The organism is Inquilinus sp. OTU3971, assembly GCF_038440215.1.
Map to the genome: position 1 here is coordinate 1 of NZ_JASATH010000036.1, position 48,446 is coordinate 48,446.

A 48,446-nucleotide genomic window follows, 5' to 3' on the forward strand; every position below is an offset into this window, starting at 1 on the left:
CGCCCGGGCCCCCCCCCCCCCGGGCCGCCCGGGCGCCCGCCCCGCCTCTCCCGCCAGGCGGGAGAGGCAATCCGCTAATTTCGGATGCATGTCATTGCCCCCGGGCCGCGCATGAGCCGGCACGCGATCAAGGCCGCGACCGCCGTGGTCGGGCTGGCCGGGCTGTGCGGCATCATCGCGCTGGTCGCCTCGCAGAATGCCGAGGCGGTGCTGCAGCTGCTGCTCGGCGCCAGCGGCGGCATCCTGCTGGTGGTCGCGTTCCACCTCCTGCCGATGGCCTGCTCGGCGCTGGCCTGGCGCGCCGCGATGCGGCCCTTGTGGTCGGCCGGGCCGGGCATCTTCCTGTGGGCGCGGCTGGTCCGGGAATCGGCCAATGCGGTGCTGCCCGTCGCCCAGGTCGGCGGCAATGTGCTGGGCGCCCGGGTGCTGGCGCTGCACGGCGCCGGCACGCTCCCGGCCGGCGCCGGGATGCTGGTCGACCTGACCATCGAATTCCTGACCCAGATCCTGTTCTTCGCCATCGGCCTGGTGGTGCTGTTGCTGATCGGCGGCGGCGACTCCCTGCGCTGGGCCGGGCTCGGCCTCGGCATCGCGGTTCTGATGGGCATGGGCTTCGTGCTGGCGCAGCGCTGGGGCATGTTCCGGCTGTTCGAGCGGCTCTTGGGCCGGATCGCCCAGCAGTTCGACTGGTCGGCATTGGGCGGGCTCTCCGGGCTGCACGACACGGTGCTGGCGATCTACCGCGACCGCGGCGCCATGGCCCGGGCGGCCGCCTTTCACCTCACGGCCTGGGTGCTTGGCGCCGGCGAGATCTGGCTGGCGCTGCATGTGCTGGGCGCCGAGATCGGCTTCGCCGAAGCGCTGGTGATGGAGAGCATCGGCCAGGCTGTCCGCACCGCCGCCTTCCTGGTGCCGGGCGCGCTCGGCATCCAGGACGGCAGCATTCTGGCGCTCGGCGTGATGTTCGGCCTGCCGCCGGAGCTCGCTTTGTCGGTGGCGCTGGTCAAGCGCCTGCGCGAGCTGCTGCTGCATGTGCCGGCGCTCTTGATCTGGTACCTCATCGAAGGCCGGCGCCTGTTGCGGACGCCGGATGTTGCGCGCGAGCAGGCCTGAATGTCGATCTACACCCAGCCCCATACCTCCTGGACCCACCGCCTGACCCGGATGATGGTCCGGCCCCTGGTCGGCACTCGGGTCACGCCGAATCACCTGACCACGGCGCGTCTGGTGACGGGGCTCGCCAGCTGCGCCGCCTTCGCCGTCGGCGATGCGCAGTGGACCGTCTGGGGCGGGGTGATCTGGCTGGTGTCCTGCCTGCTCGACCGGGCAGATGGCGAGCTGGCTCGGCTCGGCAACACCTCCTCGCCCTTCGGCCATCTCTACGACACGATCTGCGACCTCGCGGTCAACGCGCTGATGTTCCTGGCGATCGGGATCGGGCTGCGCACCAGCTGGCTGGGCGAAGCCGGGCCGCTGCTGGGAATCGTGGCGAGCGCCGGGGTGCTGGCGGCGTCGATCCTGTCGGCCAGGCTGGAGGCGGCGGGCGCGGTCGAGACCAAGGCCTATGTCGGCATCCTCGGCTTCGACTTCGACGACGCGCTGTACCTGTTCGCGCCGGCGGCCTGGTTCGGGCTGTTCCCCTATATCCTGATCGGCGCGGCGATCGGGGGGCCGTTCTTCGCCATCCTGACCGCGGTGCGCCTGCGCGCCGCACGGGCGGAATCGCGGGCAGGATAGAGCGCCTATTGACACTCATTCGCAATCTCATCTAAATCCGGCGGGACACACCGGAGCCGCCGACGCATGTACATCTGCATCTGCAACGCCCTGAACGACACTCAGATCCGGTGTGCCGTTGATTCAGGGGCGAAGACCGCGGGGCAGGTCTATGCCGGGCTCGGCTGCGCCCCGCGCTGCGGCAAATGCGTCACCTCGATCCGCCGGATGGTGAACGAGGCCACCCGCGAGCAGGACGACGCGCCGGTCCTCCTCGCCGCCGAGTAACGCTCGACAGCCTCTGTACGCCGCCGCGCCGCGGTGCTAGCCAGCCTCCCGAGAGAATTCCGAAGGGGAGGCCGCGATGGCCGAGACCAGGCGCATCATCATCGACACCGATCCGGGCCAGGATGACGCCATCGCCATCCTGCTGGCGATGGGCTCGCCGGAGCTGGAGATCGCCGGCCTCACCACCGTTGCCGGCAACGTCCCGCTGCACCTGACCACCGCCAATGCGCTGAAGCTGTGCGAGCTGGCCGGGCGCACCGACATCCCGGTGGTCCAGGGATCGATCCGGCCGCTGGTGCGGCCGCTGGTCACCGCCGAGGCGGTGCACGGCAAGACCGGCCTCGACGGCTCCGGCCTGCCGGACCCGGCGACCAGGCCGGTGTCCGGCCACGCGGTCGACTGGATCGTCGACACGATCATGGCGGCGCCGGAGGGCACCTATACGCTGTGCCCGCTCGGGCCCCTGACCAACATCGCCGCGGCGCTGGTGCGCGAGCCGAAGATCGCGCCGCGGATCCGCGAGATCGTGTTCATGGGCGGCGGCTTCTTCGAGGGCGGCAACACCACCCCGGCGGCCGAGTTCAACATCTATGTCGACCCGCACGCCGCGCATGTGGTGCTGACCAGCGGCATCAGGCTGACCATGGTGCCGCTCGACGTCACCCACAAGGCGCTGACGAGCCGGGCCTGGCTCGACAAGGTGGCGGCGCTGGGCACGCCCGCGGCGAAGAGCGTGCATGGCATGCTGAGCTTCTACGAGCGCTTCGACATGGACCGCTACGGTATCGCCGGCGCGCCGCTGCACGATCCCTGCGTCATCGCTTATCTCTTGAAGCCGGAGCTGTTCGGCGGCCGCGACTGCCATGTCGCGGTCGAGCTGGCGGGCGAGCACACGCTGGGCATGACCGTGGTCGACTGGTGGGACATGGCCGCGAAATGGAACCGCCCGGACGCGAAGCCGAAGAACTGCCGCGTGCTGCGCGACATCGACGCCGACGGCTTCTTCGAGCTGATCTACCAGGCGCTGCGGCGGCTGTGAGCATGGTGGAGGGTGGCGTGGCCGAATCCCTCGAAAGCATCTTCACCATCGAGGCGGCGGCGCTGAAGTTCGGCGCCGGCGCGGTCGAGGAGCTGGGCTGGGAGCTGAAGCGTCTCGGCGTCACCAGGGTGCTGCTCGTCGCCGACCCGGCGCTGCACGAATTCGAGCTGGTCGACCGGGTAATCGGCATCATCCAGCGCAGCGGCATCGGCGTGACCCGGTTCGAGGGCATCGCGGTGGAGCCGACGCTGGAGTCGCTGGAGCTCGCCGCCGAGGTCGCGCTTTCGGCCGAGGTCGACGGCTTCGTCGGGCTCGGCGGCGGGTCGACCATCGACACCGCCAAGGTCGCCAACCTGATCAAGCGCCATGGCGGCGCGATCATGGACTATGTCAACGCGCCGATCGGCGGCGGGCGCAAGCCGCCGGGGCCGCTGTTCCCGCTGGTGGCGGTGCCGACCACCTCGGGCTCGGGGTCGGAGGCGACCACCGTCGCCATCCTCGACATCCCCGAGCTCAAGCTGAAGACCGGGATCTCGCACCGCTTTATCCGGCCGAGCCTGGCGCTGGTGGATCCGGAGCTGGCGCGCACCACTCCGGCCGGCGTCACCGCCTCGGCCGGGCTCGACGTGGTCTGCCATGCGGTCGAATCCTACATCTCCAAGCCGTTCGACGCGCGGCCGCGGCCGGCCACGCCGGACGACCGGCCGCCCTATCAGGGCAGCAACCCGGTGGCCGACATCTGGTCGCTGCGGGCGATCGAGTTCGGCGGCCGCTTCCTGGCCCGGGCGGTGGCCGATGGCGACGACCTGGAGGCGCGCGGCACGATGATGCTGGGCGCGACCATGGCTGGCATCGGCTTCGGCACCGCCGGGGTGCACATCCCGCACGCCTGCGCCTATCCGATCGCCGGGCTGAAGCATGCCTTCCACGCCGACGGCTACAGCCATGCCTTCGTGCCGCATGGCTATTCGGTGATTGTGACCTCGCCGGCGGCGTTCCGCTTCACCTACGATTCGGCGCCGGACAAGCACATCCGGGTGGCGGAGCTTTTGACCGGACGCTCGGTCGGCGATCCGGGGCCGGACAGCCTGCCCAGGGCACTGATCGCGCTGATGCGGCAGGTCGGCGCGCCGAGCGGCATCGCCGCGCTGGGCTATGGCGAGGCCGACATCCCGGCCCTGGTCGAGGGCGCGCTGAAGCAGCAGCGGCTGCTGGTCGGCGCGCCGAAGCCGGTCGGCCCGGCCGATCTCGAGCGCATCCTGCGGGAATCGCTGGCGAACTGGTGATTCGTAGGTTGGGTTCGCGGCAAGCGAACCCAACCTACAGAGTTTAGCGCCTCAGGCGGTGCGCAGCACCACCTCGGTCGGCACGTAGTTCAGGCCCAGCGCCTCGGCCACCGGCTTGTTGGTGACCTGGCCGGAATGGACGTTCAGCCCCTCGCGCAGATGCGGGTCGTCCAGGCAGGCCCGGCGATAGCCCTTGTCGGCCAGCGCCAGGGCGAAGGGCAGGGTGGCGTTGTTCAAGGCCACGGTCGAGGTCCGCGCCACGCCGCCCGGCATGTTGGCGACGCAGTAATGCACCACCCCGTCGACCACATAGGTCGGGTCGTCATGGGTGGTCGGCTTCGAGGTCTCGAAGCAGCCGCCCTGGTCGATGGCGACGTCGACCACGACCGAGCCGGGCTTCATCTTCGCGATCATGGCGCGCGTCACCAGCCGTGGTGCCGCGGCGCCGGGCACCAGCACCGCGCCGATCACGAGATCGGCGCCGGTGACGTATTCCTCGATCGCGTCGACCGTCGAGTAGATGGTGTTCAGCTCGGCGCCGAACTGCAGGTCCAGCTCCTTCAGCCGCTGCAGCGACTTGTCGATCACCGTGACATGGGCCTCGAGGCCCATCGCCATGCGCGCCGCGTTGGTGCCGACCACGCCGCCGCCCAGCACCACCACCTTGGCCGCCGGCACACCGGGCACGCCGCCCAGCAGCATGCCGCGGCCGCCCTGGATCTTCTCCAGGCAATGGGCGCCGCACTGGATCGACATGCGGCCCGCCACCTCGCTCATCGGCGCCAGCAGCGGCAGGCCGCCGCGGGCATCGGTCACGGTCTCATAGGCGATGGCGACGCAGCCGGACTTCATCAGGAGCTCGGTCTGGCGCGGATCGGGCGCCAGATGCAGATAGGTGAACAGCACCTGGCCGCGGCGCAGCATGCGGCACTCGTCCGGCTGCGGCTCCTTGACCTTCACCACCATCTCGGCGCGCTCGAAGATCTCCTGGGCGGAGGACACGATCTCCGCCCCGGCGGCGCGGTACCGGTCGTCGCCGAAATCGATCCCGGCACCGGCATTGGTCTGGACGATGACGCTGTGACCGTGATGGACCAGCTCGCGGACGGAGCTCGGGGTCAGGCCGACACGGTACTCGTGGGTTTTGATTTCCTTCGGCACGCCGATGAGCATGTTTCCCCCGGGTTTCGTTGCCGGCGGCCGCCCTGCGGGCGGCGCCTTACCCGATTCCTACATCAGCTATGCGGGGAATGACATCATCGTCGGCGCCAGGGCTACTCTGCCATGGCAGACAAACGACAAAACCGCCGCAAGGCGGGGCCTCCGGCGGTACGGTCCATCCGGTCTGTCTCCGCGGCGGGGCCGCGGTCGGGTGTCGTCAGAAGCCTTCGCGCTCGAGCCGCTTGCGCGCCATCTTGCGGGCGCGGCGCACGGCCTCGGCCTGCTCGCGGGCGCGCTTCTCGGACGGCTTCTCGTAGTTGCGACGAAGCTTCATCTCCCGGAAGATGCCTTCGCGCTGCATCTTCTTCTTCAGCGCACGCAGCGCCTGGTCGACGTTGTTGTCACGGACATGGACTTGCACGTTCTGCCATCGCTCCTTTCACAGCCGGGGATCCCGGTGCAGGTCTCTTTGGGGCGTGTCTTGTATCACGCGACTTTTTGCTTGCCAAGTCGAGGAAAATCAGGGTTTTCCGGTTGCCGGGGAGAGAATCGTGACGCTGTTGAAGATCGTCGGCATGGGCCATCCGGTGCTGCGCCGCATCGCCGACCCGGTGGCGGACCCCGGCGACCCGGAGATCGCGCGGCTGGCCGCCGACATGATCGAGACCATGCGCGACGCGCCGGGCATCGGCCTGGCGGCGCCGCAGGTGTACCGGCCGCTGCGGCTGATCGTGTTCGAGGTGCCGCCCGGGCGGCAGGAGGAGGGCGAGCCGCCGGCGCCGGACGGGCCGACGGTGCTGATCAATCCGGAAATCGCGCCGCTGGGCGACGACATCGCGATCGGGATGGAGGGCTGCCTGTCGATCCCAGGCTTCCGCGGCCTGGTGCCGCGCTGGCGGCGGATCGGGTATCGCGGCCTCGGCCTCGACGGCCAGGTGATCGAGCGCGAGGCCGAAGGGCTGCACGCCCGCGTGGTCCAGCATGAGGTCGACCATCTCGACGGCGTGCTGTATCTCGACCGGCTGCGCGACCTGAACGACCTTGCGGTCGACGCCGAAGCCCGCCATCTCGCCGACAGAGCCTGAGGGAATTCCATGACCGACCTGCCCCCGAGCGACCAGCCCCTTGGCGATCAGACGGCCGAGCGTGACGCCCTGCTGCTGGCGGTGCTGCCGCATGTCGCCTTCGACGGCTGGACCCGCCAGGCCCTGCGGCTCGGCGCCGAGGATGCCGGATTCGGCCTCGACGAGGTCGCTGTCCTGGTCCCCGGCGGGATCGCCGCGCTGTCGGACCATCTGCACGACTGGGCCGACCGGGCGATGGTGGCCCGGCTGGCCGAGGAGGGCGAGGCCTTCGAGAGCCTGCGGGTGCGGGAGAAGATCGCCCGGGCGGTGACGGTGCGGCTGGACCTGCTGCTGCCCTATCGCGACGCGGTCCGGCGCGACCTGGCGCGGCGGGCGCTGCGGCCGCTGTCGCGCCGCGGCCTGCACCAGTTGCACCGCACCGTCGACGCGATGTGGCGGGCGGCGGGCGACCGGTCGACCGACATCAACTACTATTCCAAGCGCGGGTTGCTGGCCGGGGTCTATGCCTCGACCCTGCTGGTCTGGCTCGACGACCGGTCGGAGGGGCAGGAGATCACCGGCGCCTTCCTCGAGCGCCGGATCGGCGAGGTGCTGGCCTTCGGCCGCCAGATCTCCGGGCTGAAGCGGCTGGGCGACCTGGCCGAAGCGCCGTTCCGACTGGCCGCGCGGCTGCGTGAGGGACGGGGAGCGGCGGCGCCGTGACGTCATAGGTTGGGGTCGCCAGGGCGAACCCAACCTTGGATGCCTGCCTATTTCTTGCGGAACGCGTCCAGCGCCACGATCTTGGCGCCGTCGGCCGGCGCGGCCTCGGACGGGCCCTTGCCGGTCGGGCCCTGGACCACCTTGCCGGTATCGTCCTGCGCCGCCTCGGCCGTGTCCTCGCCGGCGGTGCCTTCCTCCGCGGCCTCGGCGTCCGCGGCCTCCTTCGCAGACTGGAACTGCAGCGCGAAGTTGACCGACGGGTCGGCGAAGGTGGTGATCGCGGCCAGCGGGATCACCAGGCGCTCGGTCTTGCTGGAGAAGCTGAGCGACACCGAGAACCGGTCCTCGCAGACCTCGAGCCCGAAGAACTGGTGCTGCAGGACGATGGTCATCTCCTGCGGGTATTTCTGCCGCAGGTACTCCGGAATCGCGACCCCTCGATGATTGGTCACGAAGGTCAGGTAGAAATGATGATCACCCGGCAGCCCCTTCTCGGCCGCACTGGCCAAAGCTTCCCTGACCACGCCCCGCAGGGCGGATTCGACCATGCGGTCATATCGGAGTTCGTCGTCCATCCGATCACACTAGACCGGGGCCGGCAGGATGAAAAGGGAGACGCGCGGCAGACAGCCGCCCATGTCCGACATTCCGGGCCGATCTGGAAGAGAGAAGCGGGGCGTTCTGTTGCTGGGTGCCCCAAGCCCCACCTCGACGGGGCTAACCGCCGAGGGATTGATCGAGGACGCTTAGCTGCTTACGCAGCCGCGCGAACCTCAGCAAAGTTGTCGTTGGCAACTATTGCAATGGCCCGATAACGGCGGAACCATGCCGGACGAAAACCTTTCCTTTACTACACGCGTCGATCCTATTTCGCCCCCATGCTCCGTCCAACACCGGAGATTTGGTGGAGGCGCCGGGTACCGCCCCCGGGTCCGCAGCGTCTATTCCAAAAGGCGTTTATCGTCATAGTCGGTTGCCCGACACCCATAAGATAGGGGCTCGGCGGCGCAGATGGAAGGGTGGAAACCGTCATCGCTCCGTCACAGCACGAAATCGGCGGCGACCAGCCCGATCAGCCCGGTCAGGCGGATCTGGAAGTCCGAGACGCCGTCGCCATTGATGTCGCCGGCGATGGTGGTTGTGGTCGGGTCGGTCAAGGCGAAGCGCAGCTCGCCGGCATGGTGGGTGTAGAGACCGGAGCCGATGAAGACGAAGGCCTGATTGCCGGCCAGGCCAGTATCGGCGTCGATCACCGAGAGATCGACCTTGTCGCCCTGGGCGTGGCTGAAATCGGTGATCCGGTCCGATCCGGCGCCGACCTGGCTTTCCCATGCGCTGCCATAGGCGAAGCGATCCGCCCCGGCGCCGCCGGCCAGCGTATCCTGGCCCCCGGCCCCGACGATCAGGTCATCGCCCCACCAGCCCGACAGGGTGTTGGCGCCGGCGCTGCCGAACAGGGCGTCGCCGACCTGGCTGCCGGACAGGTTCTCGATCCTGGTCAGGGTGTCGCCCTGGGCATCGCCGCCGCTGGCGGTGGCAGTGGTCAGGTTGACCACCACCCTGACCCAGCTGCCGTAGTAGCTGGCGAGATCGATGCCGGCGCCGCCGTCCAGGACATCGGCCCCGGCGCCGCCGCGGAGCACATCGCCGCCGCGGCCGCCGCCCAGGCGATTGACGCCGCTGCCGCCGGTGAGCTGGTCGGCGCCGTCGCCGCCGATCGCATTCTCGATCACCGTGCCGGCGGCGAAGGTCACGACCCGGCCGGCGATGGCGGCGGTGCCGGCGGCGAGATCGATTGCGGTCGCGCCGGTCAGGGCTGCGCCGTTGATCGTGTCCACCCCGCCGGCGTCGCCCAGCGTCCGGCGCGCCGCATCGGCGCCGACGGTGGCGAATTCGTCGGTGTAGACATAGGCGTCGTCCGCGCTGGCGGCATCGCCGTACAGGCGCAGGCTCCAGGAGTTCAGCATGCCGGTATCGCCGCCGGCCAGGTCGCGGATGGTCAGCGACCACACGCCCTGGCCGCTCTCGCCCCAATCCTGGACGGTGCCGAAGGTGAAGACGATATTGTCCTGGCTCGACCCGGTCTCGTCGAGCGCGCCCAGACCCGGCCGGTTCACCAGGGTGCTCCGGGTGCCGTCCGGCGAGGTCAGGACGATCTGCAGGTCGCCGATCCAGCTGTGGGTGAGGTTCAGCCCGACCTCGACCCGGTCGATCTCGATCCCGGTGGCGATCGTCAGGCTGGCGGTCACGCCGGCCTCGTCGCCGTCCGGAATCGCGAGGCCCGACGAGACTGCGGTGGAGACGCTGATCTCGTTGGCGCTGGTGCGCGCGGCGCCGCTCCAGCTTTCGGCCAGGCGCACCGCGGCATGGGCGTCGACCAGGCCGAAGCCGATGTCGTGATTGACGGTCAGGCCGCCTCCGTTCCAGTTGGTCGCGCCGTTGGCCTGGTCGCCGGATGTGGTCGCGGCGCTGCGGGCGCTGTAGGCCAGGATCTCCTGCACATCGCGCCAGCCGAGATTCGGGTTGGCGTCGAGCATCAGGGCGACGACGCCGGAGATCATCGGCGCCGCCGCCGAGGTGCCGTTGAAGCTGGTGGTGTAGTTCCCGGCGGCATAGCCGGCATCGCCGACCCGGTCGGTGGTGACGATGGTGCCCGCGCTCGGGCTGCCCGGCGCCCCGACCAGGATCGAGGCGCCCTGGGTCGAGTAGTCGGACAGGCTGCCGTCCTGGTTGGTGGCGCCGACGGTGATGGTCCAGCGGTTGTTGGAGAAGCTGTGCAGGTTGGTGTCGTCGCCATAGCCGTAGGCGTTGCCGGCCGACTGGACGATGATCGTGCCCAGACCGCCGCGCCCGTTCGCCGCGGCGTTGAGGGTGGCGGCGCGGGCGGCGGCGAACTCGGCGCTGCTGAAATTGTCGAGGAAGGCGGAGTTCTGGTCGTCGAAGAAGGCGTTGCCGTAGCCCCAGCTGTTGTTGAGCACGTCGGCATCGGTCGCCGCATGGTTGCGGGCGTTCGCCGTGGCTGTTGGCAGCGTGTCGAGGAACAGCGGGTCGTAATAGGACAGCAGCGTCGCGCCATAGGCGATGCCGACCACGCCGGTGCCGTTGCGTTCCGCGGCGATGATGCCGGCGACGGCGGTGCCGTGGTTGTCGTCGGCCGACACCGGCGCGCCGCCCGTGCCGCCGGTCGAGGCGTTGAAGCTGTGCGCGGTGTCGAGATTGTCGTTCAGGTCGGGATGGGCGAAGTCGATGCCCTGGTCGTGCACGGCGACGACCACGCCGTTGCCGGTGAATTCGTCCCAGAGGTTGCCGAGATTGATGCCCCAGGGGCCGGTGAGATGCCATTGCTGGGCGTAAAGCGGATCTGTCGGAACCGGCATGTGGAATATCCTGCAATGCAAATGGGAAAGCGGGACCCTAACAGGAAAATGCGGCGGTTCCTCGACGCAATTGTCCTAAATCTTTGCAACCCGATGGCCGCGGTTCTCCCTTCGGTCACACCAGCCCTTGGTCCCGGAACCCGGCGCGGCTACACTATCTGGAGATTCTCTGACAGAAACCTGACGCCATGACGATCACCGCCGACCAGCGCGCCGAGCTGGACCAGATCCGCTCGGCCACCTTCGCCACCCGCCGCGCCACCGTGCCGGCGCTGGAGGAGATCCTGTTCGAGCCGCTGCCCGTGCTCGACCACGGCTTCGTCCGGGTGATCGACTACATGGGCGATGATTCGGCGGTGGTGCAGGCGGCCCGCGTCTCCTACGGCCGCGGCACCAAGAAGGTGTCGGAGGATGAAGGGCTGATCCGCTACCTGATGCGGCACTGGCACACCACGCCGTTCGAGATGTGCGAGATCAAATACCATGTGAAGCTGCCGATCTTCGTGGCCCGGCAATGGATCCGGCATCGCACCGCCAATGTGAACGAGTATTCCGCCCGCTATTCGATTCTCGACCGGGAGTTCTACCTGCCGGCGCCGGAGCATCTGGCGGCGCAGTCCAGCAGCAACCGGCAGGGCCGCGACGCGGTGCTGCAGGGCGAGGAAGCGTCGCAGGTGCTCGACCTGCTGCGCGAGGATGCCGAGCGCTGCTGGCGCGACTATGCCTGGATGCTGAACGAGGAGATCGACGGGGCCGAGCCGGTCGACCCTTCTCGCCAGGGCCTGGCGCGCGAACTGGCGCGGATGAACCTGACGCTCAACACCTACACCCAGTGGTACTGGAAGACCGACCTGCACAACCTCATGAATTTCCTGAGGCTGCGGGCCGACGCCCACGCGCAGTACGAGATCCGGGCCTATGCCGACGTGATGCTGGACTCGATGGAACGCTGGGTGCCGCTGGCGGCCCGGGCGTTCCGCGACTACCGGATGAACGCGGCGACGATCTCGGCGTCCGGCCTCACCGTGCTGCGCCGGATGCTGGCGGGCGAGGCGGTGGCCCAGCCGGACAGCGGCCTCAGCCCGCGCGAATGGCGCGAGCTGATGGCGGTGCTCGACCGGCCGGCCTGACCCTTCGGCCAGGCTCAGCTTTGCGGTCCAGCTAGTTCTCCGGGAGGCCCACCTCCTCGCGCGCCTGTGCGACCAGCGGCCTAGTGGCGTCGTTGTTCTCCCACTCCTGCTCCGACAGCCTGTCGGCCGTCTCGTTCTGGACGGTGCAGTCGGGCAGGGCCGAGAGATAGTTCTTGAGGTATTGCTGCACGTTCCCGGGAACCGGGCTTTCCTCGCCCGGATTGGTCATGGCGGGCACCGGGTCGTTCACGTTCTGGACGACCGCGTTGTACAGCTCCTCCATGACCGCGCCGGAGTCGTCTCCCCAGTCGTGCCGGGCGATCGCCTGGAATTTGGCGCTGTTGTCGGCGCTGGTAACCTGGCCGATGTAGCTTGAGATCTGGGCTCTGAGCTGGTTGCGGTCGCCGCTGTCGGCGGCCGTCTGGATCGCGGTCAGCCCCGGATCGGTCTGCGGCGCGGCGGGCTCCTGCGTGCCGCCGGTTGTCAGTCCGCGCTGCTGCGCGACCTGGGTCACGTCGGCCTTGATGTCCTCGCCGTTCGTCGGCCATTGCTGGGTGAGCAACTGGTCGACCAGCTGCTGCTGCGTCTCAGGGTCGTTGCCCAGCGCGTCGAGGGCGGCATTGATCACCCGAGGGCGTACGGCAGAGGAGCCCTCGGCGGCATAGTCGTAGCCGACCAGGTCGAAGGTGGCCTGGACGAAGTCGTCCTGCGGCACCGAGTTCAGATAGGTCCGGATGTCCTGATCGATCGCGTCCCACTGCTCGGTCGCGGTCCCGTCATCTGCGTTGGCAGCATGGTTGGCGCGGGTCTCGATGCTCTGGGCGAAGGCATCCCGACCCTCGGGCCCCAGGGCCCCGGCGCCTTCTGGCGTGGGGGTGGGCACCGCCACGGCCTCGCCGACGAGGATCAGGTCGTCATTGGCGAAGTTGTTGTGGTCGACCATTTCGGTCCATGGGGAGCCGATCTGCTCCGCCATCGACCATTGCGAATCGCCCTTCTCGGCGATCAGGAACCGCGTATTCGAAGCCTCGTTCGCGTCGATGCCGTTCCGCTGCATCGCTTGCTGGACGGCCGCCTGCCACTGCTGTTGCTGCCCGGTGGGCACATAGGTCGTGACGCCGTTCTCGACCTTGACCATGCGTCCGTCCTTGTCGACCTCGATCGCCATTCCGGCCTCCATCCCTCTCCATTTGGCGGCACCATAAGCGACAGGCCCTCCCGGAAAGATGACGGTTCGATGAAGATCTCCATCGTTTAGGAATCTCTGACGAAAATCCTATTTCGAGTGCGGCGTCCTCTTTGTCATACATATGAAATAACGGTGTCATGCAATTTTCCTAGGCTTCCCGACCGGGTCCATGAAGGCGGCGGGGAAGTCATGCTGAAGCCGATCGAGCGCAACCCACGTCCTGCCAACCCGGTCCGGCCCAACCCCGAGCCCGATTTCCAGGCGGCGGTGCAGCGGGCCCTGGCCGCCCGGGCCGCAGCCGAGGGGCGTCCGCCCGAATCGCATGGCTACGAGACGGCGGGCCAGGTGCGACCCGGCGATGCGCTCGAGCGGCTGGTCGGCCCCGACGGGGTTCCGAACAACGGCCAGTTCCGCGACCCGAATGTCATCTATCCGGGCGACATCTATTTCCAGCAGGGGCCATCGCCGGTCAGCGCCCAGACGGAAGGCGTGATCGACACGGCGGTGGCCTATGACCGGAAGAACGGCGCGAACGGCCCCGACAGCCAGCGCAACTGGGACGCGGTGCAGTCGGCGATTGCCGGCGAGCTGCGCCAGACCGTCAAGCTCGACGCCAACGGCCAGCTGCAGCTCACCGCCGACCAGCAGGCGAAGCTGCAGGCGCTGAACAGCTGGGCGGTCGGCACCGACCGGCTGTCGCTGGAGACGCAGCAGGCGCTGACCCAGGTCGATGGCGAGGTCCAGCAGAAGTCGCGCAACACGATGCTCGACCAGAGCATCGCGGCGATCCAGGGCGACCTCGACAAGGTCAACCACAAGCTCGACGACCAGGGCTTCGTCCGCAAGGGCTGGGGCTGGATCACGCCGGGCAAGAGCTCGGGCGAGGAGTTCCAGGACTTCCTGGAGGACAAGCTCGATGACCTGAAGCAGTTGAAGGCAAACGACACCGGCCTGCCGCAGCCGCAATACGAGCAGAAGGTGACCGCCGTCCTCGGGAACTTCGACCAGGAGTTCCAGGACCACGCCACGGCGATGGAGGACAGCGACAAGACCTGGAACACGATCGGCGAGGTCGGCCGGGTGGTCGCGGCGACCACCGTTGGCATCGTCGCCACCGCGGCCTCCGGCGGCAACGTTGCGGTCGGCTTCGCCGCGGGCTTCGGCACCTATGAGCTGATCGACGCGGCCGGCGACATCAGCGCCGTGGCCCAGGGCAAGGACATGTATGCCGACGGCCACAGCTCGATCATCGGCTTCGGCATGGATGCGGTCGGCTGGGACGGCGCCAAGGGCGACGGCGCCGGCGTCAGCTGGGACCATACCAAGGCAACGCTGAAGGACACGGCGATCGACGCGGTGTCGTCGATCAGCACCGCCGGGGCGACCACCGCCGGCATGAAGGTCAGCGCCGCCGTCGGCACCCGGCTTGGCGCCACCGCGCTGCCGAATCTGGGCGCGCGGGTCCTCGCTACATCGGCCGGCGGCACGGCCGGGCAGGTGGTCAACGGCACCGGCCAGCTCGCCACCGACGCCACGCGGCTGGCCTTCGACAACAAGCTGTTCACCGCCGAGGGCGGGCAGCAGATGCTGAACTCCGCCAAGACCCAGGGCATCTACCTGGCCACCGCCCCGGTGACCGGCGCGGTCTCGGGCGCGATCCCGATCCAGCGCGTGGTCAGCCCGGCGGCGACCGGAACAACCCAGGCGACTCAGCAGGGAACCACCCAGGCGGCCTCGGCGACGGCCGGCGACGTCACCCGCCTGTCGCGCCTGGGCGTGACCGCCCAGTTCGGCAACGACGTGGTCAGCAACCTCGGCGGCGCCGAGCTGGTGGCGCAGCTGACCCAGGGCCGGCACATGAACCGGGACGAGGCGATCTCGTCGGTGATGGGGGCGGTGCCGGGCACCGCCCAGAACGTCGCCATGCACCCGCAGATGATGCAGCGGGTCGCCGACCGCCGGGACATGCTGCAGGCCAATGGCGGCGTGCGGCAGGAGAGCGATGTCCCGAAGTTGTGGGGCTGGCAGAACAAGGGGCCGGAGTTCCGCCTCGGCGCCCAGGTCCGGATCCTCGGCAGCGCGGACCCGGCCACGGATGCGGCGGGCGCCCCGCAGCTCGGCCAGCCGACCATGGCGTCTTTCGGCGGGGCGATCAGCACCAAGACCAACTACCGGGCGATCGGGCAGTCCGTCATCGACAGCCTGGTGATGGGGTCGACCAAGCCGCTGCGGCTGACGCTGGGCAAGGAGCTGACGGTGTCGCAGCGGCCGCGCGAATACCGCAACGTCACGCTCAAGGAGGCCGGGCTGATGCCCACCTCCAACCAGACGGTGTTCCAGATCAAGGGATCGACCGTGCTGAAGCAGGGCGAGCGGACCCTGCTCGCGACCGATCCGACCCAGGTCCAGGCCGATTTCATGCCGACGCTGCAGGGTGTGCGGACGGTCGGCGAGGCGGCCGACGGCAGCGGCACGGTGATGGAGCTGAACTGGGGCGCCATGCTGCCGGACGCGCAGACCGTCCGGCTCGAGCCGGGCGAGATGGACCTGCTCGGTACCGTCGCCGGAAAGGACGCCGACGCCTTCGTCGAGGTGCCGAACGACATCAGCTTCACCAAGCTGATGGAGGAGCAGAAGGCCGGGCTGCGGCCGCGCGCCTGGACCAATTTCATCCCCGGGCTGAACAAGATTTGGCGCGTCGGTGCCGAGCGGCGGCCGGAGGACAACATCACCGTCACCATCCCGAAGGGCACCAAGCTGTCGCAGCAGGCCTGGGAGCAGATGCAGGCCACCTATGAGCGGCTGTCGATGCGGACCCGGATCGTGGTGGACGACGACACCAGACAGCTTCTGCTCGAGTCGGAGCCGGACCTCGCCACCATCCAGGGCTTGGTCGGGAACGGGAAGATCGACCCGAATGCCGCGCAGTCCTACGTGCCCGGCCGGGCCAGCGGCATGCGGCTTTCGGCGGTCACCGGCAAGCCGGCGGAGCAGTATGTCGATCTGCTGACCGGCAAGGACTATCAGTGGCATCCCGACGCGGCCAACGCCGATTTCATCTTCAACGACCGCTACCCGACCGAGCGCATCCCCGGCCTGCCGGACAGCCTGCCCAACCCCGACCAGATCCGCGCCAACGCGGCCTACCAGGCCCGCAACACGGTGAATGACGCGCTGCCGGACGCCGTGTCGGGCCACCTGCCGGGCGTGTTGGGCGGCGATCGCGGCCGCACCCGTCGGGCGCCCGCGGTGCCGTCCGAGGTCAACATGTATCGCCGGCTGGCCGGGCCGATGGCCTCCTTCGTGGCGGAAGCGACGCGCATCACCGGATCGTTCAAGCTGCCGGTGCTCCGCTTGCCCTTCCTGCCGGGCGCGCTGTCGCTGGAGTTCCGCGGCCAGGTCAAGATCGACCCGCCGGGCAAGTCCAAGGAGACGCCGCGCGGAGTCTCGAAGGCGGTGCAGGACAGCGAGACGGTGCTCAACACCTACAGCGACGCCGACGGCTTCCGGCAGCTGGCGGTGCTGGGCTGGCTCAACTCCTTCCTGAAGTGGTCGGAGCAGGGCCAGGGCGTGTTGTTCCCGGAGGGCGGGGCGCACGGCATGATGCAGTATCTGAAGGATCTCGACGCCCAGGCGACGACGCCGCGGCAGCGCCAGGACATCGCCGACTTCCGCCGTGACGTGCTGCCGAAGCTGCAGAACGAGACCCTCACCACGCCGGCCACGGCCCAGGCGATCCGCGACTTCCTGGAAAGCCAGGCCAAGCCCGTCGGCACCTCGACTCCGGCCGATCCGATGCCGCTCTGGAACCAGAGGCGCCAGGCCGGCGGCAATCCCTGACCGGCCGGCCGGTCAATCCCGGGCGATCACTCCAGGTCGATGACGGGCCGGCTGCACAGGTTGAGGCTCCAATACTCGGCCTCGGCGCCGTCCTTCTGACGCACCTTGACGTCGAAATAGCAGCCGCCGCGCAGGTCCTCGGTCGGAATCCGGGCGGAGGCGCCAGGCGCCAGCGGCGCCGCGCGCAGCCGGTTGTAGCCCCAGGAGCTCTCGAAATCGGGCGAGACGCGCAGATCCTCGACAGTGCCGCTCCGCCGGTTCTGGATCTCGACCGAATCCGGCAAGGCCTGGGCCCGCGCCGCAGCCGTGAGACCGGCTGCGAGCAAGGCGAAGGCCGCGATCCGGCAGAAGCGTCCCATCACTCTCCCACTCCGAGGGGCGGGCATCCGGTCGATCCCGGCGCCGTTCGGTTCGGCCTCTTATCGGATCGATTTGTGGCGAGGTGGTGACGTCGTGCCCGGCTCACTCGATCACGATCCGGGGGGCAACGGGGCCGGCGCCGGAGCGCAGCTTGGCCCAGACCCGCGCGGCGATGCCGCGATAGGCCTCGGCATGCGGGCTGTCCGGCGCCGAGACCACGATCGGGTGCCCGGAATCCGAGGTCTCGCGAATGGCGATGTCGAGCGGGATCTCGCCGAGGAAGTCGCAGCCCAGCTTCTCCGCCTCGGCCCGCGCACCGCCATGGCTGAAGATGTCGGTGCGATGGCCGCAATTCGGGCAGCAGAAATAGCTCATGTTCTCGATGATCCCGAGCACCGGGACATCGACCTTGCGGAACATGTTCAGGCCCTTGCGGGCGTCCAGCAGGGCGATGTCCTGCGGCGTCGACACGATCACCGCGCCGGCCAGCGGCACCTGCTGGGCCATGGTCAGCTGGGCGTCGCCGGTGCCGGGCGGCATGTCGACCACCAGCACGTCGAGCGTGCCCCAGTTGACGTCGCGCAGCATCTGCGACAGTGCCGACTGCACCATCGGGCCGCGCCAGATCATCGGCGTCTCCTCGTCGATCAGGAAGCCGATCGACATCACCTTCAGCCCGTAATTCTCCTTCGGATCCAGGCTCTTGCCGTCGGGCGAGCTGGGCTTGCCGGTGATCCCGGTCATCCGCGGCATCGACGGGCCGTAGATGTCGGCGTCGAGCAGCCCGACCCTGAGGCCGAGGGCTGCCAGGCCGAGGGCGAGGTTGACCGCGGTGGTCGACTTGCCGACGCCGCCCTTGCCCGAGGCGACCGCGATGATCGACCCGACCCCGGCCACCGGCAGCTTGCGGCTTTGTGCCCCACCCGGGGCGGCGGCCCGAGGCGCGGCGGCTGGCGCGGCGGCGGGGGCCGCGGCGCCGGAGCCGCGATGGGCGGTCAGGACAGCCGTCACCGACAGCACGCCCGGGAGCGCCGCCACGGCCTTCTCTGCGGCCTGCCGCAGCGGCTCCAGCGCTGGGCCGCGCTGGGGATCCACCTCGATCGAGAACAGCACATGGCCGTCGCGCAGGGTCAGGCCGGAGATCATGCCCAGGCCGACGAGATCGCCGCCGCGCTCCTCGTCCCGCACCTTGCCCAGCGCCTCGCGCACCGCGGCCTCGGTCACCGTCGTCCGGCCTGTCGCCATGGTTGAACTTCCTGCCCTTTGTCCAATATGACAGGCTCCACATTTGCTGCCCGTCGCGCCGAGATATAGCATCCGGCGCCCGGGATGACAGGGCGGTCGACGGGGGAAGGGATCTGGATGCCGTGGAGTAATCAAGGCGGTGGCGGCGGGGGCGGCCCCTGGGGCGGCTCACCGCAAGGCGGCGGACAGAATCCCTGGGGACGCGGCGGCGGGCCGAGCCAGGCCGACATCGAGGAGATGATCCGCCGCGGCCAGGACCGGTTCCGCCAGGTCATGCCCAAGGGCTTCGGCGGCGGCCGCGGCGTCCTGATCGCGATCGTGGTGATCATCATCGGCTGGCTGCTGACCGGCATCTACCGGGTGCAGCCGGACGAGCTGGGCGTGGTCCAGCGATTCGGCGCCTATGTCCGCACGGAGTCGCCCGGCCTGCGCTACCACCTGCCGGCGCCGATCGAGACGGTGACCAAGCCCTCGGTGACGACGCAGAACCGGATCGAGATCGGCTTCACCAGCGGCGAGGGCCGCGCGGCCCCGCGCGACGTGCCGGACGAGAGCCAGATGCTGACCGGCGACGAGAACATCGTCGACATCGATTTCGTCGTGCTGTGGCGCATCTCCGACCCGGTCGCCTACCTGTTCAACATCAAGGCGGCCGACGCCACCGTGAAGGTGGCGGCGGAGAGCGCGATGCGCGAGGTGATCGGCCACACCGAGATCCAGCCGGCGCTGAACGAGGCGCGCGGCCGGATCGAGCAGGACGCCCGGCGCCTGCTGCAGGCGACGCTCGACAGCTACGGTACTCCGGACCGGCCCGGCGCCGGCGTGGTGATCGACCAGGTGCAGCTGCAGAAGGTGGCGCCGCCGCAGCAGGTCATCGATGCCTTCGACGACGTGCAGCGCGCCCGCCAGGACCAGGACCGGCTGCGCAACGACGCCGAGACCTATCGCAACGACATCGTGCCGCGGGCCCGCGGTGATGCCGAGCGGATCGCCCAGGAGGCCGAGGCCTATCGCGAACAGGTGGTGGCCAAGGCCCAGGGTGACGCCGCGCGCTTCACCTCGGTGCTGCAGTCCTACCGCGCGGCGCCCGAGATCACGGCCGAGCGCTTCTATCTGGAGACCCTGGAAAGCGTGCTGAAGGGTTCGAACAAGATCATGATCGACGATGCCGTCGGCGGCCAGGGCGTGCTGCCCTACCTGCCGCTGAACGAGCTGATCAGCAAGCCGGCCGCGGCTCCGGCCCAGCGCGGGGGGCAGTAAGATGAATGCCAAACTTGCCGCCTTCGGTGCCGCCGTCGTCGTCGTCGGCCTGGTCCTGGTCGATTCCCTCTACACCGTCGGCCAGAACGAGCAGGCTCTCGTGCTGCAGTTCGGCGAGGTGGTGAAGATCGAATCCGAGCCCGGGCTGAAGCTGAAGCTGCCGGTGATCCAGAACGTCCAGTTCTACGAGAAGCGCGTGCTCGACGTCGATCCGCCGGTCGAGCAGGTGATCCTGTCCGACCAGCGCCGGCTCGACGTCGACAGCTACGCCCGCTACCGCATCACCGATCCGCTGCTGTTCTTCCAGTCGGTGCGGAACGAGCAGATCGCCAGCACCCGGATCAGCAGCTTCGTCAACAATGCGCTGCGCAACGTGCTCGGCAACTACAACCAGCTCGACGTGCTGTCGGAGCAGCGCGGGCCGATCATGCGGTCGATCCGCGACAGCGTCGAGGCCAACGCCAAGCCGCTCGGGATCGAGATCGTCGACGTCCGCATCGTCCGCGCCGACGTGCCGGAGGGCACGGTGCAGTCGGTCTATGACCGCATGCGCTCCGAGCGCGAGCGCGAGGCGGCGCAGTATCGCGCCCAGGGTGCCGAGTACTCGCTGTCGATCAAGTCGCGCGCCGACCGCGACCGCACCGTCCTCCTGGCCGAGGCGGAGCGCAAGGCGCAGGAGCTGCGCGGCCAGGGCGACGCCGAGGCGATCAAGGTGCAGGCCGGGGCCTATGGCGCCGACCCGCAGTTCTTCTCCTTCTACCGCAGCCTGGAGGCCTACCGGACCGCCCTGGGGTCGAGCGGCACCACCCTGGTGCTGTCGCCGAAGGGCGACTTCTTCAAATATTTCAACGACGCCACCGGCCGTGGCCTGGTGCCGGCGGTAACGCAGCAGACCCCGTCGGGGGCCGGCCCGGCGCCCTCGGCCCCGGCGCCCTCGGCCCCGGCGGCGCCTGCACCGGCGGCGCCGACCCCCGAGACGCCGGCCCAGCCGGCGCCTGCGGTACCGGCGAGCCCCGGCTGATGCAGGCCCGGATCTCGCCACGATCGGGTGTATGATGATGGACGCCGGCCTCCCGAATGGGGCCGGCGTCGTGCTTTGAGCGAGGGAGAGCGTTCGTGACCAGACCGATTGCCCGCCGCCCGACCGGCCCCGTCGCCGTCGCCCGCGCCGTGGGAGAGACTGCCCTGCTGCGCTGGGCCGCGACGGTGCTGGTTGTGGCGGCCATGCTGATGGCTGCAGCCGCGGCCCGTGCCGCGCCGGCGCCCGACAGCTTCGCCGACCTGGCCGAGAAGCTGGTGCCGGCGGTGGTCAACATCTCGACCACCCAGAAGGTCCAGGACGGCCAGGACCTGCCGGAGATGCCGCAATTCCCGCCGGGATCGCCGTTCGACGAGTTCTTCCGCGACTTCTTCAACCGTCGCGGCCAGGGCGGCGAGCGCCCGCAGCGGCCGCGCAACGCCACGGCGCTGGGCTCCGGCTTCATCGTCCGGGCCAACGGCTTCATCGTCACCAACTACCATGTGATCGAGGGCGCCGAGGAGATCACCGTCGTCCTGCACGACAACACCAGCCTCGAAGCCAAGCTGATCGGCCGCGACGACAAGACCGACCTGGCGGTGCTGAAGGTCGAGACCGACAAGCCGCTGCCCTTCGTCGATTTCGGCGATAGCGACGTCATGCGGGTCGGCGACTGGGTGCTGGCGATCGGCAACCCCTTCGGCCTCGGCGGCACCGTCACCGCCGGCATCATCTCGGCCCGGTCGCGCGAGATCAACGCCGGCCCCTATGACGATTTCCTGCAGACCGACGCCGCCATCAACCGCGGCAATTCCGGCGGTCCGATGTTCAACATGGACGGGAAGGTGATCGGCATCAACACCGCGATCTACTCGCCCTCGGGCGGGTCGGTCGGCATCGGCTTCGCCATCCCGTCGGCGCTGGCCCGCGGCGTGATCGACCAGATCATCGAGTTCGGCCGCACCAAGCGCGGCTGGCTCGGCGTCCGGATCCAGTCGGTGACGCCGGAGATCGCCGAGAGCCTGGGCCTGCAGAAGCCGGAAGGCGCGCTGGTGGCCGGGGTCACCGAAGGCGGGCCGGCGGCCAAGGCCGGCGTCGAGACCGGCGACGTCATCCTGCAGTTCGACGGCAAGCCGATCAGCGAGAGCCGGCGACTGCCGCGCGTGGTCGCCGACACGCCGGTCGACAAGCAGACCTCGATCACGGTTTGGCGCAAGGGCGCCCGCAAGGACCTGCCGGTGACGCTGGGCGAGCTCGAGGCGGCCGAGGAATCCGGCCTCCTGGCCTCGACCACGGACAGCCAGTCCGACAGCAGCAAGCCGCAGGAGCTCGACGCGCTCGGGGTGACGCTGTCGGCGCTAACCGACGCGCTGAAGAAGCAGTACTCCCTGGCCGACGACCAGAAGGGCGTGGTGGTCACGGCCGTCACCGGCGGGTCGCCGGCGGCGGAGAAGGGGCTGAAGCCCGGCGACGTGATCGTCGAGGTCGGCCAGACCGAGGTGGCGGCCCCGGCCGATGTCGCCAAGAAGGTCACCGAGGCCCGCGACGGCGGCCGCAAATCGGTGCTGCTGCTGGTCGAGAGCGGCGGCGACCTGCGCTTCGTCGCCCTGCCGGTCGGGCCGGGCTGAGGCTTCGCGGCTTCCTGACGGAACAGGCGCCGCCTCCGGGTGGCGCCTTTTCTCTATGCCTGGTGGAGGGGAGATATCCGGATTTCACCACCCGGAAGATGGCTGTTGACTCTATGTACGACATAAACGGTTTAATGGACTCCTCTGAACGCTTGCCCGGGTCGGCGCTTCCGTTCCCGGAGCGGTGACAAGCAAATCAAAGCTCAGCGGGGATTCATGACCGTTCATCGAGTGACGGCCGTCGCGCTCGTCCTGGCATCGGCCGTCATGCTGGGGACCACGCCGGGACTGGCGAAGACCTTCCGCTATGCGACGCAGGCCGATGCCCAGACGATGGATCCCTATTCCATCGACGTCACGTCGACGACCGGCTTCCTGCAGAACATCTTCGAAGGTCTGGTCCATCGGACGCCGGACCTGAAGATCGAGCCGGCGCTGGCGACGTCCTGGGAGAACACCGGCGGCAACACCTGGCGGTTCACGCTGCGGCAGGGCGTGACCTTCCACGGCGGCGAGAGCTTCACCGCCGACGACGTGGTGTTCTCCTTCGAGCGCATCCGCAAGCCCGGATCCGACCTGCTCGGCCGGGTGGCCTCCATCAAGTCGGTGACCAAGGTCGACGACCACACGGTCGATATCGAGACCGACGGTCCCGATCCGACGCTTCTCGCCAATCTGACCAATGTGCTCATCATGAGCCGTGAGTGGGCCGAGAAGAACGGCGCGACGAACCCGGTCGACCTGAAATCCGGCAAGGACAACGCCGCGGCCTACAGCGCCGACGGAACCGGGCCCTACCGGCTGGAGACCCGCGAGGCCGGGCTGAAGACGGTCCTCAAGGCGAACCCCGGCTGGTGGGGCCAGCGGCAATCGAATGTCGACGAGGTGGTGTTCACGCCCATCGTCACCAGCCCGACACGGATCGCCGCCCTGCTCTCGGGCCAGATCGACCTCGCCGATCCCATCCCGATCCAGGACATCCCGCGAGTGGAGACGGCCCCGGACGTCAAGGTTCTGGCCGGCCCCGAGCTGCGCAGCATCTTTCTCGGCCTCGATGTCCGCCGGCCGGAGCTGCTCGGCTCCGATCTCCAGGGCGTCAACCCGTTCAAGGACATCCGGGTGCGCACCGCCATGTACAAGGCGATCGACGTCGACCTGATCCGGGACCGGGTGATGCGGGGGCGCTCGACGCCGCTGGCGCTGCTCAACGCGCCGGGCGTCAACGGCTTCAACGCGGAGCTGAACGACCGGCCCCCGGCGGATCCGGACGGCGCGCGGGTGCTGATGAAGGAGGCCGGCTACGAGAACGGCTTCAAGGTCCGTATGAACTGCCCCAACGACCGCTACGTCAACGACGAACAGATCTGCATCGCCGTGGTCGGCATGCTGGCGAAGATCGGCATCAAGGTCGACCTCGAGGCGGAGCCGTCGCGGACCTACTTCCCGAAGGCCAACCGGCACGAGGTCAGCTTCTACCTCCTCGGCAACACGCCGCCGGCCTATGACAGCTTCAGCGCCATCTTCTCGCAGCTGATGTGCCCGGAGGAGATCGTCGCCGGTCGCTGGCCGACGATCAAGGGGCAGGGGGCCTTCAATCATGGCGGGTTCTGCAGCGAGGCGCTCGACGCCACGGCGCGGCAGGTGAAGTCCGAGCTCGATCCGATCAAGCGCCAGCAGGGCTTCGACGAAATCTGGAAGATCCTGAAGGCCGAGAAGACCTACATCCCGATCCATGCCCAGACGCTGGCCTGGGGGGTGCGCAGCAACGTCACGGTCAGCCAGCGCCCCGACGGGGTCCTCGACCTGCGCTATGTCAGTGTCGACTGAAGATGCGCGTCGTCATCGTCGGCGGCGGCGTGATCGGACTGGCGACCGCCTGGGCGGCCGCCAGGCGCGGCCACGGCGTCGAGTTGTTCGAGCAGGGGCCGCTGCCCAATCCGCTGTCGGCATCGGTCGACCAGCACCGCCTGACCCGCATCCCCTATGGCGACCAACGCGGCTATACCCGGCTGATGGCGGCCGCGTTCCGGGCGTGGGACGTCGTCTGGTCCGCGCTCGGCGAGAGCCACTATGCCGAGACCGGATTTCTGAGCCTGTCGACGGAAGAGAACGACTGGACCGACAGGTCGCGCGCGACGCTCGCGGCCCTGGCGCTGCCGCATGAGATCGTCGCCCGCGACGGCCTCGCCGAACGCTTCCCGATGCTCCGGGTCGACGACGCGCGCTACGGCCTGTACGCGCGGCAGGCCGGGGTCCTGTTCGCCGACAGGATCGTGGACGGGTTCCTGACGCTGCTGCGCGACAGCGGCGTCCGCCTGCATGACAACGCCCGGGTGGCCGCCGTCGACGCGTCGTCCGCAACGGTGACGCTGGCCGGCGGACGATCCGTCGGCGCCGATGCCGTCGTCATCGCCGGCGGCGTCCACACCGGCGCGCTCGCCCCGTGGCTGTCGCGCAAGCCGGTCCCGCTGCGCCAGATCGTGGCCTATGTCGCACCGCCGCCCACCCTGGCCGAGGCCTGGGCGACGGCGCCGATCATGATGGATCTGGGCGGGCCGCGCGGCATGTTCCTGGCGCCCCCCGTGGCCGGGCGCAGCATGAAGCTGGGCTGCGGTGCCCTCAACCACCCGTCCGACCCCGTGCCGTTCGTCCCGGCCCGGGACGGGGAAGGGCTGCGCGTGATGTCGATGTATGAACGGCGCCTCGCGCGGTTCGAGGAGTTCACGCTGCTGCAGGGCGGGTGCTGCTACTACGCGAACACCGGCGACCAGCGCTTCATCGCCGAACGGTCGGGGCGGGCGCTCGCCTTCACTGGGTGCAGCGGGCATGCCTTCAAATTCGCCGCGCTGCTCGGCTTCGGTCTCGCCGACGCACTCGATCGCGGCGAGACCGCGCTGGAGTGGATGACGGGCGACGATCGCGCCTACGACGCCGGGCTGCTGCAGCGGGCGTAGCGGCGATCAGCGCCGGCGCAGCCGCCGCAGGTCCTCGCGCCGGAGGGCGCCGAGGCCGAACAGGGCGGCGAGGTAAACGAGACCGGCCGCCGCCAGCACGCCGAGCACAGTGGCGATCGCCAGCAGGTCCGACCGTCCGGCCAGGGCCGGCGCGGCTACGACCAGCAGGCCCCACAGCACCGCCGCCATCACCGCCCCGGCCAGCACCATGCGCGGCAGCCGCCGCCAGGCCGCGGCGTCGAGGCGGAAATGGCCGCGCCGGTGCAGCACCCAGGCCAGCAGCACGATGTTCAGCCACACCCCGGCCGAGGTGCCGACGGCGAGGCCGACCTGGGACAGCGAGTCCATCAGCGCGATCTTCAACCCGACATTCAGCGCCACCGTGGCGACCGCGATCTTGACCGGCGTCGCCGTGTCGCCGCGGGCGTAGAAGCCGGGCAGCAGGCAGCGCACCAGCACCACCGCCGGCAGGCCGAAAGCGTAGGCGGTCAGGGTCAGGGCCGATTGATGGCTGTCGATGGCGGTGAACCGCCCGCGCTCGAACATCGCCGCCAGGATCGGCTCCGCCGCCACCAGAAAGGCGATGGCGAAGGGCAGGGTGAGGGCGAGGGTCAGCTCGATCGCGCGGTTCTGGCTGGTCAGCGCGCCCTCATGGTCGTCGGCGGCCAGGCGGCGCGTCACCTCGGGCAGCAGTACGGTGCCGACGGCGATGCCGATGACGCCGAGCGGCAGCTGGTTCAGCCGGTCGGCATAGTTCAGGTAGGATTGGGCGCCGGTCGGCAGCGCCTGCGCGATGATGGTGTCGGCGAAGACGCTGATCTGGGCCATGCCGGCGCCCAGCGTCGCCGGCCCCAGCGCCCGGAAGAAGCGGCGCACCCCGGGCGACAGCCGCGGCCGGACCAGGCGCAGCGACACGCCGGCCCGCCGCATGTCCCATTCCAGGTACAGGAACTGGGCGATGCCGGACAGGAGCACGCCCCAGGCCAGGGCATGGCCGGCGGTCGGCAGGAACGGCGTCAGCCCCAGCACCGCGCCGATCATGAACAGGTTCAGGAGGATCGGCGCGGCCGCCGCGGCCCCGAACCGCCCGAGCCCGTTCAGCACGCCGCCCTGCAGCGACACCAGCGACATGAACAGCAGATAGGGGAAGGTGATCCGGGTCAGCTCGACCTTCAGCTCGGTCTGCGCCGCCGCGGTGCCGCCCGGTTCCATCAGCGAGATCAGCCAGGGCATCGCGGCCAGGGCCGCGACCAGCACGACCAGCAGTACGGCCAGCAGGATCGCCTGCACCTGCTCGGCCAGCGCCAGCGCCTTGGCCCTGCCGTCGCGCTGCAGCGTGGTGGTGAAGGCCGGCAGGAAGGCGATGTTGAAGGCGCCCTCGGCGAACAGCGACCGGAAATGGTTCGGCAGCCGGTTGGCCAGGAAGAAGGCGTCGGCCACCGGCCCGGCCCCCAGCACCGCGGCGATGATCTGGTCGCGGACCAGGCCGAGAACGCGGCTGGCGAGCGTCAGCCCGCCGACGGAGGCGATCTTGCGGTACACGCCTAGGCCGCCACGAACTCCGCCGCGCGATAGCCCTGCAGGTACAAGAGGGCGGTCAGGTCGCCATGCGCGATCGACACCGGCACCGACTCCCGCACCAGCGGCTTGGCCCGGAAGCCGACGCCGAGACCGGCGGCCTGCAGCATCGGGATGTCGTTGGCGCCGTCGCCGACGGTGAGGGTGTCGGCGAGGTCCAGGCCGCGCTCCGCCGCCATCTCCTCCAGGAAGACGCGCTTGGCGTCCTTGCCCAGGATCGGCTCGCGCACCCGGCCGGTCAGGCGGCCATCGGCCTCGATCAGGTGGTTGCCCTCCGACCGGTCGAAGCCGACCGCTGCGGCCACCGGACGGGTGAAGGCGTCGAAGCCGCCGGAGACCAGGGCGCAATAGGCGCCGTTCGCCCGCATCGTCGCCACCAGTGTGCGGCCGCCGGGGGTGTAGCGCAGATCGGCCAAAGCGCGGTCGATGATCGACCGGGGCTGGCCTTCCAGCAAGGCCACGCGCTCGACCACCGCCTCGCGGAAGGCGATCTCGCCGCGCATCGCCCGCTCGGTGATCGGCACCACCCGCTCGGCCACGCCGGCCAGGGCGGCCAGCTCGTCCAGCGTCTCGGCCTCGACGATGGTGGCGTCCATGTCGGCGACCAGCAGGCGCTTGCGGCGTCCCCGGGCCGGCACGACGTTGGCGTCGACCGGCTGCCCGGCCAGCGACAGCCGCGCCGCCGCCTGGGCCGCCTTGGCGTCGGCCGCGGCGAAGGCGATGTCGCAGGCGATGCCGGGGGCCAGCCAATCGACCGACCCTGGCGTCCCGCCGGCGATCGCCAGCGCGTTGCGCACATGGCGGGTCAGGGCATCGTCGAGGGCCGGCTGGTCCGGGGCGGTGGTCAGGGTGAGGACGAGATCCATGGCGCGGCGCATCTCCCAGGGCAGGCGACCGTCTATGCCGCAGCGCCGCCGTCCCTGTCTATGCGCGCTTTGACAGGCCCTGGCCGGACCGATGGATCAGCCCATGGATGTATCCCATCTTCTCGACCACGCGGGGGGCGATGACGAAGGGGTAGAGATCCGGCTGGCCCATCGAGCGATTCAAGCAGTTGACCGCATAGGTCAGCGGCAGCCAGGCGTCGATCAGCGTCTGGACGTCGCGGACGCGATGCGGGTCGAACCGGATGTCGGTCTCGAGCGCCGGGTCGTCGGTGATGCCGGGGCTGATTTCGATGCCGAAGGCGCCGGCGATCTCCAGCGTGTCGACGATGTGGAGATAGTGCGCCCAGGTCTCGGCCCAGTCCTCCCAGGGATGCGCCGTGGCATAGGCGCTGACGAAGCCCTGCTGCCAGCCGGCCGGGGCGCCCTGGTCGTAATAGGTCTGAAGCGCGGCGCCGTAATCCGCCCACTCGTCGCCGAACAGGGCGCGGAAGCTGTCCAGCTCGCCGCCGTCGCGGACCAGCCGGTCCCAGTAGTAATGGCCGACCTCGTGGCGGAAATGGCCGAGCAGCGTGCGGTAGGGCTCTCCCATCACGTCGCGCGCGGCTTCGCGCGCGGCATCGTCCGCCTCCTTCAGCGACAGGGTGATCAGGCCGTTGTCGTGGCCGGTCATCACCTTCGGTCCGCCGGCAACGGGATCGGACAGGAAGTCGAACATCAGCGGCTCGGGGTCGCCGCTGGCCGCCGTGGGGATCGGTAGGGACAGCTTGATCAGGGAATAGAACAGCCGCCGCTTGGCCTGCTCGATCTTCTGCCAGCGACGATGATTGTCCGGGTCCGAAAGGTCGGGGATGGTCCGGTTGTGCCGGCAGGCGACGCAGAGTGCGTCGTCGCCGTCCGCGGGCACCATCCAGTTGCAGGCGTGCTGTTCCCAATTGGCGCAGAAGCGGTAGCGCGACCGCGGATCGGCCAGGGCGACCCAGGCTTGCCCATCCGGTACCACCGCGCTCAGCGTCCCGAGATCCGGCAGATAGCCGAGCGTCCGGCCGCAGCGCTCGCAGGCGCCGTTCTCGAAGTACAGGACCTGATGGCAATGCTGGCATTTGAACAGTCGCATCGCGTCTCCTGTGGAGGCTCCCGGCCCGTCGCCGTGCGAGACATATAGGATCGCGGTCGATATTGTCCCGCGCGTTGCGCCAAGTGGCCTCGGCGGCCGGCGGGGCGCCGGGTCGAGGTGAATGATGACGATCGCTTCTCATACGTCCGGAATCCCCGCCGTCATCATCATCGGCGGGCCGACCGCCAGCGGCAAATCGGCGCTGGCGCTGGACCTGGCCGAGGCGCTGGACGGCGTGGTGATCAACGCCGACAGCATGCAGGTCTATGCCGAGCTGGCGATCCTCACCGCCCGGCCCGGGCCAGCCGACCGAGCGCGGGCGCCGCATCGGCTGTATGGCGAGCTGCCGGCGTCCACCCGCTGCTCCGCCGCCGCCTGGTGCGACATGGCGCTGGCCGAGATCGGGCTGGCGCAGAAGGCCGGCAGGCGGCCGATCGTGGTCGGCGGCACCGGCCTCTATCTGCGTGCCCTGACCGAGGGGCTGAGCCCGGTGCCGCCGGTGCCGGAAGAGATCCGCCGCGCCACGGTCGAGTTGCACGAGACCCTGGGCGGCGAGGCCTTCCATGCCGAGCTGATGCGCTGGGACCCGAAGATGGCCAGCCGCCTCGCCCCCGGCGACAGCCAGCGGCTGATCCGGGCCTGGGAGGTGATGGTGGCGACCAACCGCTCGCTGGCCGACTGGCAGCAGGAGGCCGGCTCCGGCCCGCCGCCCGGCATGGTGTTCGACTGGGTGGTGCTGGCGCCGCCGCGCGACCTCCTCTACGCCGCCTGCGACGGCCGGTTCCGGGCGATGATCGCCGCCGGCGCGCTGGACGAGGCACGGGCGCTGCTGGCGTTGGGTCTCGATCCGGAGCTGCCGGCGATGAAGGCGGTCGGGGTGCCGGAGCTGGCGGCACATCTGCGCGGCGAGATCGACCTCGAAGCCGCGATCGCCCGGGCGCAGCAGGCGACCCGCAACCTGGCCAAGCGCCAGACCACCTGGTTCCGGAACCAACTGCCGGCCGAAAACGCAAGGGTGCAACGCAGCCATGTCGCTGCTGCGCAATATTCGGAAAAAATTGCAGCTGAAACTTTGCGCTTTCTTCGCATTTCCGGTTGACCTCCCGGAATCGGCCGTCTAGCTTGCCGACCCTCGTTGATCCCCAACGTTGAACGCCGTGGCCCGGAGGGGGCCGCATTCAGAGGTTACGATGTCGACAGAAACGCTGACCGGAGCCGAAATCGTCCTGCGTGCCCTTCGGGACCAGGGCGTAGAGGTTATCTTCGGGTATCCGGGCGGGGCTGTCCTTCCGATCTACGACGCGATCTTCAAGCAGAACGCGATCCGCCACATCCTGGTCCGGCACGAACAGGCGGCGGTGCACGCAGCGGAAGGCTACGCCCGCTCGACCGGCAAGGTCGGCGTCGTCCTCGTAACCTCCGGCCCGGGCGCGACCAACGCGGTCACCGGCCTGACCGACGCGCTGATGGATTCGATTCCCATCGTCTGCCTGACCGGGCAGGTGCCGACCCATCTGATCGGCAACGACGCGTTCCAGGAAGCCGACACCACCGGCATCACCCGGCCCTGCACCAAGCACAACTACCTGGTGAAGGACGCCAACTCCGTGGCCCGCACGCTGCATGAGGCGTTCTACGTCGCCCGCAGCGGCCGGCCCGGCCCGGTGGTGGTCGACCTGCCGAAGGACGTGCAGTTCGCCGACGGCATCTACACCCCGCCCGAGCATGTCGAGCACCGCACCTACCGGCCGCGGACCGAGCCCGACCCGGCGCTGATCGAGCAGGCGGTCGACCTGCTGGCCAAGGCCGAGCGGCCGATCCTGTACACCGGCGGCGGCATCATCAATGCCGGCCCCGACGCGTCGGCGGCGCTGCGCGAGCTGGTCGAGCTGACCGGCTTCCCCTGCACCTCGACCCTGCTCGGCCTCGGCGCCCTGCCGGCCTCGGACCCACGGTTCCTGGGCATGGTCGGCATGCACGGCACCTACGAGGCCAATCTGGCGATGCACGGCTCCGACCTGATGGTCGCGCTGGGCTCGCGCTTCGACGACCGGGTGACCGGCAAGATCAGCGCCTTCTCGCCGGGGTCGACCAAGATCCATGTCGACATCGACCCGTCCTCGATCAACAAGAACGTCCATGTCGACCTGCCGATCGTCGGCGACGCCGGCAAGGTGATCCGGGCGATGGTCGAGGTGTGGAAGCGCCGCGGCTACAAGTCGCGCGAGAAGGCGATCGCCGGCTGGTGGAGCCAGATCAGGCAGTGGCAGGCCCGCAACTGCCTGCAGTTCAGCCAGGACCGGTCGCATGACGCGGTGATCAAGCCGCAATACGCGATCAAGCGCCTGGCCGAGCTGACCGCCGACCGCGACGACGTCTACATCACCACCGAGGTCGGCCAGCACCAGATGTGGGCGGCGCAGCTGATCCCGTTCCAGAAGCCGAACCGCTGGATGACCTCGGGCGGCCTCGGCACCATGGGCTACGGCCTGCCGGCCGCGGTCGGGGTGCAGATCGCCCATCCCGAGGCGCTGGTGATCGATGTCGGCGGCGAGGCCTCGACGCTGATGAACATCCAGGAGCTGTCGACCATCGCCCAGTACCGGCTGCCGGTGAAGATCTTCATCGTCAACAACTTCTGGATGGGCATGGTGCGGCAGTGGCAGGAGCTGCTGCACGGCGAGCGCTACTCCGAGAGCTACTCCGAGGCGCTGCCGGACTTCGTCAAGCTGGCCGAGGCCTTCGGCCTGACCGGGCTGCGGGCCACCTGCATGGGCGAGGCCGACGACGTGATCCGCGAGATGCTGCGGATCAAGGGGCCGGTGGTCGTCGACATGCAGGTCTCCAAGCTGGAGAACTGCTTCCCGATGATCCCGGGCGGCGCCGCCCACAACGAGATCCTGCTGGGGCCGTCCGACCAGGCCGCCAAGCCGACCTCGGAGGAGGGGATGGTGCTCGTATAAGGCGCGGACGACGCCCTTCGCCGCGGCCGCCCCGGCAGGGTGGCCGCGACTCTCGTCTCGTGACCTTCTTCGGATCTCCCATGACCCCGCAGACCCAGATCGAAACCCATACCATCGCCGTGCTGGTGGACAACGAGCCCGGCGCGCTGGCCCGCGTCATCGGCCTGTTCTCCGGCCGCGGCTACAACATCGAGAGCCTGACCGTGGCCGAGGTCGACGCGGCGCGGGACCTGTCGCGCATCACCGTCGTCACCTCCGGCACGCCGATGATCATCGAGCAGATCAAGGCCCAGCTGGACCGGCTGGTGCTGGTGCACAGCGTGCACGACCTGACGCTGGACGGCCCGGCCGTGGAGCGCGAGCTGGCCCTGGTCAAGGTCCGCGGCGCCGGCGACAAGCGCATCGAGAGCCTGCGCATCGCCGACGTGTTCCGCGCCCGCGCCGTGGATTCGACGACCGAAAGCTTCGTCTTCGAGGTCACCGGCTCGTCCCAGAAGATCGACGCCTTCATCCAGCTGATGATCCCGCTCGGGCTGGTCGATGTCAGCCGGACCGGCGTGGTCGCCATCGCCCGGGGGCCCGAAGGGCTCCTGACCGCCGTCTGAACCCCTTGCTGCCGGTTGCCAGCAGCCGGCAGTTCCCGTCATCGTAGAGAAAGGCCGGGCCGCCCGGCCCTGTGTGAGAGGACAGAGCTATGCGCGTTTATTACGACCGCGACGCGGATGTGAACCTGATCAAGTCGAAGAAGGTGGTGATCGTCGGCTATGGCAGCCAGGGCCATGCCCATGCCGCCAATCTGCGCGACAGCGGCGTCAAGGATGTGCGCATCGCGCTGCGCCCCGAGAGCCCGACCGTGAAGAAGGCCGAAGCCGCCGGTTTCACCGTGATGTCGCCGGCCGAGGCCGCCGCCTGGGGCGACGTGCTGATGATGTGCACGCCGGACGAGCTGCAGGCCGACATCTACGCCCGCGACCTGGCGCCGAACATGAAGGAAGGCGCCGCCATCGCCTTCGCGCACGGGCTGAACGTGCACTTCAACCTGATCGTGCCGCGCAAGGACCTGGACGTGTTCATGGTGGCGCCGAAGGGCCCGGGCCACACCGTGCGCTCGGAGTACCAGAAGGGCGGCGGCGTGCCGTGCCTGATCGCGGTCGACCAGAACGCGACCGGCGCCGCGCTCGACATCGGCCTGTCCTACGCCTCGGCGATCGGCGGCGGCCGCGCCGGCATCATCGAGACCACCTTCAAGGAAGAGTGCGAGACCGACCTGTTCGGCGAGCAGGTGGTGCTGTGCGGCGGCCTGACCGCGCTGATCATGGCCGGCTACGAGACCCTGGTCGAGGCCGGCTACGCGCCGGAGATGGCCTATTTCGAGTGCCTGCACGAGGTCAAGCTGATCGTCGACCTGATGTATGAGGGCGGCATCGCCAACATGCGCTACTCGATCTCCAATACCGCGGAATACGGCGACTACGTCACCGGCCCGCGGATCATCACCGACGAGACCAAGAAGGAGATGAAGCGGGTGCTGGAGGACATCCAGTCCGGCCGCTTCACCCGCGACTGGATGCTCGAGAACAAGGTCGGCCAGGCCAGCTTCAAGGCCACCCGCCGCCGCCAGGCCGAGCACGACATCGAGAAGGTCGGCGAAAAGCTGCGCGCGATGATGCCGTGGATCGCCAAGAACAAGCTGGTCGACAAGGCCAAGAACTGATCCGGACGCAGTCCGAGACGGAGAAGGCCCCGCGAGGGGCCTTTTTTGTTGGGGGATCGGCTGGCTGCTGCGCGGCGCCGGCTGTAGGATTTCCGCCCGCATTCCCGGGGAGACGACCATGCCGAGCTACACCGACGAGGAACTGGCCCATATCGCCCGGCTGGTCGGGCTGGCGACGTCGGACCCGGACAACATCCGCCTGCTGTCGCCGCGCGACGCCTGTGCCGTGGCGCTGCTGCTCAACCGCCTCGACCTGCTGCCGGAGCCGCAGCGCCATCCGCTCGCGGCGCTGGAGCTGCTGGGCCCGGCCGGCCGCGACATGGTGCTCGACCTCTACCACCGCCGCGCCGGCAGCGACGCCTCGCAGGACGCGTAGGCGGATCAGCCGGGAGCGAAGGCGGACGGCGCCAGCAGCAGGATGGCGCCGACAGCGATCAGCACCAGCCCGGGCCAGTTCGCCTTCAGCCCGAAGCCGCGCAGGCTGAAGGACCGCTTCTCGCGGTTGAACCGGCCGATCCAGATGGCCTGGAAGGCCGAATAGACCAGCCCGGTGATGACCAGGAGCGCGCCGATCAGGGGCAAGAGTGCAGTCGACGGCATGCGACACCTCCATCGCGGTCCGCCCGGCGGAGAGGCGAGCGGTGTCGGACGGATCGACCCTAAAGCAATAGGTCCGGGGCTGCCGGGGTTCCGCCGGCCACGAGCGACGACGAAGCGCTATTTAAAAGGGCAGAGAAAGCGCGATTTCATTCTCCTCCGGACGAGTGTGGCGGGACGCTGGCGGCTGCGTTCAATCCGGCAACAGTGAGATGTCGAGCTGTGCGAGACTCTCCGGATCCGCAATCGCCCGAATCTCGGAGATTTTTTCGTTCTTGAACGAGAGACGGAGCACGATGTGCCGGCGCTCGTCAGGAGCTATGACGAGACCAAAGCCTCCATCCACATGCGCCGGCAATGCGCCGAGCGCGCGACCCTTGAAAGCCTCTGCCACCGCCGTTGCGCCGCGGATCTCAGGAACTGAACCCTGCCGCATTGCTTCGTTGTCAGCCCGGAAAACGGCGTCCGGGTCCAACACTGAAAGAAGCGCCTCGAAGTCACCGGCTCGCGCGGCCGCGAGAAAGGCTTCGACCAGCTTCCGCTGTCGGGCGCGGCTGGTGTTAGCCGCCATGGGCGAACCCTGCACGCGGCGGCGGGCCCGGCTTGCGAGCTGGCGTGTTGCTTCCGCGGAACGCCCGACAACGAGAGCGATCTCACCGTACGGCACGGCAAACACATCGTGCAGCACGAACGCCAGCCGTTCAGCGGGGGCAAGTTTTTCGAGCACCACAAACAGAGCCAGGCCAACCGAATCCGCCGCGGCTACTTGATCCTCCGGACTTTTGCCCGCGTCGTGGGTGACGATAGGCCCGGATTCGACTTTGTCGAGCGGTTCCTCACGCCGCGTCTTGCGTGATCGCAGCATGTCGAGACAGATCCGGGCGATGGCGGTGGTTAACCAGCCGCCCAGATTGGTGATGTCCTCCGCCTCCGTCTGGGAAAGGCGCAGCCAGGTTTCCTGCACCGCGTCCTCTGCCTCGGTCAGCGAACCGAGCATGCGGCAGGCCACGGCGCGCAGGTGGGCGCGGTTGGCCTCGAATTGCTCCAGCGAGATTTTTCCCGGTTCCATCGGTCACGTTTCCTTCGTGCGCTCCGTCATGGGCATGACGAACGAAACCTGGCGGATGTGACAAAGCTCGATTCCGGCGGTGGCGTCGTCTCGTTCAAAGCCGGTGGCAGCACCGGATCAGAGAGGAGCGAAGATGTTCAGCAAAATCATGTTCGCCACCTTGTTCGTGTCAGATCAGGACAAGGCGCTCGACTTCTACACCAATAACTTCGGCTTCGAGAAGATGGCCGATAACCCTGGGCCGGAGGGCCGATTTCTGTTGATGAGCTACAAAGGTCAGGGATGGCCGGTCCTGCTATGGCCCGGTACGGGAGGCCGCGCAGGGTCGGAGACGGACAAGATGGGCACGATCTTTCTTCAATCCGACGATCTCCGGAAGGACTTCGCGGAGCTCAAGGCACGCGGTATCTCGTTCGTCGAGCCGGAGCCCGAGGACTATACCTGGGGCGTGCGCGTGACTGCCTTGGATCCTGACGGCAATCGGATTGCCCTCCGGCAGCAGGGAAGCCCGCGACGGCTGGGGAAATAGCGAGCCGCAAGACGGCGCGGCACCGGCAAGGTGATCTGTGCCGTCGCGCTGCAGGCGGCCGACTCCGTGCTATAGGCGTCAGCCGGCGCGAAACAGGCCCAGGCGCTGCAGCAGCCGGCCGATGACGCGGCCCAGCCGCTCGGCGACGCTGGCAGGACGCGGGGCCCCACGAGTCGGCTCCGCCGCCTGGGGACGGTGGGTTTCCAACTCCTCGCCGGAGAAGGCGGCGCGCGCCTGCTCCAGCAGCATCGGGATCGACCGCGCCTGGCGCAGCAGCATCGGCAGGAACAGGAGCGCGACCACCGCGCCGATGATCAGGAGCTTCACACCGCTCAGGCCCATGGTGGCTCTCCCGTCAGGCCTGCTCGCCGGTCGCGCGCTGGCGCCGGGTGCGGACCGGAGCCGTGCGGCGGGAGGCCAGCTTGGCGAAGGCCGCCAGGGTCAGGGCGCCGGCCAGCAGCGGGCCGCCGGTCATGACGATCCACTGGGTCTCGCCGATGCCGCTCAACTCGCCGACGCCCTGGGCCACCAGCCAGCCCGGCGCCAGCATGGCGGGAACCCAGACGATGGCGGACAGCACATTCGCGATCTGGAAGCGGGAATGGCGCATGCGCATGATCCCGGCGATCAGCGGCACCACGGCGCGCAGCGGCCCCAGGAAGCGGCCGAGGAAGATCGAGGCGGTGCCCCAGCGGCGGAAGAACAGCCGGCCGCGGGCGATCATCGCGCGGTCGCGAGAGAACGGCCAGACATTGCGGGCGTTCGGCCCCAGCTTCTGCCCCAGCCAGTAGGAGACCGCGTCGCCCAGCACCGCGCCGGCGATCGACCACAGGATCACGGGCATGGGGTGCAGCAGGCCGCCGCCGACCAGGGCGCCGGTCGCCAGCATCAGGGCGGTGCAGGGGACGAACAGGCCGACCACGGCCATGGATTCGCCGAAGGCCAGCAGGAACAGGATCGGTCCCGCCCAGGCCTGGTTGTCGGCGATGAACTGGGTGACCTGGGCGACAAAGCTTTCCACGATGCGTCCGATCGGCTCACGACAAAAAGGGGAGGGCCGGAGGCACGACCGCCTCCGGCCCCCATACTACTCTCAGAGTTCCTCGCCGCCCATATCGAACCCGGCGTCGGACGCCAGGTCGCCGGCGGCATCCTCGGCCGCCTGGCCGACGTCCCCAGCCGCCTGGGCGATGTCGGGCGTGAAGGCGTCCATCAGCAGGTTGCCGAGAACCACGCCGCCGGCCACGCCCATGGCGGTCTGCATGGCGCCCGCCATGAAGCCGCCACCGCCGCCGGGCCGGCCGTAGCCCTGCTGGGCGCCGTAGCCGGCCCGCTGGGCACCATAGCCGGGCTGCGCGCCATAGCCGGGCTGGGCCTGCTGCCGGCCCCAGGGCGAGGCGCCGGGTTGCGGCCGCTGCTGCTGGCCGCCGCCGAACAGCCCGGCCAGGAAGCCGCCGGCCGCCGGCTGGGCGGCGCGCCGCTCCAGCTCGTTGATCTGGGCCTGGGCGGCCGCTAGCGCCTGCTCCTGCACCAGGATGACCTGGGCCATGTAGTAGGCTGCGGCCGGCTGCTCGGCGAGGCGGCGCCGGATCAGCTCCTCGGCGCCGGCGTCGCGCGGGCCGCCGTCACGCTCGGCCCGCGCCAGCTTGACGAACAACTCGTCGATGGCCTGCTTCTCGGTGTCGTACACGCCCTTACTCCCGCTCGCCGGTGAGGTTCAGCAGCAACTGGAAGATGTTGATGAAGTTCAGGTACAGCGACAGCGCACCCATCACTGCGAGCTTGTTCAGGCTCTCGCTGTCGTAGTGCTCGGCGTATTCCTCTTTGATCCGCTGGGTGTCCCAGGCGGTCAGGCCGGTGAAGATCAGCACGCCGGCGACCGAGACGATGAACTGCAGCGCGGTCGAGCCGAGGAAGATGTTGACGATGCTGGCGATGATGATGCCGATCAGGCCCATCATCAGGAACGAGCCGAAGCGCGAGAGGTCTGCCTTGGTGGTGTAACCGTACAGGCTCATCGCGCCGAACATGACCGCGGTGATCATGAAGGTGCGGGCGATGCTCGTCCCGGTGAACACCAGGAAGATCGACGCCATCGACAGGCCCATCGTGCCGCAGAACAGCCAGAACACCATCTGCGCCGTGGAGGAGGAGATGGCGTGGATGCGGAACGAGAAGAAGAACACGAAAGCCAGCGGCGCCAGCATCACCACCCATTTCAGCGGGGTGGTGAAGATCGGGATGTAGAGCGCCGGCGTGCTGGCGACCAGGAAGGCCACCAGGCCGGTCATCACCAGGCCGAGGCCCATGTAGTTGAAGACGCGCAGCATGTGCTGGCGCAGGCCGACATCCAGCTCGGCGGCCGTCGGGCGCGCCGTCGTCTGCCATTGATATTGCGGCGTATTCATGGGGTCGTTCACTCCTTGAGGATCATTCGTCAGTACAGGGTGTCGGCGAGGCCGTTGGCGGCGGCCAGCAGATCGTCGGCCTTCGCCTCGGCGCAGAGCGCGTAGACCGACGGGCCGACCTGCCAGTAGGCGACGGTGACGTCCTTCGCCCGCTGCGCCTGCGGCTGCTGCACGTCGAAGCCGTCGGTGGCGGCGGCGAACAGCGTCACCAGCCCGAACCGGTCGGTGTCGATCGTCGCCTCGAAGCCGGAGCCGCCGTCCCAGGGCACCACCTCGATCGACCGGATCGACCAGCCCTTCGGCAGGTCGGGCAGGGTGATCGGCGCCTTGGCCAGATCCTCCGGCTTGACGCCGCCCTTGGGCTCGGCCGGGTCGACCAGATGGCGGTACAGCACGGTGCGATAGGCGTCGCCGGCCTCGTCGGCATAGGCCGGGATATTCGCCGAGGCGCTGTCGATCCGGGTCACGCCCAGGATCGACTGGGCGCCCCAGCCGATGCCGACCAGCAGCACCACCGCGGCCACCTGGCGCAGGCGGATCGTCAGCCGGCGCCAGCGCACGGCACGGCCGAGCAGCCGGGCGTTCTCGTAGCTGGCGACGCGGATGCCGGCATCTTCGGCGAAGGCCAGGCGCAGCGCGTCGCGCAGGCGCAGATCGGCCATCACCTGGGCGGCGAGGGCAGGGTTGGCCTCGAGACAGGCCTCGATCTCGATCCGGCGGGGCAGGTCGAGCTCGCCGTCGATATAGGCCTGGATCTCGGCTTCGGTGGGAATGGTCCGGGTCATGAGCGTCACTCCACCAGCCGCAGCCGCGGCGGGGTCGGTCCGCCGGCTTCGTCTGTTCCACGGCTGCCGGCCGCGTCGCCGACGCCGCTGCCGACGGTCTCGCGCAAAGCCGCCCGGGCCCGGCCCAGGCGCGACATCAGCGTGCCGAGCGGGATGCCGAGGATGGTCGCGGCCTCCTGGTAGCGGAACTCCTCGACCGCCACGAGCAGCAGCGCCTCGCGCTGCTCCTCCGGCAGGGTCAGCATGGCCCGCTGCACCTGGGCCAGCTGGACCCGGGCATCCTGGCTCGGCGCGCCGGAGTCCGGGGCGAACTGGGTCGCCTGGGCGATGCGGGCGTCCTCGGCGCGGCGGCCGCGCAGCCGCGAGGCATGGGCGTTGTGCATGATCGCGAACAGCCACGGGCGCAGGGCCCGGTCCGGCTGCCAGCCACGCCGCCCCTCATAGGCCTTGAGCAGGGTGTCCTGCAGCAGGTCCTCGGCCTCGGCGGCATCGCGGGTCAGGACCAGGGCGTAGCGCTTCAGCCCGGGCAGCTCGGCGATGACGTCGAAATCATCCTTGCGACGTTTCATGACCCATATACGCAGCCGCCGGCGATTTTCATCCCGCGCCGCATTTTCATTCCCGAGGGTGCGGACAAACTCCGAACAAGATCCGCTGGATATGATGCTTTTTCCGAGGTTTTTTCAGACGAAAACCGGATTGCGGGTGTTATAGGCAGCAACACTCGATAATCCGGCCGAGATTCGGAGCGACATGACCGACGACACTGTGGAGCAACGCCGATCGGTCGACCCGCCCGTGTCCGATCGCTATCCGGGTCGTCCGGTCGGCGCCGCAGCAGCCTCGGTCGCCCTGCCGTACCCGTCCCGGCCCGGCGTCCTCGACGGCTGGCCGGGCTGGCTGGTCGGACTGGCCGGGCTGCTGACCCTCGGGCTGCTGCTCCGCTTCGTCCTCGCCTTGGCGTTCCCGCGCATCCACCACGCCGACGAGCTGTTCCAGTATTACGAGCAGGCGCATCGGCTGGCCTTCGGCCAGGGCATGGTGCCGTGGGAGTATCGCGAGGGCATCCGCTCCTGGCTGCTGCCGGGGATGCTGGCCGGGTTGATGAAGGCGGTGTCCTGGGTCAGCGACGACCCGTCCTCCTATCTCGACGTGTCGAAGGCGCTGTGGTCGGCGCTGTCGCTGAGCATCCCGGTGGTCGCCTTCCTCTGGGCCCGGCGCGCCGCCGGGCTGACGGCGGGGCTGACCGCCGCCTTCATCGGCACCATCTGGTTCGAGCTGGTCTATTACGCGCCGACGGCGCTGACCGAATCGATCGCCACCAGCCTGCTGCTGATCGCCTGCTGGCTGGCCTGGACCGCGGAGACGGCCGATCGCCGGCGGCTGATCTGGGCAGGGGTGCTGTTCGGCCTGGTCTTCGTCTTCCGCTTCCATCTGCTGCCGGCGATCCTGACCGCGGCCGTGGTCGCCAGCCGGGGCGACTGGCGTGGCCGGCTGCGGCCGATGCTGCTGGCCGGGCTGGTCCCGGTGGTGCTGTGCAACGGGCTGCTCGACTGGGCGACGCTGGGCTGGCCGTTCCAGTCGGTGCTGAAGAACTTCTGGATCAACATCGTCGAGGAGAAGAGCCACAGCTTCGGCGTCATGCCGCTGGGCTTCTACTTCGAGGAATACGTCCGGGTCTGGTCGTGGTGGCTGGCGCCGATGGCGGCGCTGATCGTGCTCGGCGCGCGCGGCCAGCCGATGCTGGTGGCGGTGCCGCTGGCGATCGTGCTGTCGCACAGCCTGGTCGCCCACAAGGAATACCGCTTCGTCCTGCCGGCGCTGCCCTTCTTCCTGATCCTCGCCGCACTGGGCACCGAGCGGCTCGCCCGGCGCCTGGCGGGGCTGGCGGCCGAGCGCTGGCCGGCCGAGCGTTGGGCGCGCGGGCCGCGCTGGATTCCCCTGGCCGTGCTCTGCGCCGCCTGGGTGCTGGCCTCGGGCCTGCTGTCGGCCAGCGACCGCTGGGGGCCAGAATGGAGCCGCGTCGCCCCCGGCATCGCCACCGCTACGGCGCTGCATGAGCGCGAGACGCTGTGCGGCGTGGGCCTGCTGACGCCGTGGTGGGACCTGCCGGGCTACACCACCCTGCACCGCGACGTGCCGGTGTTCTGGTTCGGTGACGACACGCGGCGGTTGTGGCGGTCGGCTCCATCCTTCAACTATGTGATGGCAAGGCCGCAGCAGATGCCGCCGAACACCGGCTACCGGCTGGAGAGCTGCCCCAGCGAGATCTGCCTGTACCGCCGGCCGGGGCAGTGCGCGGCGCCGAGAGATGTCGGCGTCAGCGGGTCGATGGCCGAACGCGGCATGTGATCCAGGGCGTCCTGATTCGGCCCTACTCTCCGCTTGAGACTCGGACCGGGCTGGTCTAAAGCAACCCGGCGGCGGGATCGGCCCGCCGCTCCCGCCCCTCGCTCTGGACCCGCCCAGCCGAGCCCGGCTGACAGGACATCACGGCCGCATGTTCAATTTCTTCGGTTTCCTCTCGGCTGACATGGCCATCGACCTGGGCACGGCGAACACGCTGGTCTACGTCAAGGGCCGTGGCATCGTCCTGAACGAGCCGTCGGTGGTGGCGATCGCCAATATCCGAGGCAAGAAGCAGGTCCTGGCGGTCGGCGACGAGGCCAAGCAGATGCTGGGCCGCACCCCGGGCAACATCACCGCCATCCGCCCCCTCCGCGACGGCGTCATCGCCGATTTCGAGGTGGCGGAGGAGATGATCAAGCATTTCATCCGCAAGGTGCACAACCGGCGCAGCTTCGCGGCGCCGGAGGTGATCGTCTGCGTGCCTTCCGGCTCGACCGCGGTCGAGCGCCGCGCCATCCAGGAATCGGCCGAGAGCGCCGGCGCCCGCCGGGTCTATCTGATCGAGGAGCCGATGGCGGCGGCGATCGGCGCCGGCCTGCCGGTGACCGAGCCGACCGGCAGCATGGTGGTCGACATCGGCGGCGGCACCACCGAGGTCGCGGTGCTGTCGCTCGGCGGCATCGTCTATTCCCGCTCGGTCCGCGTCGGCGGCGACAAGATGGACGAGGCGATCATCGCCTATATCCGGCGCAACCATAACCTGCTGATCGGCGAGGGCTCGTCCGAGCGGATCAAGAAGGAGATCGGCTCCGCCGCCCCGCCGGAGGATGGCGAGGGCCGGTACATGGAGATCAAGGGCCGCGACCTGCTGAACGGCGTTCCCAAGGAGCTGGTGATTTCCGAGCGGCAGATCGCCGAGAGCCTGTCCGAGCCGGTCAGCCAGATCGTCGAGGCGGTGAAGGTGGCGCTCGAGCACACCGCGCCGGAGCTGGCGGCCGACATCGTCGACAAGGGCATCGTCCTGACCGGCGGCGGCTCGCTGCTGGGCAATCTCGACCTGGTGCTGCGGCACGCCACCGGCCTGCCGGTGTCGATCGCCGACGATCCGCTGTCCTGCGTCGCGCTGGGCACCGGCCGGGCGCTGGAAGAGATGAAGACCCTCAAGCACGTGCTGATCAACATGTACTGATCGGTGCCCCGGTGCATACTGGGGAAATCGATGAAACGGTAGTACTCTGCCTTTCAGGAATCCGGTCTTCGGCGGACGGGACATGCGGGTGATGCAGCGGAGCAGACCGGGGGTTCGCATCGCGGCGATCAGGGCCGTGGCGCATCGATTCTCCTTCGGCCTGCTGCTGTTCGCCGCGATCAGCCTGCTCATGGTCGGCAAGATCGACGCCGTGCTGCTCGATGGCGTCCGCGTCCGCGTGGTCGACGCCGTGGCGCCGATCCTCGACGCCATGTCGCGCCCGGCCGCCAGCGTCGCCCGGGTGGTGACGGAGATCCAGAGCCTGTCCGACATCCGCGGCGAGAACGCCCGGCTGCGGCAGGAGGTGGCGACGCTGCGGCAGTATCAGGACGTCACGTTCCGGCTCGAGGCCGAGAACCTGACCCTGCGCAACCTGTTGAACTACACGCCGGATTCGGCCCATTCTTTCCTGACCGCCCGGGTGGTCGCCGACAATGGCGGCGCCTTCGTGCGCAGCTTGACGATCAATCTCGGCTCCGCCAACGGCATCCGCGATGGCCAGGCCGTGCTCGGCGGCCGCGGCCTGATCGGCCGGATCGTGCAGACCGGCGACCATTCCGCCCGGGTGCTGCTGATCACCGACCTCAATGCCCGCATCCCGGTGGTGGTGGAGCGCACCCAGCAGCGCGCCATCATCGGCGGCGACAACACCGACCGGCCGCGGCTCCTGTACCTGCCGCCGGACGCCTCGATCCGGGTCGGCGACCGCATCGTCACCTCGGGCAATGGCGGCATGTTCCCGGCCGGCCTGCCGGTCGGCATCGTCGCCGCTGCCCAGGACAGCGCCGTCCGCATCCAGCCGATCGAGCCGCTGGAGGCCATCCCCTACGTCAAGGTCGTCGATTTCCGCGGGCTCGATCCCGGGATGGCGATGCAGCCGGTGCCCGGCTTCGCGCAATGACCGGGGACCTGCTGCACAAGCTCGACCTCGCCGCCCGTCACGCCGCCCCGGGGGCCGTGACGCTGATCCTGGTGCTGGTCGGGGTGACGCCGACGCAGCTGCCCTATTACAGCGCGATCGCGCCGCTGCTGCCGCTGGCCTCGGTCTATTACTGGGGCGTGCACCGGCCCGATCTGATGCCGATGTGGCTGATCTTCCTGGTCGGGCTGCTGCATGACGCGCTGACCGATTCGCCGATCGGGCTGCACGCCGCGATTCTGCTGCTGTGCCAGTGGGTGCTGCTGCGCCAGCGCCGCTTCCTGGCCGGCCGGCCCTTCGCGGTGCTGTGGCTCGGCTACGCTGTGCTGGCCGCCGCCGTCACCCTGGTCGAATGGATCGGCGTCAGCCTCTACGACGTCGCGGTGGTGCCGCCGCGGCCGCTGCTGATCCGGCTGGTCCTGACCATCGCCATCTTCCCGCCGCTGGCCTGGCTGTTCATCCAGGTGCATCGCGGCTTCCTGCGGGCGGCGGACTAGGCCGTGGAGCGCGACACCGACCGCTCCCGCGGCTTCACCCGCCGCGCCTTCGCCCTCGGCGGGCTGAAGCTCGGCCTGCTCGGCGTGCTGGGCGGGCGGCTGTACTACCTCCAGGTCGAGGAGAGCGACCGCTACAAGGTCCTGGCCGAATCGAACCGCATCAACATGCGGCTCCTGGCCCCGTCGCGCGGCCTGATCACGGACCGCTTCGGCACCCAGCTCGCGGTCAACGACCAGAACTTCCGGGTCGTGCTGGTGGCGGAGGAGGCGAAGGACATCCAGGGCGTGCTCGGCCGGCTGGGGCAGGGCGTGCCGCTGACCGACGCCGACCTGGCCCGCATCGTCCGCGACGTCAAGCGCCGCCGCGCCTTCGTGCCGGTGACGGTGAAGGAGAATCTGAGCTGGGAGCAGGTCTCCTGGATCGACGTCAACGGGCCGGAGCTGCCGGGCCTGTCGATCGAGGTCGGCGAATCCCGGCGCTACCCCTTCGGCACCGAGATGGCCCACATCATCGGCTATGTCGGCGCCGTGGCCGAGGCCGACCTGACCGGCGAGCCGGTGCTGAGCCTGCCGGGCTTCCGCATCGGCAAGTCGGGCGTCGAGCGGCAATACGAGACCGGCCTGCGCGGCGTCGCCGGGTCGAGCCAGGTCGAGGTCAACGCCGTCGGCCGGGTGATCCGCGAGCTGAACCGGGAGGAGGGCAAGCCGGGCCAGGAGGTGCGGCTGACCATCGATTTCGAGCTGCAGCGCTACGTCATGGAGCGGCTGAAGACCGAGTTCAGCGCCGCCGCGGTGATCATGGACGTGCACAATGGCGACGTGCTGGCCATGGCCTCGCACCCGTCCTATGACGCCAACCTGTTCCCGAACGGCATCAGCACGGCCGATTGGCGCCGCCTTGTCCAGGACCCCTACGGCATCCTCAACAACAAGGTGATCAACGGCCAGTACCCGCCGGGGTCGACCTTCAAGATCGCGGTGGCGGCGACGGCGCTGGAGGCCGGGGTGGTCACGCCGGACCAGCGCGTCTTCTGCCCCGGCTACGTCAATCTCGGCGACCACCGCTTCCACTGCTGGAAGCGCGGCGGCCATGGCAGCGTGAACGCGGTCGACGCGCTGGCCCAGTCCTGCGACGTCTATTTCTACGAGATGGCGCGGCGGCTCGGCATCGACCGGCTGGCGGAGGGCGCGAACAAATTCGGCATCGGCCAGAGGCTGGGCGTCGATCTGCCGAACGAGCGGCCGGGGCTGATGCCGACCAAGGCCTGGAAGGAGGGTGCGATGGGCACCTCCTGGCAGCTCGGCGAATCGCTGATCGCCGGCATCGGCCAGGGCTATGTGCTGGCGACGCCGCTGCAGATGGCCACCATGACCGCGCGGCTGGTGAACGGGGGCAGGGCGGTGGTGCCGCGCCTGGTCATGGCGGTCGGCGACGAGGCGATGCCGGAGACGCCGGACGTCCCGTCGATCGGCGTCGCCAAGAGCCATATCGACACGGTGATGGAAGGCACGGCCGCGGTGATGACCCGCGGCACCGGCAAGAGGTCGCAGATCAAGCAGAAGGGCATGGAGATGGGCGGCAAGAGCGGCACCAGCCAGGTCCGCCGCATCAGCATGGCCGAACGCGCCGCCGGGGTGGACCCGGCCAACTGGCCGTGGAACCAGCGCCACCACGCCTGGTTCGTCGCCTACGCCCCGGTCGGCGCGCCGCGCTACGCCTGCTCGGTGATCGTCGAGCATGGCGGCGGCGGCAGCGAATACGCGGCGCCGATCGCCCGCGACATCCTCTTGGAATGCCAGCAGCGCGAGTCCGGCCGGCGCCTGCTGTCGGCCGCGCCGGGAGACGGCGGCGACAAAGGTTGAGGCTTTCGTGAAGAAAGGGTTGCAACCGGTCCGGACGGCGGCTATATCACCGGCCGTCCCGAGCGAACGGGCGCATAGCTCAGTTGGTAGAGCAGCTGACTCTTAATCAGCGGGTCCTAGGTTCGAGCCCTAGTGCGCCCACCAGTTCGCGAGACGAAAGAGCAGGGCCCGCTTTGACGGGCCTTTCTTTTTGCGCGTGACCGGTCGCGACTTCGGCTCTCCCGTTCAGGCGATATCGTCCCGGCTTCCCTCCCGCGTGATCCGCTGCAGCATGCCGCGGAAGCGGGCGGTTTCCTCGACCGTCAGCGGCCGGGCGGCGAGGGGGCCGGAATAGATTTCGGCGCGGCGGTCCGGCGGCAGGGTCAGGGAGCGCCAGCTGGAGGCGGCGCCGGCGGCCATCCGGCGCGACAGGAAGCTGCAGCCGCGGCGGAAGAAGTCGGCCTCCCAGTCGTCGAAGGGCTGGTCCAGCCGTTCCAGGTAGCGGGCGGCCCATTCGGCGGTATCGGCGGGCGGCTCGCGGCGCTGGCCTCCGGTCATATGCTCCACCTCGGAATCCGGTGCTTTTTGAGGGCGACGCCCGGTTCGATGCGGGGATAGGACAGAATGCGTTATTCCTTCGTGAATTCCTGGCGCGCGGCGCGGCCGAGCTGCAGCGCCGCCTCGATCCGCTGCAGCCGGGCCAGCGCCGAGGCCAGGCCGGCGCAGAGCAGCCACAGCACCAGCCCCGAGACCGCGGCGCCGGCGCCCATGGTCCAGGCCTCGGCCCGGAGCTGCCGGCTCAAGCCCGGCCCGTCGCCGATCATGTCGGCGAGGGCGGCGATGCGGGCGTCCGGCGCCCCCAGCATGTCGGTCGGCCGGTCCGGGATCAGGGCGGAGACCTGGCCGAGCAAGGTGGCGGTGCCGAACAGCCGATAGGCCAGGACGGCGCCGATCAAGAGGCCGGCGACGAACAGGAGGATTCCGAGAGCATGCAGGGCGACCGCCAGGCCGGGCATGCGCTGGCTGTCCGGGTCGCGGCTGGACAGCGGGCGTCGGTCCCTGGTGGCCTGGAGCATGCATCCCCTCGCGCGATCCGGGAGGGGCGGCGGTCAGGTCCGACGGGACCCCCGGATCGGGCCGATCTTAAAGCGCCGCATCGGCAGTGGCGAGGGGGCTGCGCCGGACGGTTTCAGACGGCGGCGGGCACCGGTGCCGGTTGCACGGCATAGCCGACATAGAGCGGGTGCTTGGGCGAGCCGTCGGAGGTGATGGCCAGGGCGTGCGGCACCGTCCCGGCCTCGGCCAGCATCCGCAGCAGCGCCCGGCCCCAGCCGGGGCGCACGGCGTCGCAATGCCGGCCCCAGCCGCAGACCACCAGCGCCGCAGCGCGGGCGGCCTCGACGATCGCCTCCGGATTGCCGGGGCCGACCGGGTCGGCCTCGGCGTAAAGCGCCTTGGGGTCGGTCGAGCGCAGGGCGAAGGCGTTGGTGACGATCAGCCCGCCATAGCCCATCGCCCGGGCCCGGCGCTCGCAGCGCTCGACCGTCGGGTCGTTCTTGACCTCGTCGGCGGTGGACGGGTTCAGCAGCAGGAAATTGGCCGGCCGCACCGACGGGTCCCAGCGCCGCCACAGCAGGGTGCGATAGCGGCCGCAGTCGCTGAACACGGCGCCGCGGTCGGTGAACAGGTCGGGCTGGGCCATGCCGGTCTCCGGTCGGGATCGGCCGTTCTTAGCCCAGCCATCGGGCGGCGTCTAATCATGCGGGCCGAGGGCGCGCAGTTGCGCCTCCGCCCGGTCGAGGCCGAGCGACAGCAGCGCCGCGATCTCGTCCTCGCGCAGCCCCCGCTCCAGGGCGCGCCAGCGCAACTCGCAGCGCCGTACGGCCTTCTCGAGATCGGCCTGGGATCGGATGTCCCGGATCGGACGCATCGGGCGGACAACTCCTCGGATGTCGGGGCGGGCAGGGATTCGCGGGTGGATTCGGCACAGCGAATCCATGGGCATCGTCGCGGCGGGTCTCGCGGCCATCAGGGGGTCTCGCTGAGATGTCTGTTCGTGTTTTGTTCTAAACGAGAACGGCGCTGGAGTCGAGTCCGAGGATTACGCCGGCCTTCCTAGGCCGGGTCGCGTTCGACCAGGTAGAACAGCAGCTTGGGCTTGTAGGGAATCACCTGGACGCCCTTGAAGCCGGCATGGCGCAGCAGGGCCGCGAGCTCCGCCGAATTCAGGGCGTTGACCCAGCCGAGCGACCAGCGGTCGCGGCCGATGTTGCGGTCCAGCGGATGGTAGCTCAGCAGGGCCCGGGGCACCGCAGCCCGCAGGCGGCGCAGGAAGCGCGGCACGTCGTAGACGTATTCCAGCATGCCCAGGGCGAAGGCCATGTCGGCCTCGATCTCGGGAAAGGGCTCGCGGTTCAGGTCGCAAACCACGGTGCGTGCGTCGCGGCGGACGCAGTCGAGCGGCAGGTAGCTGCAGCCCTCCGGCAGCATCCCCTCCAGCGCCATGGCGCCGCAGCCGATGTCCAGCACCCGCATGCCGGGGCGGGCATGCGCGGCGGCGGCCTGCGCCCGCTCGGCCCAGGATTCCAGCTTGCCGACATCCTCCCGCGACCAGCGGTCGATCAGGGTCGCCCGCTGCTTCGCCCCCCCGCTAGTGGGGCGGGGGCGC

General features: G+C 69.3%; 48 protein-coding genes, 1 tRNA gene and 1 other RNA gene. 26 read left to right on the forward strand and 24 right to left on the reverse strand.

Annotation, left to right across the window (positions count from 1 at the left end; translation table 11 throughout):
• Positions 1–111 precede the first annotated feature (111 nt).
• The 5 genes from AAHM41_RS11710 to AAHM41_RS11730 all read left to right on the forward strand — a co-directional run bounded on the left by AAHM41_RS11710 (position 112) and on the right by AAHM41_RS11730 (position 4,329).
• A complete protein-coding gene (locus tag AAHM41_RS11710; protein ID WP_342236716.1) occupies positions 112–1,113 on the forward strand; it encodes a lysylphosphatidylglycerol synthase domain-containing protein in 1,002 nt (333 codons plus the stop codon).
• Positions 1,114–1,737, forward strand: coding sequence for a CDP-alcohol phosphatidyltransferase family protein (locus AAHM41_RS11715; protein WP_342236717.1), 624 nt, complete (start codon positions 1,114–1,116; stop codon positions 1,735–1,737).
• A gap of 66 nt (positions 1,738–1,803) precedes the next feature.
• Entirely contained in the window at positions 1,804–2,004 is a 201-nt protein-coding gene (locus AAHM41_RS11720) for a (2Fe-2S)-binding protein (RefSeq protein ID WP_342236718.1), read from the forward strand.
• A 76-nt stretch (positions 2,005–2,080) separates the two neighbouring features.
• Complete coding sequence (locus tag AAHM41_RS11725) at positions 2,081–3,043, forward strand: nucleoside hydrolase (RefSeq protein WP_342236719.1); 963 nt, start codon at positions 2,081–2,083, stop codon at positions 3,041–3,043.
• Positions 3,044–3,060: 17 nt separating this feature from the next.
• Positions 3,061–4,329, forward strand: a complete 1,269-nt coding sequence (locus AAHM41_RS11730) for a hydroxyacid-oxoacid transhydrogenase (RefSeq protein ID WP_342236720.1) — start codon at positions 3,061–3,063, stop codon at positions 4,327–4,329.
• Positions 4,330–4,380: 51 nt separating this feature from the next.
• On the opposite strand, the gene ald is transcribed toward AAHM41_RS11730, so the two are convergent.
• Together ald and rpsU are read right to left on the reverse strand one after the other, a co-directional pair.
• On the reverse strand, positions 4,381–5,502 hold the full coding sequence (gene ald / locus AAHM41_RS11735) for an alanine dehydrogenase (protein WP_342236721.1): 1,122 nt from the start codon (positions 5,500–5,502) through the stop codon (positions 4,381–4,383).
• 205 nt (positions 5,503–5,707) lie between these two features.
• A complete protein-coding gene (gene rpsU / locus AAHM41_RS11740) occupies positions 5,708–5,911 on the reverse strand; it encodes a 30S ribosomal protein S21 (RefSeq protein ID WP_342236722.1) in 204 nt (67 codons plus the stop codon).
• Positions 5,912–6,041: 130 nt separating this feature from the next.
• On the opposite strand from rpsU, the gene def reads away from it, so the two are divergent.
• Both def and AAHM41_RS11750 read left to right on the forward strand, forming a co-directional pair.
• Positions 6,042–6,575, forward strand: coding sequence for a peptide deformylase (def, locus tag AAHM41_RS11745; protein WP_342236723.1), 534 nt, complete (start codon positions 6,042–6,044; stop codon positions 6,573–6,575).
• A gap of 9 nt (positions 6,576–6,584) precedes the next feature.
• A complete protein-coding gene (locus AAHM41_RS11750; RefSeq protein WP_342236724.1) occupies positions 6,585–7,277 on the forward strand; it encodes a COQ9 family protein in 693 nt (230 codons plus the stop codon).
• A 47-nt stretch (positions 7,278–7,324) separates the two neighbouring features.
• Here the strand turns inward: AAHM41_RS11750 and AAHM41_RS11755 are convergent, their stop codons facing one another.
• The 3 genes from AAHM41_RS11755 to AAHM41_RS11765 form a co-directional block, all read right to left on the reverse strand.
• Positions 7,325–7,825 carry an SspB family protein gene (locus tag AAHM41_RS11755; protein ID WP_342236725.1) on the reverse strand — a complete coding sequence of 167 codons (501 nt, stop codon included), beginning with the start codon at positions 7,823–7,825 and terminating at the stop codon, positions 7,325–7,327.
• Positions 7,826–7,947: 122 nt separating this feature from the next.
• Positions 7,948–8,298, reverse strand: a transfer-messenger RNA (tmRNA) gene (gene ssrA / locus AAHM41_RS11760).
• A 19-nt stretch (positions 8,299–8,317) separates the two neighbouring features.
• The gene (locus AAHM41_RS11765) at positions 8,318–10,654 is read right to left on the reverse strand and encodes a S8 family serine peptidase (RefSeq protein WP_342236726.1); all 2,337 of its coding nucleotides are present in this window, start codon (positions 10,652–10,654) and stop codon (positions 8,318–8,320) included.
• A gap of 188 nt (positions 10,655–10,842) precedes the next feature.
• Between AAHM41_RS11765 and thyX the strand changes: the two genes are divergently transcribed.
• Entirely contained in the window at positions 10,843–11,784 is a 942-nt protein-coding gene (gene thyX / locus AAHM41_RS11770) for an FAD-dependent thymidylate synthase (protein ID WP_342236727.1), read from the forward strand.
• A 31-nt stretch (positions 11,785–11,815) separates the two neighbouring features.
• Here thyX and AAHM41_RS11775 read toward each other — a convergent pair whose 3' ends face one another.
• Positions 11,816–12,952, reverse strand: coding sequence for a hypothetical protein (locus AAHM41_RS11775; protein WP_342236728.1), 1,137 nt, complete (start codon positions 12,950–12,952; stop codon positions 11,816–11,818).
• 210 nt (positions 12,953–13,162) lie between these two features.
• Here AAHM41_RS11775 and AAHM41_RS11780 point away from each other — a divergent pair, with 210 nt between their 5' ends.
• A complete protein-coding gene (locus AAHM41_RS11780) occupies positions 13,163–16,813 on the forward strand; it encodes a hypothetical protein (protein ID WP_342236729.1) in 3,651 nt (1,216 codons plus the stop codon).
• A 26-nt stretch (positions 16,814–16,839) separates the two neighbouring features.
• On the opposite strand, the gene AAHM41_RS11785 is transcribed toward AAHM41_RS11780, so the two are convergent.
• The gene (locus AAHM41_RS11785) at positions 16,840–17,172 is read right to left on the reverse strand and encodes a hypothetical protein (RefSeq protein WP_342236730.1); all 333 of its coding nucleotides are present in this window, start codon (positions 17,170–17,172) and stop codon (positions 16,840–16,842) included.
• Between the two features lie 103 nt (positions 17,173–17,275).
• A complete protein-coding gene (gene apbC / locus AAHM41_RS11790) occupies positions 17,276–18,418 on the reverse strand; it encodes an iron-sulfur cluster carrier protein ApbC (RefSeq protein ID WP_342236731.1) in 1,143 nt (380 codons plus the stop codon).
• A gap of 117 nt (positions 18,419–18,535) precedes the next feature.
• Between apbC and hflK the strand changes: the two genes are divergently transcribed.
• The 5 genes from hflK to AAHM41_RS11815 all read left to right on the forward strand — a co-directional run bounded on the left by hflK (position 18,536) and on the right by AAHM41_RS11815 (position 25,278).
• Complete coding sequence (gene hflK / locus AAHM41_RS11795; protein ID WP_342236732.1) at positions 18,536–19,678, forward strand: FtsH protease activity modulator HflK; 1,143 nt, start codon at positions 18,536–18,538, stop codon at positions 19,676–19,678.
• 1 nt (position 19,679) lies between these two features.
• Positions 19,680–20,699 (forward strand): protease modulator HflC, encoded by a 1,020-nt coding sequence (hflC, locus tag AAHM41_RS11800; protein WP_342236733.1) that lies wholly within the window; start codon positions 19,680–19,682, stop codon positions 20,697–20,699.
• Between the two features lie 56 nt (positions 20,700–20,755).
• A complete protein-coding gene (locus tag AAHM41_RS11805; protein ID WP_446719444.1) occupies positions 20,756–22,324 on the forward strand; it encodes a DegQ family serine endoprotease in 1,569 nt (522 codons plus the stop codon).
• A 216-nt stretch (positions 22,325–22,540) separates the two neighbouring features.
• Positions 22,541–24,151 carry an ABC transporter substrate-binding protein gene (locus AAHM41_RS11810; protein ID WP_342236734.1) on the forward strand — a complete coding sequence of 537 codons (1,611 nt, stop codon included), beginning with the start codon at positions 22,541–22,543 and terminating at the stop codon, positions 24,149–24,151.
• A gap of 2 nt (positions 24,152–24,153) precedes the next feature.
• Complete coding sequence (locus tag AAHM41_RS11815; protein WP_342236735.1) at positions 24,154–25,278, forward strand: FAD-dependent oxidoreductase; 1,125 nt, start codon at positions 24,154–24,156, stop codon at positions 25,276–25,278.
• A 6-nt stretch (positions 25,279–25,284) separates the two neighbouring features.
• Here AAHM41_RS11815 and murJ read toward each other — a convergent pair whose 3' ends face one another.
• Genes murJ through AAHM41_RS11830 form a run of 3 tightly spaced genes read right to left on the reverse strand, consistent with a single transcriptional unit; the run spans position 25,285 to position 28,857 of the window.
• The gene (gene murJ, locus AAHM41_RS11820; protein WP_342236736.1) at positions 25,285–26,820 is read right to left on the reverse strand and encodes a murein biosynthesis integral membrane protein MurJ; all 1,536 of its coding nucleotides are present in this window, start codon (positions 26,818–26,820) and stop codon (positions 25,285–25,287) included.
• 2 nt (positions 26,821–26,822) lie between these two features.
• A complete protein-coding gene (gene serB, locus AAHM41_RS11825; RefSeq protein ID WP_342236737.1) occupies positions 26,823–27,722 on the reverse strand; it encodes a phosphoserine phosphatase SerB in 900 nt (299 codons plus the stop codon).
• 58 nt (positions 27,723–27,780) lie between these two features.
• The gene (locus AAHM41_RS11830; RefSeq protein ID WP_342236738.1) at positions 27,781–28,857 is read right to left on the reverse strand and encodes a zinc-binding metallopeptidase family protein; all 1,077 of its coding nucleotides are present in this window, start codon (positions 28,855–28,857) and stop codon (positions 27,781–27,783) included.
• A 124-nt stretch (positions 28,858–28,981) separates the two neighbouring features.
• On the opposite strand from AAHM41_RS11830, the gene miaA reads away from it, so the two are divergent.
• The 5 genes from miaA to AAHM41_RS11855 all read left to right on the forward strand — a co-directional run bounded on the left by miaA (position 28,982) and on the right by AAHM41_RS11855 (position 33,910).
• Positions 28,982–29,956 (forward strand): tRNA (adenosine(37)-N6)-dimethylallyltransferase MiaA, encoded by a 975-nt coding sequence (gene miaA, locus AAHM41_RS11835; protein WP_342236739.1) that lies wholly within the window; start codon positions 28,982–28,984, stop codon positions 29,954–29,956.
• A 91-nt stretch (positions 29,957–30,047) separates the two neighbouring features.
• Positions 30,048–31,820, forward strand: coding sequence for an acetolactate synthase 3 large subunit (locus AAHM41_RS11840; protein WP_342236740.1), 1,773 nt, complete (start codon positions 30,048–30,050; stop codon positions 31,818–31,820).
• An 80-nt stretch (positions 31,821–31,900) separates the two neighbouring features.
• Positions 31,901–32,425 (forward strand): acetolactate synthase small subunit, encoded by a 525-nt coding sequence (gene ilvN, locus AAHM41_RS11845; protein ID WP_342236741.1) that lies wholly within the window; start codon positions 31,901–31,903, stop codon positions 32,423–32,425.
• 89 nt (positions 32,426–32,514) lie between these two features.
• Positions 32,515–33,534 carry a ketol-acid reductoisomerase gene (ilvC, locus tag AAHM41_RS11850; RefSeq protein ID WP_342236742.1) on the forward strand — a complete coding sequence of 340 codons (1,020 nt, stop codon included), beginning with the start codon at positions 32,515–32,517 and terminating at the stop codon, positions 33,532–33,534.
• Positions 33,535–33,652: 118 nt separating this feature from the next.
• On the forward strand, positions 33,653–33,910 hold the full coding sequence (locus tag AAHM41_RS11855; RefSeq protein ID WP_342236743.1) for a hypothetical protein: 258 nt from the start codon (positions 33,653–33,655) through the stop codon (positions 33,908–33,910).
• 5 nt (positions 33,911–33,915) lie between these two features.
• Here the strand turns inward: AAHM41_RS11855 and AAHM41_RS11860 are convergent, their stop codons facing one another.
• Both AAHM41_RS11860 and AAHM41_RS11865 read right to left on the reverse strand, forming a co-directional pair.
• Positions 33,916–34,134 carry a hypothetical protein gene (locus AAHM41_RS11860; RefSeq protein ID WP_342236744.1) on the reverse strand — a complete coding sequence of 73 codons (219 nt, stop codon included), beginning with the start codon at positions 34,132–34,134 and terminating at the stop codon, positions 33,916–33,918.
• 190 nt (positions 34,135–34,324) lie between these two features.
• Positions 34,325–35,200, reverse strand: coding sequence for a sigma-70 family RNA polymerase sigma factor (locus AAHM41_RS11865; RefSeq protein ID WP_342236745.1), 876 nt, complete (start codon positions 35,198–35,200; stop codon positions 34,325–34,327).
• A 133-nt stretch (positions 35,201–35,333) separates the two neighbouring features.
• On the opposite strand from AAHM41_RS11865, the gene AAHM41_RS11870 reads away from it, so the two are divergent.
• Positions 35,334–35,729, forward strand: a complete 396-nt coding sequence (locus AAHM41_RS11870; RefSeq protein WP_342236746.1) for a VOC family protein — start codon at positions 35,334–35,336, stop codon at positions 35,727–35,729.
• A gap of 78 nt (positions 35,730–35,807) precedes the next feature.
• Here the strand turns inward: AAHM41_RS11870 and AAHM41_RS11875 are convergent, their stop codons facing one another.
• From AAHM41_RS11875 to AAHM41_RS11900, 6 genes are all read right to left on the reverse strand, one after another.
• A complete protein-coding gene (locus AAHM41_RS11875) occupies positions 35,808–36,071 on the reverse strand; it encodes a hypothetical protein (RefSeq protein WP_342236747.1) in 264 nt (87 codons plus the stop codon).
• 13 nt (positions 36,072–36,084) lie between these two features.
• The gene (locus AAHM41_RS11880) at positions 36,085–36,750 is read right to left on the reverse strand and encodes a DedA family protein (protein WP_342236748.1); all 666 of its coding nucleotides are present in this window, start codon (positions 36,748–36,750) and stop codon (positions 36,085–36,087) included.
• A 72-nt stretch (positions 36,751–36,822) separates the two neighbouring features.
• On the reverse strand, positions 36,823–37,419 hold the full coding sequence (locus AAHM41_RS11885; RefSeq protein WP_342236749.1) for a DUF2076 domain-containing protein: 597 nt from the start codon (positions 37,417–37,419) through the stop codon (positions 36,823–36,825).
• Between the two features lie 4 nt (positions 37,420–37,423).
• Entirely contained in the window at positions 37,424–38,137 is a 714-nt protein-coding gene (locus AAHM41_RS11890; protein ID WP_342236750.1) for a Bax inhibitor-1/YccA family protein, read from the reverse strand.
• A gap of 29 nt (positions 38,138–38,166) precedes the next feature.
• Complete coding sequence (locus AAHM41_RS11895) at positions 38,167–38,922, reverse strand: anti-sigma factor family protein (protein WP_342236751.1); 756 nt, start codon at positions 38,920–38,922, stop codon at positions 38,167–38,169.
• A gap of 5 nt (positions 38,923–38,927) precedes the next feature.
• Positions 38,928–39,491 carry a sigma-70 family RNA polymerase sigma factor gene (locus AAHM41_RS11900; protein WP_342236752.1) on the reverse strand — a complete coding sequence of 188 codons (564 nt, stop codon included), beginning with the start codon at positions 39,489–39,491 and terminating at the stop codon, positions 38,928–38,930.
• Positions 39,492–39,675: 184 nt separating this feature from the next.
• Here AAHM41_RS11900 and AAHM41_RS11905 point away from each other — a divergent pair, with 184 nt between their 5' ends.
• From AAHM41_RS11905 to AAHM41_RS11930, 6 genes are all read left to right on the forward strand, one after another.
• On the forward strand, positions 39,676–41,274 hold the full coding sequence (locus tag AAHM41_RS11905) for a hypothetical protein (protein ID WP_342236753.1): 1,599 nt from the start codon (positions 39,676–39,678) through the stop codon (positions 41,272–41,274).
• Between the two features lie 148 nt (positions 41,275–41,422).
• The gene (locus AAHM41_RS11910; protein WP_342236754.1) at positions 41,423–42,460 is read left to right on the forward strand and encodes a rod shape-determining protein; all 1,038 of its coding nucleotides are present in this window, start codon (positions 41,423–41,425) and stop codon (positions 42,458–42,460) included.
• Positions 42,461–42,551: 91 nt separating this feature from the next.
• Positions 42,552–43,421, forward strand: a complete 870-nt coding sequence (gene mreC / locus AAHM41_RS11915; protein ID WP_342236755.1) for a rod shape-determining protein MreC — start codon at positions 42,552–42,554, stop codon at positions 43,419–43,421.
• Positions 43,418–43,936, forward strand: coding sequence for a rod shape-determining protein MreD (gene mreD / locus AAHM41_RS11920; protein WP_342236756.1), 519 nt, complete (start codon positions 43,418–43,420; stop codon positions 43,934–43,936). Before mreC ends, mreD begins: the two co-directional genes overlap by 4 nt.
• A 3-nt stretch (positions 43,937–43,939) precedes the next feature.
• Entirely contained in the window at positions 43,940–45,799 is a 1,860-nt protein-coding gene (gene mrdA, locus AAHM41_RS11925; RefSeq protein ID WP_342236757.1) for a penicillin-binding protein 2, read from the forward strand.
• 68 nt (positions 45,800–45,867) lie between these two features.
• Positions 45,868–45,943, forward strand: a tRNA-Lys gene (locus AAHM41_RS11930).
• 81 nt (positions 45,944–46,024) lie between these two features.
• On the opposite strand, the gene AAHM41_RS11935 is transcribed toward AAHM41_RS11930, so the two are convergent.
• The 5 genes from AAHM41_RS11935 to AAHM41_RS11955 all read right to left on the reverse strand — a co-directional run.
• Positions 46,025–46,336, reverse strand: coding sequence for a hypothetical protein (locus AAHM41_RS11935; RefSeq protein ID WP_342236758.1), 312 nt, complete (start codon positions 46,334–46,336; stop codon positions 46,025–46,027).
• Between the two features lie 71 nt (positions 46,337–46,407).
• Positions 46,408–46,854: a hypothetical protein gene (locus AAHM41_RS11940; RefSeq protein WP_342236759.1), complete on the reverse strand. Its 447-nt coding sequence runs from the start codon at positions 46,852–46,854 to the stop codon at positions 46,408–46,410.
• A 113-nt stretch (positions 46,855–46,967) separates the two neighbouring features.
• Positions 46,968–47,480: a DUF1643 domain-containing protein gene (locus tag AAHM41_RS11945; protein WP_342236760.1), complete on the reverse strand. Its 513-nt coding sequence runs from the start codon at positions 47,478–47,480 to the stop codon at positions 46,968–46,970.
• A gap of 51 nt (positions 47,481–47,531) precedes the next feature.
• Positions 47,532–47,708, reverse strand: coding sequence for a hypothetical protein (locus AAHM41_RS11950; protein ID WP_342236761.1), 177 nt, complete (start codon positions 47,706–47,708; stop codon positions 47,532–47,534).
• A gap of 185 nt (positions 47,709–47,893) precedes the next feature.
• Positions 47,894–48,446 (reverse strand): methyltransferase domain-containing protein (locus AAHM41_RS11955; RefSeq protein WP_342236762.1); only part of this gene is annotated, 553 nt, incomplete at its 5' end.

Coding starts and splice junctions, on each gene's coding strand:
- AAHM41_RS11710 (WP_342236716.1), top strand. CDS start 112: ATGAGCCGGCACGCGATCAAGGCCGCGACCGCCGTGGTCGGGCTGGCC.
- AAHM41_RS11715 (WP_342236717.1), top strand. CDS start 1,114: ATGTCGATCTACACCCAGCCCCATACCTCCTGGACCCACCGCCTGACC.
- AAHM41_RS11720 (WP_342236718.1), top strand. CDS start 1,804: ATGTACATCTGCATCTGCAACGCCCTGAACGACACTCAGATCCGGTGT.
- AAHM41_RS11725 (WP_342236719.1), top strand. CDS start 2,081: ATGGCCGAGACCAGGCGCATCATCATCGACACCGATCCGGGCCAGGAT.
- ald (WP_342236721.1), bottom strand. CDS start 5,502: ATGCTCATCGGCGTGCCGAAGGAAATCAAAACCCACGAGTACCGTGTC.
- AAHM41_RS11750 (WP_342236724.1), top strand. CDS start 6,585: ATGACCGACCTGCCCCCGAGCGACCAGCCCCTTGGCGATCAGACGGCC.
- AAHM41_RS11755 (WP_342236725.1), bottom strand. CDS start 7,825: ATGGTCGAATCCGCCCTGCGGGGCGTGGTCAGGGAAGCTTTGGCCAGT.
- AAHM41_RS11765 (WP_342236726.1), bottom strand. CDS start 10,654: ATGCCGGTTCCGACAGATCCGCTTTACGCCCAGCAATGGCATCTCACC.
- thyX (WP_342236727.1), top strand. CDS start 10,843: ATGACGATCACCGCCGACCAGCGCGCCGAGCTGGACCAGATCCGCTCG.
- AAHM41_RS11775 (WP_342236728.1), bottom strand. CDS start 12,952: ATGGCGATCGAGGTCGACAAGGACGGACGCATGGTCAAGGTCGAGAAC.
- AAHM41_RS11780 (WP_342236729.1), top strand. CDS start 13,163: ATGCTGAAGCCGATCGAGCGCAACCCACGTCCTGCCAACCCGGTCCGG.
- AAHM41_RS11785 (WP_342236730.1), bottom strand. CDS start 17,172: ATGGGACGCTTCTGCCGGATCGCGGCCTTCGCCTTGCTCGCAGCCGGT.
- apbC (WP_342236731.1), bottom strand. CDS start 18,418: ATGGCGACAGGCCGGACGACGGTGACCGAGGCCGCGGTGCGCGAGGCG.
- hflK (WP_342236732.1), top strand. CDS start 18,536: ATGCCGTGGAGTAATCAAGGCGGTGGCGGCGGGGGCGGCCCCTGGGGC.
- hflC (WP_342236733.1), top strand. CDS start 19,680: ATGAATGCCAAACTTGCCGCCTTCGGTGCCGCCGTCGTCGTCGTCGGC.
- AAHM41_RS11805 (WP_446719444.1), top strand. CDS start 20,756: ATGGGGCCGGCGTCGTGCTTTGAGCGAGGGAGAGCGTTCGTGACCAGA.
- AAHM41_RS11810 (WP_342236734.1), top strand. CDS start 22,541: ATGACCGTTCATCGAGTGACGGCCGTCGCGCTCGTCCTGGCATCGGCC.
- AAHM41_RS11815 (WP_342236735.1), top strand. CDS start 24,154: ATGCGCGTCGTCATCGTCGGCGGCGGCGTGATCGGACTGGCGACCGCC.
- serB (WP_342236737.1), bottom strand. CDS start 27,722: ATGGATCTCGTCCTCACCCTGACCACCGCCCCGGACCAGCCGGCCCTC.
- AAHM41_RS11830 (WP_342236738.1), bottom strand. CDS start 28,857: ATGCGACTGTTCAAATGCCAGCATTGCCATCAGGTCCTGTACTTCGAG.
- miaA (WP_342236739.1), top strand. CDS start 28,982: ATGACGATCGCTTCTCATACGTCCGGAATCCCCGCCGTCATCATCATC.
- AAHM41_RS11840 (WP_342236740.1), top strand. CDS start 30,048: ATGTCGACAGAAACGCTGACCGGAGCCGAAATCGTCCTGCGTGCCCTT.
- ilvN (WP_342236741.1), top strand. CDS start 31,901: ATGACCCCGCAGACCCAGATCGAAACCCATACCATCGCCGTGCTGGTG.
- ilvC (WP_342236742.1), top strand. CDS start 32,515: ATGCGCGTTTATTACGACCGCGACGCGGATGTGAACCTGATCAAGTCG.
- AAHM41_RS11855 (WP_342236743.1), top strand. CDS start 33,653: ATGCCGAGCTACACCGACGAGGAACTGGCCCATATCGCCCGGCTGGTC.
- AAHM41_RS11860 (WP_342236744.1), bottom strand. CDS start 34,134: ATGCCGTCGACTGCACTCTTGCCCCTGATCGGCGCGCTCCTGGTCATC.
- AAHM41_RS11865 (WP_342236745.1), bottom strand. CDS start 35,200: ATGGAACCGGGAAAAATCTCGCTGGAGCAATTCGAGGCCAACCGCGCC.
- AAHM41_RS11870 (WP_342236746.1), top strand. CDS start 35,334: ATGTTCAGCAAAATCATGTTCGCCACCTTGTTCGTGTCAGATCAGGAC.
- AAHM41_RS11875 (WP_342236747.1), bottom strand. CDS start 36,071: ATGGGCCTGAGCGGTGTGAAGCTCCTGATCATCGGCGCGGTGGTCGCG.
- AAHM41_RS11890 (WP_342236750.1), bottom strand. CDS start 38,137: ATGAATACGCCGCAATATCAATGGCAGACGACGGCGCGCCCGACGGCC.
- AAHM41_RS11895 (WP_342236751.1), bottom strand. CDS start 38,922: ATGACCCGGACCATTCCCACCGAAGCCGAGATCCAGGCCTATATCGAC.
- AAHM41_RS11900 (WP_342236752.1), bottom strand. CDS start 39,491: ATGAAACGTCGCAAGGATGATTTCGACGTCATCGCCGAGCTGCCCGGG.
- AAHM41_RS11905 (WP_342236753.1), top strand. CDS start 39,676: ATGACCGACGACACTGTGGAGCAACGCCGATCGGTCGACCCGCCCGTG.
- AAHM41_RS11910 (WP_342236754.1), top strand. CDS start 41,423: ATGTTCAATTTCTTCGGTTTCCTCTCGGCTGACATGGCCATCGACCTG.
- mreC (WP_342236755.1), top strand. CDS start 42,552: ATGCAGCGGAGCAGACCGGGGGTTCGCATCGCGGCGATCAGGGCCGTG.
- mreD (WP_342236756.1), top strand. CDS start 43,418: ATGACCGGGGACCTGCTGCACAAGCTCGACCTCGCCGCCCGTCACGCC.
- AAHM41_RS11935 (WP_342236758.1), bottom strand. CDS start 46,336: ATGACCGGAGGCCAGCGCCGCGAGCCGCCCGCCGATACCGCCGAATGG.
- AAHM41_RS11940 (WP_342236759.1), bottom strand. CDS start 46,854: ATGCTCCAGGCCACCAGGGACCGACGCCCGCTGTCCAGCCGCGACCCG.
- AAHM41_RS11945 (WP_342236760.1), bottom strand. CDS start 47,480: ATGGCCCAGCCCGACCTGTTCACCGACCGCGGCGCCGTGTTCAGCGAC.
- AAHM41_RS11950 (WP_342236761.1), bottom strand. CDS start 47,708: ATGCGTCCGATCCGGGACATCCGATCCCAGGCCGATCTCGAGAAGGCC.